Here is a 56,577-nt window from a genome sequence, read left to right as displayed (position 1 = left end):
TTGTTCGGGGTGGTGCTCTGGGGGTTGAACGCGCTGCTGGCCGGTAGCCCGGTGCTGTTGCACGCCGCCTTGCTGCTCAGCGCCTGGGTGCTGCTCAGCGGCGCCTTGCACCTGGACGGCCTGGCCGACAGCGCCGATGCCTGGCTCGGCGGTTTCGGCGACCGCGAACGTACCTTGCTGATCATGAAAGACCCGCGCAGCGGGCCGATTGCCGTGGTCACCCTGGTACTGGTGCTGTTGCTCAAGTTCTGCGCCTTACTGGCGTTGATCGAGCGCGGTGATGGGCTGCTGCTGTTGCTCGCACCGCTGATCGGCCGCGCGGCGTTACTGGGCTTGTTCCTGTGCACGCCCTATGTGCGCAGCGGCGGGCTTGGCCAGGCGCTTGCCGATCATTTGCCGCGCCGGGCGGGCCAGTTGGTGATGCTCGTCAGTGCGTTGGCCTGTGTGCTGCTGGCAGGGCTCAAGGGTATAGGGGTGCTGCTGGTTGCCGCCATCGTCTTCGCCTGGCTGCGCCACGTGATGGTGCGCCGTCTGGGTGGCACCACCGGTGATACCGCCGGGGCCCTGCTCGAGCTGCTGGAGCTGGCGGTATTGATCGCTTTGGTGCTGTGAGCGGCGAATAAAAGCTTGCAGTTGCCAAAGTGCGGGTATATACACGCATTATGTTGACCAGCGAATGCATCTGCACCCACCTGCGTCGCGCCGCCCGTGGGGTGAGCCGACACTACGACGAGGCCCTCGAAGGCTTCGGGATCAATGTCGCGCAGTTTTCCCTGTTGCGTCATTTACGCCGCCTGGATCAACCGAGTATTTCCACCCTGGCCGAGGCCATGGGCCTGGACCGCAGCACCTTGGGGCGCAACCTGCGGGTACTGGAAGCCGAGGGCCTGGTGGCCCTGGCCGAAGGGCAGGACCTGCGCAACCGTATCGTGTTGCTGACCGAGCAGGGCCGGGCACGCCTGCAAGCGGCGGAGCCGGCCTGGGAGCAAGCGCAAAGCGGCTTGATCGAGACCCTCGGCGAAGGTCAGCGTGACGAACTGGTGCGCCTGCTGGAGCTGTTGGCCTGAGCTTTTTACGAGTATAAGCGGGTATATACCCGCATAACCTTGCGGCACTGGAGACAACAAAAATGACATCAGTATGGCGAACCAGTGGGTGGATTCTGCTTGGCGCGGCGCTGATCCTGGCCTTGTCGCTGGGCGTGCGGCACGGCTTTGGCCTGTTCCTGGCGCCGATGAGCGCCGACTTTGGCTGGGGCCGCGGCGTGTTTGCCTTTGCCATTGCCTTGCAGAACCTGATCTGGGGACTGGCCCAGCCGTTTGCCGGAGCCCTGGCCGATCGCCTCGGTGCTGCCAAGGTGGTGATGGTCGGCGGTATTCTTTATGCCGCCGGCCTTGTGCTGATGGGCATGTCCGACTCGGCCCTGACCCTGTCGCTCAGTGCCGGTTTGTTGATCGGTATCGGCCTGTCGGGCACCTCGTTTTCGGTGATCCTCGGCGTGGTTGGCCGTGCCGTGCCGGCAGAAAAACGCAGCATGGCCATGGGCATTGCCAGCGCCGCCGGCTCCTTCGGCCAGTTCGCCATGCTGCCGGGTACGCTCGGCCTGATCGGCTGGCTGGGCTGGTCGGCGGCCTTGCTGGTGCTGGGTTTGCTGGTGGCCTTTATCGTGCCGCTGGTAGGGCTGCTGCGTGATCGTCCGCTGCCCAGCCAGGGCAATGACCAGACCCTCGGCCAGGCCCTGCGCGAAGCCTGCTCGCACTCCGGTTTCTGGCTGCTGGCCCTGGGCTTTTTCGTCTGTGGTTTCCAGGTGGTGTTCATCGGCGTGCACCTGCCGGCCTACCTGGTCGACCAGCACCTGCCGGCGACCATCGGCACCACAGTGCTGGCGCTGGTCGGGCTGTTCAATATCGTCGGCACCTACACCGCCGGCTGGCTGGGCGGGCGCATGTCCAAGCCGCGGTTGCTGACCGCGCTGTACCTGCTGCGCGCGGTGGTCATTGTGCTGTTCCTATGGGCGCCAATCAGCCAGTTCAGCGCCTACCTGTTCGGCATTGCCATGGGCCTGCTGTGGCTGTCGACTGTACCCTTGACCAACGGCACCGTGGCCACCCTGTTTGGTGTGCGCAATTTGTCGATGCTCGGCGGTATCGTCTTCCTGTTCCACCAGCTGGGGGCATTTCTGGGCGGCTGGCTGGGCGGGGTGGTGTATGACCGCACCGGCAACTACGATTTGGTCTGGCAGATTTCCATCCTCCTCAGCCTGCTCGCCGCAGCGCTGAACTGGCCAGTACGTGAACGCCCGGTAGCGCGCTTGCAGGCGCAGGCAGCATGAAGCGGGTCGCCATTGGCAGCCTGCTCGGCCTCGCCGCGCTATTGCTGCTGGCGCTGGCCTGGTGGGGCTGGCATGAGGGCGGCCTGGCGTTGATGCAGTTGGGCATGGGCGTGTGCTAGGAGTACTCTGAATACTTCGGGAACGTTCGAGGGAGAGAGACGATGCGCGCACGCTGGATGTTGGTTCCGTTGTTGACCTTGGCCGCTGCGGCCAATGCCCTGGCCGCTGATTGCCCGGCGCTGCTCAAGGGCTCGTTGCCGGAGCTGCGCGGCAAGGAGCAGATCGACCTGTGCCAGCGTTTTGCAGGCAAGCCGCTGGTGGTGGTCAATACCGCCAGCTATTGCGGCTTTGCCCCGCAGTTCGAGGGACTTGAAAGCGTCTACAAGGAGTACCACGAACAGGGCCTGGAAATGCTCGGGGTACCGTCCAACGACTTCAAGCAGGAAGACGCCGATGCCGAGAAAACCGCCAAGGTCTGCTACGCCAACTATGGCGTGACCTTCACCATGACCCAGGCCCGGCCCGTGCGTGGCGACGATGCCGCGCCGCTGTTCAAGGAACTGGCCGCGCAGAGCAGTGCGCCGAAGTGGAATTTCTACAAGTACGTGGTTGATCGCCAGGGCAAGGTTGTGGCCAATTTCACCAGCCTGACCAAGCCGGATGACCCGGCGTTCAAGGCGGCGATTGAAAAGGCCATTGCTTCCCGGCCCTGAGCGGCGTCAGTGGCTCGGGTGCACGGTCCAGGCCACCAGCTTGAGCACGATCGGGCGCACCACCAGCACACAGGCAAAGGCTACTGGCATGGCCAGTTGATAGGCTTTGAGCACGTTGCCCAGGTACTGCTCGTTGATGCCTGCGTTGGCGGCGGTAATCACGAAGCACATCAACAGGGCCATGATTGCCGACATGTAGAAGGCAAACACGTAGGGGGTGGCGCGAACGCCGAGTTTGCGCCGGGGGCGGGCGCTGGTCTGGAAGGTCATGCTGACTCCTTCTGGTGGGTGAGGGGGCAGCCTAGCAAGGCGGTGTCGGGCTGCGGTAGACGAGCTGGACTTAGGTCTTTATAAAGAAGATCTTACGAATGCTTGGATGCCGTCATGAACCTGCTCGGTTCGATCAAGAGTTTCATCAAGGTGGTCGAGGCCGGCAGCATCGCCGGTGGCGCTCGCAGCCTGGGCTTGAGTGCCGCCGCGGTGAGCCAGAATATCGCCCGCCTGGAAGCCCACCTGCAGGTGCGCCTGCTGTCGCGTACCACGCGCAGTATGGTGCTGACGCCCAGTGGCAGCCTGTACTACGACAAGGTCAAGCACATCGAGCGCGACCTCGAGCAGGCCCAGCAGGCGGTCACCGCCCCGGATTGCGAGCCCAAGGGGCGCTTGTGCATCGCTTCGTCGTCGGCCTTTGGCCGCCATGTACTGGCGCCGCTGATTCCGGCCTTCAGTGCACGCTACCCGCAGCTTTCAATTGAATTGGTTACGAATGATCGGCGGGTCAACCACGCCCAGGAAGGCGTTGATGTCAGTATCCGCATCCAGCCACAGCTCGAAGACGGCCTGCTGGCCCGGCACATTGCCCGGGTGCCGTTCATTTGTTGCGCTTCCCCGGGCTATCTGGCGGCGGCCGGTTGGCCACAGTCGCCAGAACAGCTCAAGGAGCATCGCTGCCTGGTGTTTCGCTACCCGGTGGATGGGCGCTTCTTGCGCTGGGGCTTTGTCCGCGAGGGGCTGCGTTTTGATGCCGAGTTCGACAAGGTGCTGATCAGCGATGACATCGACGTACTGACGCAGATGGCGGTGCGCGATGGCGGTATCGCTCGCCTGGCCGAGTTCGTCGCCCGGCCCTTGCTCGAGCGTGGCCAGCTGGTGGCGTTGTTCGAGTATTCGCAGCCGGCACGGGCCTACGCCCAGACCGAACCGATGGATATCTACCTGTGCGTGGCCGACCGTTTCGCCTTGAGCCCCAAGGTGCGGGCGTTCATGGAGTACCTCCAGCTGGAAGTCGGGCACGCCTGGCCGATTGCTCAGGCATAAAAAAACCGCCGATGACGGCGGTTTTTCGTTGCGGCGCTGTTATCAGAAGCGATAGGTCAGCGACGCGCCAATACCGTGAGCGCTGTTTTCGTACTTGGCGTTGTACGAACCCTTGGTCGGGCTGGCCAGGTTGACCTTGGTGTCTTCTTCCCACAGGTAGGAGTACGCCACGTCGATGGTCATGTCGTCGGTTGGGCTGTAGCCGGCGCCCAGGCTGAAGATCTTGCGATCGCCAGTCGGGATGCGTGGCGAACGGTCGTGGTTGTTGGTCGGCGACTGGTCGACGGTGAAGCCGGTACGCAGTACCCACTCCTTGTTCAGCTTGTAGGACGCGCCGATGGCGTGGGCCCAGGTGTCGTGCCAGTTCTGCTCTTCGCTGATGGTGCCGAACTGGCCGGCCAGCGGGGCAGGAACCTTGTTGGTGACGGTGATGGCTTCCAGGCGGCTCCAGCGGGTCCAGGTGCTACCAGCATAGATAGTCCACTGGTCATCCAGCTCGTGGGTAACCGAGAAGTCGACCGATTCAGGGGTCTTGATCTTCAGTTCAGCGTCGAACTTGCTGCCGCTGAACGGGCCGATCAGGGCGTTGTTGATTTTGGTGTTGCCTTCGAGCTTGTAGTCGACCATCGAGTGGTAGGTCAGGCCCAGGCGGGTCTTGTCGGTGGCCTGGACCAGCACGCCGATGTTGTAGCCGACGGCAGTGTCGTCACCCTTGATTTTCACTTCGCCATCGTTGAAACCCGGGGTGCGCGGGTTGAGGGTGTTGGCGCTGAGCTCACCCTTGATCTTGTTGATGGTCGGGCCGAAACCGATCGACACCTTGTCATTGAAGGCGTAGCTGATGGTTGGCTGGAAGGTGACCACTTCAACGTGGCTTTTCTTGCCCCAGTAACGGCTGGCGGCAGTGCTCTCGTAATCGGTGACCAGGCCGAACGGCGCGTAGACACCGAAACCGACGGTCCAGTGATCATCCAGAGGCTTGACGTAGTAGCCCATGGGTACGCCAACGAACGGCACCATGTCGCCGTCGGTGGTGCCACCTGGGCGCCCGCCGCCGGAAATATCGGACTTGGCGATGACGGCTGCGCCGCCAACGGTGATCTGCTCGCGTTTCAGGCGCGACATACCGGCAGGGTTGCCGAATACGGTGCTGGCATCATCGGCAGAAGAAGAACGACCCGCGAAACCTGTGCCCATGCCACTGACGCTTTGTTCGTTGAGGGCAAAGCCACTGGCGAACAGTTGAGTCGAGGCGAGAGTGACGGCGAGGCTGAGAGAGGTTTTGAGCATTACTTTTTTCATTATTAGAACTCCTTGGGATCTCCGGGGCGAAAATTACCATCAGTTCGCCCGCAGCGCTATAGGCTGTATCGCAGGAGATAGAGCGGTTTTGTAGGACAATCCGACCAAAATGGCGGGAATTTTCCGATTATGGAAAGCAGTGACTCTCAGCAGGCCTGAAGAGTCACAGGGGCGATGCAGGTTTGCCAGGCGCAGGTGAAATCGCGCAGGCGCCCCTGAGGCTGGAAGGTTTGTCGCCAGATACGTGCAAGCCCGAGCAGATCGTCGGCGGCGGGCAGTTCGGGGGCTTGTTCTTCGATCAGCATCCAGGCGATGGCGGTGGCATAGCGCAGGTTTACGGTCAGTTCCAGGTGCGGGCCGCTGAGGAAGGCATGCTGGCTGGCAAGGCCACGGACCAGGCTGGCGAGATCCGGGTCGCGGGCCAGGAACTGGTCCCAGAGGCTTTGGTGGCGCAGTTCGCCAATGCGGTACAGGCCGTGGCCGCGGCGGTCGTGCAATGCTGAGCCGAGTGCTGACTGGCTGGCGGCGACGCCGAGCAGCAGGGCTTCGGCGCTGGCGCAGTGGCGACCCAGGTAGATCAGGGTCGGACGAATGACAAACTGGCTCAACTCGCTCGCGGCGATACCCATGATGCCCTCGAACTTGAAATTGGCCGGCGGACGCTGGAGCTTGGCAGCTGGAGAGTCGGTCAGGCCCGCCGGAAGCGGCCTTTGCCGCTTGAGTTGAAGTGTAGTGTCATATTCGCGCTGTAAAGGCCTGTTTTTAAAACATTTGCGGCTTTTAGTTATAAATCATATGCCGTGCGGCAATTAGTGATTGTTGGGCGCCAGGCATAAAAAAGCCCCGCCAGAGGGCGGGGCTTGAGCGTTTGCAGCGTCGTGCGGATCAGGCCACCAGGGCCTGACGGGTGCGCTCGATAACGGCCTGCAGCGGCTCGGCTTCGGAGTATTGCTCCGGGTACAGGCGCTCGCTGTGCCGGGCAATGCCGTGCTCGTTGACCAGGGTGAAGCTGAAGCCGCCTTTGCGCGACGCCAGGATCAAGCAGTTCAGAGGGGCAAATGCCTGGGAAAGGGTGCGAATGGCAGCCTGAGTATGAGTAGAGTGATTCATAGTTATTAGATGTTCCTGCAATAGACACGGTTTCGATCCGTGCACATATAAAACGTTCCAGTAACGCGAGCATTTAAGCCGGTGCGAAGAACCTGACTGGAACAGGGCAGCCAGTTTTGGGCGCATTTATCATGTGGCGCTGGGGCTGACTGGTAGGTACGTCAGAGGACAGGCAACAGCCAGGGTCGGGTTCAATGCCGCTGGGTGAAGATCCTGATCAATCTGCAGGTTGGTTCGGTCAGAGTAAGAAGTGATTTACCTGGGGAACCATCGAGTGGGCCGGTCCTGGTTTCAACAGGCCTGTCCGATGTGAGGGGGCAGGGCACTGTAAGGACTGCTTTGGCCAGAATTGACTTTCAGCTTGGTACTAACGGCGGCAAGACTACCGCAGTTTTGCGTTGCTGGCAAGCTTTTTGGCTTTTCGTCTGGCGAGCCGATCAGTATGTCGCGTTCCAGGCTGTCTGTGAAGGGCTAATTCGCCGGCTTTGCAGTGCAACAAGGCAGGGAACGTGCCAATTTCGTGCAGGGAAATGCCTCGCTAAAGGGCGGTTGTGCACACTTGGGGCAGCCCTTGTTACAGCGCTGCAACAAGGCGGCAAGTGGCCGCCAATGACTTGGCCGTTGCCTTAAGTCAATGAAAAAAAACACTTATTTTAGCTGGTGAAAAAATCGACAGTTTGACTGAAAGCCCCATTCCATAGGGGTTTGCGGGGAGGTTTAGGGGGTTGTCCACCGAGTTATCCACAGCTTCTGTGGATTGTCCCGAGCGCTTGCTCTAGGACGGGCGTGCCAGCTTTTTGGCCGGTGTCCGACAATCCTTCGACCGTCTTCCGTCAGGGACAAAATACCCGTCCTGACGTCAAGAAAAAAACACTGAAATATTTTGAAAAAAGTGCAGAAAAGCACCGGGCCATTGTCAGAAAAATGGAGTAGAGTGGCGCGCCTCTCGAGTTGCCTTCGCTGTTTTTTATGAAGTTTCGCTCCAAAAACCTCGTTGCCCCCACTGCCCAGTCGCCTCTGCCCGAGCCCAAGCGCTTCTCCTTGAAAGTGGCCTTGTGGTTGCTCGACAGCCCGCGCCTGGGTGACAACCCCAACGTCAAGCACTTTGCCGGGCGCTTGCTCAAGCAGCCAGCGCGCCAGGGCGTGGTGGTGGCCCAGAGCCGCCTGGGGCAGATGCTCTGCCGTGATTGCGGCAATGCCCGCGACCGCCGGATCGGCCACGAACTGCTGCGCCAGGCGGCGCGCGCCGGTGATCGCCGGGCCCAGCTCGAGTACGGCCGGCTGTGCGCCTTGGGGCAACTGAACGAACCCGCCCAGGGCCGCTACTGGCTCGAACAGGCCGCTGCCCAGGGTTCGCAGGAGGCCTTGCGCCTGCTCAGGCAATTGCCTGAAGCCTGAATGCGGCGCGTGCGCCCAAGGCTGATAAGCTGAGCCGTTGATCGTTGGCCGAGGGAGATCGGGGTGGCTATGGCAGTGGATCTGACCAGCATTGTGCTGGGTATTGTGGTGGCGGCCGTGCCGTCGCTGGCGCTGGTGCTGCAGGTGCAACGGCGCCTGAGTGCGCGCCAGGCCGACGCGGCCTTGCTTGAGGAGCGCCTGAGCAGTGTGCAGCTGGCTCAGGAAGGCTTGCTCGCCCAGCTCGATGCCAGCCGCGACGAAATCAGCGACCTGAGCCAGGCCAATGCCGCCAAGCAGGCGACGCTGGCCGCTCAGGCCCGTGAGCTTGAATTGCTGCAGATCGATCGCGACGAAGCGCGCGATGCCGCCCATGCCTGGCAGCTCGAACGCGCCAGCCGCGAAGCCGAATTGCGTCGCCTGGACGCCCAGAGCGCAGCCCTGAGCGCCGAGCTGCGCGAACAGCAGGAAAGCCATCAGCAACGCCTCGACGACCTGCAGGGCTCGCGTGACGAGCTGCGGGCGCAGTTCGCCGAAATGGCCACGAAGATTTTCGATGAGCGCGAACAGCGCTTCGCCCAGACCAGCCAGCAGCACCTGGGGCAGTTGCTCGACCCGCTCAAGGAGCGCATCCAGGCCTTTGAAAAGCGCGTCGAAGACAGCTATCAGCAAGAGGCCCGCGAGCGCTTCTCGCTGGCCAAGGAGCTTGAACGCCTGCAGCAGCTCAACCTGCGCCTGAGCGATGAGGCCACCAACCTGACCCAGGCGCTCAAGGGCCAGAAGACCCAGGGCAACTGGGGCGAGCTGATTCTGGAGCGGGTGCTGGAGCACGCCGGGCTTGAGAAGGGCCGCGAGTACCAGACCCAGGTCAGCCTCAAGAGCGCCGACGGCGAGCGCTTTCAGCCCGACGTGCTGATCATGCTGCCGGGCGACAAACAGGTGGTGGTCGACTCCAAGGTCAGCCTCACCGCCTACCAGCAGTACGTTGGCGCCGACGACAGCGAGATTGCCCAGGCCGCGCTCAAGCAGCACGTGCTGTCGCTGCGCAACCATGTCAAAGGTTTGTCCGGCAAGGATTACAACCGCCTCGAAGGCCTGCACAGCCTGGATTTCGTCCTGCTCTTCGTGCCTATCGAGGCGGCGTTTTCGGCCGCCTTGCAGGCAGAGCCGAACCTGTTCCAGGAAGCCTTCGACCGCCAGATCGTGATCGTCAGCCCGACCACCTTGCTGGCCACCTTGCGGGTTATCGACAGCCTCTGGAAGCAGGAGCGCCAGAGCCAGAACGCCCGGGAGATCGCCGAGCGTGCCGGTTGGCTGTACGACAAGTTCGTGCTGTTCATCCAGGACCTGGACGAGCTTGGCAGCCGCCTGCAGCAGGTCGACAAAGCCTATAGCGCGGCGCGCAACAAGCTCTGCGAAGGGCGCGGCAACCTGATCAGCCGCAGCGAACAGCTCAAGCTGCTCGGTGCCCGGGCCAGCAAGAGCCTGCCGGCCGACCTGCTCGAGCGCGCCATGAGCGAAGGCGACCCGCTGGCTGCCAGCGCCCTTACTGGACCAGGCTCAGATGCCGATTGAGCAGGGCGCGCAAGGCCGCTGGCTTGACCGGCTTGGCCAGGTAGTCGAGCCCTGCGGCATGCACCTGGGCGACCATCTCGCTGCGCCCGTCGGCGCTGATCACCACGCCGGGGACCGGCTCGCCCAGGCGTGTGCGTAACCAGGCCATCAGCTCGGTGCCGACCTCGCCGTCGTCCAGGTGGTAGTCCACCAGCGCCAGGTGCGGGCGCAGGCCGCTTGCCAGCAAGGCTTCACACTCGGCGCGATTGCGCGCGATGGATACCTGGCAGCCCCAGCGGCTGAGCAGGCTGTTCATGCCGATGAGGATGCTGTCTTCGTTGTCGACGCACAGCACCTGCAGGCCTGCCAATGGCTGCCCGGCCTGTTCGGCAGGGCTGGCCACCGGGGCCGCCGGCGCCGTGGCCAGCGGCACGCTGACGCGGAACACGCTGCCCTTGCCCGGCCACGACTGCACCTCGAGCGGATGGCCAAGCACCTTGCACAGGCCATCGGCGATCGCCAGGCCCAGCCCCAGGCCTTTTTCCGCGCGGGTCTGGTGGCTGTCCAGGCGTTTGAATTCCTCGAAGATCACCTGCAGCTTGTCGTCGGCGATGCCGCTGCCACGGTCCCAGACCTCCAGCCACAAGCGCCCCTGCTGGCGGCGCACGCCGAGCAGAATCGGGCTCTTGCCATAGCGGAAGGCGTTGGTGAGGAAGTTCTGCAGAATCCGGCGCAGCAGTTTCATGTCGCTCTGCACCCGCAGGCGGCTGCCGCGCAGGCGGAAATCCAGGCCTTGCTGCTGGGCCAGGACCTTGAATTCGGCGCCGAGGGTGTCGAACAGTTCGTTGAGGGCGAAGGGTTTGACGTCCGGGGTGATCTTGCCGTTTTCCAGGCGCGAGATGTCCAGCAGGTCGCTGATCAGCTCTTCGGCCGAACGCAGCGAGCTGTCCATGTGCTGGACCAGTTGCTGGGCATCGGCCGACAGGCCATCGCCCTGATGCGACAGCGCCGCCGAGAACAGCCGCGCGGCGTTCAGCGGCTGCATCAGGTCGTGGCTGACCGCTGCGAGGAAGCGGGTCTTGGACTGGTTGGCGGCCTCGGCGTGGCTCTTGGCTTCGCTCAGTGCCTGGTTCAGTTGCGACAGCTCGTGGGTGCGTTCGGCGACCCGTTGCTCAAGGCTTTCGTTGGCGCCCTTGAGCGCCTGTTCGGCTTCGCGGAACGGGGTGATGTCGGTAAAGCTCATGACAAAGCCGCCGCCGGGCATCGGGTTGCCGATCAGCTCGATCACCCGGCCGTTGGGGAACAAGCGCTCGGAGGTATGCGCACGGCCCTGGCGCATCCAGTGCAGGCGCCTGGCCACGTGCACCTGGGCCTCGCCCGGGCCGCACAGGCCGCGCTCGGCGTTGTAGCGGATAATGTCGGCAATCGGCCGGCCGACGCTGATCAGCCCGTCGGGGTAGTTGAACAGCTCCAGGTAGCGGCGGTTCCAGGCCACCAGGCGCAGCGACTGGTCGACCACGCTGATGCCCTGGCTGATGTTCTCGATTGCCCCTTGCAGCAGGGCGCGGTTGAACTGCAGCACTTCCGAGGCTTCGTCAGCGATGCGCACCACGTCCTCAAGCTGCATGTCGCGGCCTTCGATCGCGGCCTTGACCACTGCGCGGGTCGAGGAGGTACCGAGCACGCCGGCGAGCAGGCGCTCGGTGTGTTCGATCCATTCGCCGTCGGCATTCTGGTTGGGGTTAAAACCCTTGCCCTGGCGATAGGCAAAACGGATGAAACTCTGCCGCGCGCGCTCTTCACCCACAAAGCGCGCAGCCAGGTGCAGCAGGTCGTCGATCTGCACCGCCAGCAGCGACCGGCTGCTGGGGCGGGCGCTGGTCTGCTGGCCGATGAAACGCCCGGCCTGCCAGTGCTCGGACACCCGTGTGCGCGAGAGGATCGACACCCAGGCGAACAGGGTGAAGTTACCCGCCAGCGACAGCACCACGCCTTGGGTCAGCGGCGTGATCGGCAGGTTCAGCGGGTTGCCATGCAGCCAGGCCAGGCCCGGGAACAGCTCCAGCGACCAGCCCAGGCTATGGGCGGCAATCGGCAGCACCAGGGTGTAGAACCACAGGAACACCCCGGCGGCCAGGCCCGCGAACACTCCGCGGCGGTTGGCCTGCTTCCAGTACAGGGCGCCGAGCATGGCCGGGGTCAGCTGGGTCACGGCGGCAAACGCCACCTGGCCGATGGTCGCAAGGCTTGCGGTAGAGCCGAGCAGGCGGTAGCTGACATAGGCCAGCAAAAGGATGACGACGATGGTCACCCGGCGTACCGAGAGCATCCAGTGGCGGAAGGCTTCGAACGGGCGCTCGGCGTTGTTGCGCCGCAGCAGCCAGGGCAGCAGCATGTCGTTGGAAACCATGGTCGACAGCGCCACGGCCTCGACAATGACCATGCCGGTGGCCGCCGACGCGCCGCCGATAAAGGCCAGCAGGGCCAGCGCCGGATGCGCCTCGGCAAGCGGCAGGCTGATCACGAAGGAGTCGGGCAGTACCGAGTCGGGCAGCAGCATCTGCCCGGCCAGAGCGATTGGTACCACGAACAGCGCGGCGAGGATCAGGTACATCGGGAACACCCAGCGCGCCAGGCGTAGGTCCTGGGGTTCGATGTTCTCCACCACGGTGACGTGGAACTGGCGCGGCAGGCAGATGATCGCCATCATCGCCACGCCGGTCTGCACGATCATCGACGGCCAGTTGATGGTTTCGTTCCAGAAGCCTTCCAGGCGTGGCGCCAGTTGCGCCTTGCTGAACAGGTCTTCGAAACCGTTGAACAGGCCGAAGGTGACGAAGGCGCCGACGGCGAGGAACGCCAGCAGCTTGACCAGCGATTCGAAGGCAATCGCCAGGACCATGCCGCGGTGGTGTTCGGTGACGTCCAGGCTACGGGTACCGAAGACAATCGAAAACAGTGCCAGCACCAGCGACACCACCAGCGCGGTGTCCTGCACACGGCTGCCAGTAGCATCGGCACCGGCGCCGATCAGCAGGTTGACGCCAAGCACGATGCCCTTGAGCTGCAAGGCGATGTACGGCAGCACGCCGATCAGGCAGATCAGCGCCACCACCACCGCCAGGCTCTGGGATTTACCGTAGCGGGCGGCGATGAAGTCGGCGATCGAGGTGATGTTTTCCTGTTTGCTGATCAGCACCATCTTCTGCAGCACCCAGGGCGCGAACAGCAGCAGTAGCACAGGGCCCAGGTAGATCGGCAGGAACGCCCAGAGTTGTTCGGCGGCCTGGCCGACGGCGCCGAAGAAGGTCCAGCTGGTGCAGTACACCGCCAGCGACAGGCTGTACACCCAGGCACGCAGGCGCGGCGGCAGCGGTGTGCTGCGGCGGTCGCCGTAAAAGGCGATGGCGAACATGATGGCCATATAGGCCAGGGCGACCACGGCGATCAGCCCACTGGACAGCGACATGACAACTCCGAAACAAAAGGGTGATTCAGCCTGACAGCGAACCTCGATCAATCAGTCTGGCACGCCGCAAAGGCTTCGTCAGCGCCGACGATGGTCGCAGTGGCAGAGCGTCGCAGGGCCTTAGCCGGGCAAGGCCAGGTCAAGCAGGCTGTAGAGCTGTTCCAGGGTCGGCGGGGCTTCGGCGAACAAGGTGCGGTAGACGGTCGGTGCGACCAGCAGATCCAGCAGGCGTTCGATGTCTGGCAGGGCCTCGCCGCGTGCCTGGGCGCGGTCGAGGATGACCTGCAGTTGCCCGCGCAGGATGTTGGTGCAGTAACCCGGGCAGGCGCTGCTGAGCACGTCGCGCATCAGGTTGCGGCCTGGTTCGGAGGTGATTTCGTCGAGGTACTGTTCGGTCCAGGCGCGCAGGTCGGTACGCAGCTCGCCGGTGTCCAGCGGCGCCACGTCAGGCAGCACGCGCTCGACGGCGACATCGGCGAGCAGGGCGGCCAATTCGCCCCAGCGCCTATAGATAGTTGACGGGGTGACGCCGGCGCGAGCGGCAATTTGCGGCACGGTCAGGCTCGCGCGGTCCTGCTCCTTGAGCAGTTCGCGTACCGCCGCATGTACCGATGCCTGCACACGGGCGCTGCGCCCACCCGTGCGGATACCTTCTTTAATCGCCATCGGTCGACCTTAACACAAAGGGTTTGCGTTAAGGAATGAAGGCGAGCAGACTGCGCAAAAGCTAAATAATTGCTTTAGCGGAGTGCTGATCATGTTCATGTTGTTCAAAGCCCCGGCCTCACGGCGTTTTCGTCTGATGTTCCTGGCACTTGCCTTGCTCGGCTTTCTCGCCGCCTCGAGCACCCCGACGCCTTTGTATCACCTGTACCAGCAAGCCTGGCAGTTCTCGGCGGTAACCCTGACGCTGATTTTTGCGGTGTATGCCGTCAGCTTGCTGGCGGCGCTGCTGACAGTCGGTTCGTTGTCGGACTACCTGGGGCGGCGGCCGCTGATCTTCACTGCATTGGTGCTGGAAAGCGTCTCCATGCTGTTGTTCCTGCAGGCCGACAGTGTCGGCTGGTTGATTGCTGCGCGCATTCTGCAAGGCTTCGCCACCGGCATGGCCACCAGCGTGCTGGGCGCTGCGTTGCTGGATATCGATCGCGAGCAGGGGCCGTTGGTCAACAGCCTGACGCCCTTGCTCGGCATGGCCAGCGGCGCCCTGGGTACCAGCCTGCTGGTGGAATTTGCGCCGTGGCCGCTGCGTTTGGCCTACTGGCTGTTGCTCGGCTTGTTCGTCACGCTGGCGTTGCTGGTGTGGCATCTGCCCGAGAGCGTCAGCCGCCAGCCCGGCGCCCTGGCATCCTTGCGTCCGGCCCTGCATGTACCGCCCCAGGCGCGGGCTGCAGTGCTGCGTATGCTGCCGGTGAACGTCGCCGGTTGGGCGCTGGGTGGGTTCTTCCTGTCGCTGGCGCCATCACTGGCGCGCGAGGCCACCGGGGCAACCTCGAATTTGGTGGGCGGAGGCCTGGTGGCGGCGTTGACGGTGACCGGCGCCGTGGCGATCTACCACCTGCGGCTGCGTCCGGCCGGGCAGATCCTGCGCCTGGGCACAGGGGTGTTGCCGGTCGGGATGCTGTTGATCCTGCTGGCGTTGCATCGCGGTGAGCTGGGGCTGTTTTTCCTCGCTACTGTAGTCACAGGCATCGGCTTTGGCGCCAGCTTCCTTGGAGCGTTGCGTAGCATCATGCCGCTGGCCGAGGCCCACGAACGCGCCGGGCTGATGGCGACGTTCTATGTGCTGAGCTACCTGGCGTTCTGCGTGCCGGCCATGCTGGCCGGGTGGATGGTGCGCAGCTTCGGCCTGGTGCCGACAGGCGAGGTGTATGCCTTGGCGGTGATCATTTTGTGCGCCGTTGCGGCGGTTCTGAGTTTGCCGCTGCGGGCTTTGTCCCGCGGCTGACTGTATTGGCCTCATCGCGGGGCAAGCCCGCTCCTACAGGATTTCATTGATCCTCTGTGGGAGCGGGCTTGCCCCGCGATGCTTTTAGTCCGAGAAAACCCGTTGCACGCCACCCCCGTCAATCACCGCATCGCTCACTGTGGCTTCGGCGCAGCGCAGCAGTTGGCCTGCGTGCAGCAGGGCCTCTTCGGCAGGTATGCCTTCGCGGACGCTGAACATGCGGTTGGTGCCGAACGATGTGCTCGCGGTGGTCGTCTCGGTCAGGTCGAGACTAGGGGGATCGGGGACGATTTTCTTCATGGGTAACCTCTGTCAGTGGCGCAACCATCTTTCGCTGCTAAACGAAAGGTGGCAGCTGTACGCGGGTTAGCAGACCGGTGACAGAGAACCGGCGCACCCGAATACCGAGCCCGCGGCTGACTGTATTGGCCTCATCGCGGGGCAAGTCGGGTCGCCGCACCGCCGCTCCCACTGGTTCATCGCAGACACCGCGATGCTTTAATTCGGCGCTCGCCGGGCCCCCAGGTAATAGAACAGCGCCGCCAGCAACACCGAAAGAATCAGCAGGTAAAAGGTCGCCACCGGCACCAGGTGCGCGAGGGCAAAGCCGCAGATCACCGGGCCCAGCGCCGCGCCGAGGTTGGACAGGTTTTGCGCGCCGTAATACACGCCGCGCAGATGTTCCGGGGCGATGCTGTCGATGAACATGTACTCGGCGGGGATGACGATGATCTCGCCAAGGGTGAACACCAGCATCGCCAGGCACCAGGCCAGCAGCGTTTGCGCCAGCGAGAAGCCCAGCAGGCCAACCAGAAACAGCGCCATGCCGGCCATCAGCCAGGGCATCAACTGGCGGCTGCTGATGCGCCGGCCAATCACGTACTGCAGGGCAATTACCGTGACCGCGTTGGTGGCCACCAGGTAGCTGATGTAGCGCGCCGCCTCGCTGGCGCTGCTGGTTACCACCAGGTACTGCGACAGGTAGGCGGTGAACTGGCCGAACACCACCGCGCTCAAGGCGCCACCGAGGGTGAAGCAGATCAGCCGGCGATCTTTGACCAGTTGCCCGCCAACGCTGAAAAAGCCGGCCTGTTCGCCGCCTTCGACCCGCGCCCGCGCCGCGCGCTCGCCCCAGCGCTGGTAGCTCAGGCACATGGCCAGGCCCAGCAGCGCCGAGAGCAGGAACGGCAGGTGATCGTCCAGCAGCACCAGCGCCACGCCGACAAAGGGCCCGACCGCGTAGGCGACGTTGCTCAGGGTGTACTTGATCGAGAACACCTCGCTGCGTTCTTCCAGCGGCAGCAGTGCACAGAAGCCGGCTTTGGCGGCGATGTCCACCACCGCCAGGGCCAGGTTGATCAGCACCAGGCAGGTGAAGAACAGGCTCAGTTCGCGGCTGACCACCGCACCGACAAAGGCCAAAGTAAAGGTCAGGGTCGCGGCGATGATCACCGTGTAGCTGCGCAGGGTGTCGATCAGGTAGCCGCCATACAGGCTCAGCAACGAGGCGACAATCAGCGCGCCGCCGATCATCAGGCCGATGCCGCTGATATCCAGGGCGAAGTTCTGCGCCAGGTAGACCACCAGGTAGGGCAGGGTGATTGCACGGGCGAGGGTGAGGATGAAGGTAGTTGCCAGCAGCAGGCGTACCTGCGCCGAGTAACCTTTGATAGCGGTGAGCATTGAGTGGCCACGTCCTTGTTGTTATCGCTGCCGAGCATACGCCGCGGGCAGTGAAATCTGTATATCTGTAAAACCGATAACAGATAGAGAAAATACCCGTTATATAGATATATTTTCCCGGCCTAAGATGGATACAACCTCACCGGAGGACAGGAGAATCCATCATGTCTTGCAGCCAAACCCGCACCTCGCCGTTACGCCCGCTGAGCCAGCTGGCGCACCCGCGTGAAGTGATCCGTCAGTTCACCCCCAACTGGTTCGCCGCGACCATGGGCACCGGCGTGCTCGCCCTGGCCCTGGCACAGGTCGATGTACCCGGCCTGCGTGGCCTGGCCGAATCGCTGTGGTTGTTGACCATCGGCCTGTTCGTGCTGTTTACCCTGCTGTACACCGCGCGGTGGGTCATGTTCTTCGACGAAGCGCGGCGGATTTTCGCCCATTCCACCGTATCGATGTTCTTCGGCACCATCCCCATGGGCCTGGCGACCATCCTCAACGGCTGCCTGGTGTTCGGCATCAATCGCTGGGGCGAAGGGATCCTGCCGTGGGTCGAAGCGCTGTGGTGGTTCGACGTCGGCCTGGCGCTGCTGTGCGGGGTGGCCATTCCCTACCTGATGTTCACCCGCCAGGAACACAGCATCGACCAGATGACCGCGGTGTGGTTGCTGCCGGTGGTGGCCGCGGAAGTCGCCGCTGCCAGCGGCGGCCTGCTGGCGCCGCACCTGGTGGATGCCCATGCGCAGTTCCAGGTGCTGATCACCAGCTACGTGCTGTGGGCGGTGTCGTTGCCGGTGGCGTTCAGCATCCTCACCATCCTCATGTTGCGCATGGCCCTGCACAAATTGCCGCATGCCAACATGGCCGCATCGAGCTGGCTGGCCTTGGGGCCGATCGGTACCGGTGCGCTGGGCATGCTGCTGCTGGGCGCCGATGCCCCGGCGATTTTCGCTGCCAACGGCCTCGGCAGCCTGGGTGAAATCGCCCGTGGCCTGGGCCTGATCGCCGGTATCGTGCTGTGGGGCGCCGGGCTCTGGTGGTTGCTGACCGCCGTGCTGATCACCCTGCGCTACATCCGCCATGGCATGCCGTTCAACCTCGGCTGGTGGGGCTTTACCTTCCCGCTCGGGGTGTACACCCTGGCCACCTTGAAGCTGGCGGCCTGGCTGGGCCTCGGTTTCTTCCAGCACATGGGCATGCTGCTGGTGCTAGCGCTGGCGGCAATGTGGTTGCTGGTCACGGCCCTGACCCTGCGTGGCGCCTGGCGCGGTGAGCTGTTTGTATCGCCGTGCATTGCCGGGCTGAACAAGTAGATTGCATTTACCTGAGTGTTTGTGGCTTTGTGCGGCCTGCGCGTATCCAATAACAAAGCCCCACTCAGGTACACGGACGATGAGTCAATCTTCACAATTCAGCCTGCTTGGCAAACGGCGCTTCTTGCCGTTCTTCGTCACCCAGTCGCTGGGTGCGTTCAATGACAACCTGTTCAAGCAGTCGGTCATCCTGCTGTTTCTCTACAAAATCGCCAGCTCCCATGGCCAGGACACTGCCATCTGGGTCAATGCCTGTGCCTTGATGTTCATCCTGCCGTTCTTCCTGTTCTCGGCGCTGGCCGGGCAGTTTGGCGAGAAGTACGCCAAGGACGCTTTGATCCGCGTGATCAAGCTGGCCGAGATCGCCATCATGGCGGTCGGCGCCATCGGCATCCTGAACCAGATGCCGGGGCTGATGCTCCTGGCGTTGTTCGGCATGGGCACCCACTCGGCGCTGTTCGGCCCGGTGAAGTACTCGATCATGCCCCAGGCCTTGCGCGAAGAAGAGCTGGTCGGCGGCAATGGCCTGGTGGAAATGGGCACCTTCCTGGCCATCCTGGCCGGCACCATTTGTGCCGGGGTGCTGATGTCCAGCGCCCATTACGGCGTCTGGGCGTCGTCGGCAGTGCTGCTGGTGGCGGTGCTCGGCTACCTGTCCAGCCGCGCCATCCCGCGCGCCGCTGCGTCCACGCCGGCGCTGAAAATCAACTGGAACATCGCCAGCCAGACGATCGCCACCTTGCGCATGGGCCTCAAGCAGACGCCAGCGGTGTCGCGCTCGATTGTCGGCAACTCGTGGTTCTGGTTCGTCGGTGCGGTGTACCTGACGCAAATTCCCGGTTACGCCCAGCAATGGCTGCATGGCGACGAGACCGTGGTGACCCTGATCCTGACCCTGTTCTCGGTGGGCATCGCTGTCGGCTCGCTGCTGTGCGAGCGCATGAGCGGGCACAAGGTGGAAATCGGCCTGGTGCCGTTCGGCTCCTTTGGCCTGAGCCTGTTCGGCCTGCTCTGGTGGTGGCACTCCGGCGAGATCCAGCCGGCGGCCGCGCCGTATGACTGGCTGGCGGTGCTGGGCATTGGCCAGGCCTGGTGGGTGCTGGGGTCGATTCTCGGCCTGGGCGTGTTCGGCGGCTTCTATATCGTGCCGCTGTATGCGCTGATCCAGTCGCGCACCCCCGAGGATCAACGCTCGCGGGTGATTGCCGCCAACAACATCCTCAACGCGCTGTTCATGGTGGTCTCGGCGATCTTCAGCGTGGTGCTGCTGAGTGTCCTCAAGCTGAGCATCCCGCAGTTGTTCCTGGTGGTGTCACTGCTCAATATTGCGGTGAACTTCTACATCTTCCGCATCGTGCCCGAATTCACCATGCGCTTCATGATCTGGCTGCTCAGCCATTCCATGTACCGCGTCGAGCACCGCGACCTGCAGCAGATTCCGGACCAGGGTGCAGCGCTGCTGGTGTGCAACCATGTGTCGTTCGTCGATGCGTTGCTGATCGGTGGCGCGGTGCGCCGGCCGATCCGCTTCGTCATGTACTACAAGATCTACCGTTTGCCGGTGCTCAACTTCATTTTTCGCACCGCCGGGGCGATCCCGATTGCCGGGCGCAATGAAGATGCCCAGACCTACGAGCGGGCCTTCAAGCAGATTGCCGCGTACCTGGCCGATGGCGAGCTGGTGTGTATCTTCCCTGAAGGCAAGCTGACCAGTGACGGTGAAATCGACGAGTTCAAGGGCGGCCTGCGGCGGATCATCGAGCAGACGCCGGTGCCGGTGATCCCGATGGCATTGCAGGGCTTGTGGGGGAGTTTCTTCAGCCGCGATCCGGCCAAGGGCTTCTTTCGCCGCTTGTGGTCGCGGGTGACCCTGGTGGCCGGTTCTGCCGTCCCGGTGGAAGCGGCAGAGCCGGCGCTGCTGCGTGAGCGGGTCAGCGCCTTGCGCGGCGACTCACGCTGACAGGGCAGGGCGGGGTCAGTTGGCGCTGACCTTGAGCCCGACCAGGCCACAGATGATCAGCGCCACGCTGACCAGGCGCACCAGGGCCATGGATTCGCCGAACAGGATGATCCCGGCGATCACCGTGCCGACGGCGCCGACCCCGGTCCAGATGGCATAGGCGGTGCCCAGCGGCAATTCCTTCATGGCCAGGCCCAGCAGGCCGAGGCTGATGACCATGGCGCCGACGGTGAGTACGGTGGGTAGCGGGCGGGAAAAGCCGTCGGTGTATTTCAGGCCGACGGCCCAGCCGACTTCGAACAGGCCGGCGAAAAACAGGATGATCCAGGACATGCAGAGTCTCCATCAAGTGATGGGGCCGTCCCCGGAATGGTCACGCGGTGCGTCGTGAGGCCGTCCTCACAGGGGGCATAAGCTATCAGCTGCAAGCGACAAGCTGCAAGCAAAGGCAGCGCGGGTGGCTGTTGCTCTCTCTTGCAGCTTGAAGCTTGCAGCTTAAAGTCAGATCCCCTGTGGGATCTCTTCCCCGCCCAATGCCTCGAACAGCGCCGGCAGGAACTCGCCAAAGGTCAGCATCATCAGGGTGAAGCTGGCATCGAGTTGGCCCAGGGCCTCGTCGCCGCCGTCTTCTTCGGCCTGGTCCTGCAGCAGCTCTTCAAAGCGCAGGCGCTTGATGACCATCTTGTCGTCGAGCACGAACGACAGTTTGTCCTGCCAGGCCAGCGACAGTTGCGTGACCACCTTGCCGGTGCCCAGGTGCATCTGGATCTCGTCGCTGGTCAAATCCTGGCGCTTGCAGCGGACGATGCCGCCGTCTTCGTGGGTGTCGCGCAGCTCGCACTCGTCCAGTACATAGAAGTCCGGCGCCGCTTGCTGGGTTTTGACCCAGTCGGTCATGGTCGCGCTCGGGGCGATCTTGACGGTCACCGGGCGCACCGGCAGCGAGCCGATGACTTCACGCAGGGTCGACAGCAGGTCTTCGGCACGCTTGGCGCTGGCCGAGTTGACCAGGATCAGGCCTTGCTTGGGGGCGATGGCGGCGAAGATCATCGAGCGGCGGATAAAGGCACGCGGCAGGAAGGCCTGGATGATCTCGTCCTTGATCTGGTCACGCTCCTTCTTATAGACCTTGCGCATCTGCTCGGCTTCGATCTCGTCGATCTTCTCTTTAACTGCGTCGCGCACGACGCTGCCGGGCAAAATGCGTTCTTCTTTACGCGCGGCGATCAGCAGGAAGTCACCGCTGACATGCACCAGGGGCGCGTCTTCACCTTTGCCGAACGGGGCGACGAAGCCGTACGTGGTCAACTCCTGGCTGGCGCAGGGGCGAGCCGGCTTGCTGGCCAGAGCGGTTTCCAGTGCCTCGGGGTCGAACGGGATGTCCTGGGTCAGGCGGTAGGTCAGCAGGTTTTTGAACCACATGGGGTGAATCTCTCCTCAACACATAAGGAGGGCATTAAACTCCGAGCGGGCGCTTCAGGCCAAGCACCGCTAAGTCTTTGGAACGCCTGAAAAATTTTTTTAAAAAAGTGCTTGCCAGAGTGTTCGGTGCTCCGTAGAATGCGCGCCACACCGAGACGAAGGGTGATTAGCTCAGCTGGGAGAGCATCTGCCTTACAAGCAGAGGGTCGGCGGTTCGATCCCGTCATCACCCACCACTTCTCAGTGTATCGCGCAGCGGTAGTTCAGTCGGTTAGAATACCGGCCTGTCACGCCGGGGGTCGCGGGTTCGAGTCCCGTCCGCTGCGCCATATTTAGCTTCAGGGCCCACTGAACACCCTGAAGCCACAAAGAAAGCGACCTTAGGGTCGCTTTTTTTGTTTCTGGAATTCGTCCAGAATCCACCAGTACGCTGGGACGCTACTGTTTTTCTCCGTGCCAGCCCCACTTCTGAGCAAGAGATCACACATGCAGGATGCAAGCACCTCCCCGGCGCCAATGCTGGGTATCGACCTGGGTACCACCAACAGCCTGGTGGCGGTCTGGCAGGACGGCCGGGCACAACTGATCCCCAACGCCCTGGGCGACGTGCTCACGCCTTCAGTGGTCAGCCTCGACGAAGACGGCAGCATCCTGGTTGGCAAGGCCGCGCGTTCACGCCTGACCACCCACCCGCAACGCACGGCTGCTGCCTTCAAGCGTTTCATGGGCAGCGAAAAAAAGATCAGCCTCGGTGAGCAGGCCTTCAGCCCGGAAGAGCTCTCGGCGCTGGTGCTCGGTGCGCTCAAGGCCGATGCCGAAGCCTTCCTCGGCTGCCCGATCAGCGAAGCGGTGATTTCCGTACCGGCCTATTTCAGCGACGAGCAGCGCAAGCGCACCAGCTTTGCCGCCGAGCTTGCCGGGCTGAAAGTCCAGCGCCTGATCAACGAACCGACCGCCGCGGCCATGGCCTACGGCCTGCACGAGCAGAAGTTCGAACGCACGCTGATTTTCGACCTCGGTGGCGGTACCTTCGACGTCACGGTGCTGGAATACGCGCTGCCGTTGATCGAGGTGCATGCCTCGACCGGCGACAACTTCCTCGGTGGCGAAGACTTTACCGGCGCTTTGCTTCAGGCCTGCCTGCAAGACTGGCAGCTCAAGCCGACGATGCTCGCGCCCCAGGCCCTGGCCAGCCTTGCCGACGCCATCGAGCAGCTCAAGTGCAAGCTGGGCGAAGGCGAGCAGCACCTGAGCTGGAACGGTGATGGCGTCAGCCGCCAGTGGCTGCTGGATGAAGCCCGCGCGCAGAAGATCTGGGCGCCGTTGCTGGCGCGGATTCGCGCGCCGATCGAGCAGGCCCTGCGCGATGCGCGGCTGCGTGCCAGTGACCTCGACAGCCTGGTGCTGGTCGGCGGCGCCACGCGCATGCCGGTGGTCCAGCAGATGGTCTCGACCCTGTTTGGCCGCCTGCCTTACCGCCACCTCGACCCGGACACCATCGTTGCCCTCGGTGCTGCCACCCAGGCGGCATGCAAGGCGCGCGATTCGGCGATCGAAGAGCTGATCCTCACCGATGTCTGCCCCTACACCCTGGGAATTGCGGCAATGGATGGCGACTACCAGACCGAGATCTTTGCGCCGATCATCGACCGCAATACGGTGATCCCGACCTCACGGATCAAGCCGTTCTACAGCACCCATGTTGAGCAAAAAGCCATCAGCATTCGTGTCTACCAAGGTGAACGGCCGTGGGTCGAAGACAACATCTTTGTCGACGCCTTCACGATCCCGCTGACCCCCAACGGCAAGATCCAGCGCCTGGATGTGCGCTTCAGCTATGACATCAACGGCCTGCTGGAAGTCGATGTGACCTTGCCGCAGACGCGCGAGCAATTCAGCCACGTGATCGATCGCAGCCCCACCGGGCTTGACGACGAGGCGCGCCAGGCCAGCCATGAGCGCCTGGCCGGGCTGAAGATCCACCCGCGCGACGCCTTGCCCAACCGCACCTTGCTGGCCCGCCTGGAGCGGGCCTGGGCGCAGAGCCTGGGGCCTGAGCGCGATGCGATCGGCGACTGGCTCAAAGAGTTCAGCGCGATCCTGGCCGGCCAGGAGTCAAGCGAGATCGCCGGGGCCCGCCAGCGCCTGATCGAGGCGCTGGACGACATGCGTTACTGACCGTTGAGCCGCCGCAAGGCGGCCTGCAGGCCACCCTCCAAGGTGTCCTGCGGCTGATTGCCGGGCGGCACGCCGTAGCGGTTGGGCAGCGGTTCGCCCGGTAGCAGCAACAGCACCAGCGGCAAGAACTGCAGGAATGGGATCAGCATCACGAAGATGATCATCATCGGGATGCCCCGGCCAATGTCGTGCAGGCGGCGCAGCGTGGCGCTGCCCAGCACACCGACGAACAGCAGGCCAAAGAAGATCTGCTCGATCGCGCTGCCGGCCATCAGGGTCAGGATCGGCCCGAGAAGGACACTCACGGCCACCTGCACACCATAACCCTTGCGGCCCAGGCGGCTGCCCAGTTTCCACAGGTGCGAGGCCGGTACCGGCTGGCTGCCGGAATTTTCCAGCAGCAGGCGTTCGGACCACGACAGCAAGGCGGTGATCGCTGCGCGAATGCCGGCGTCCATGCCCGGGTAATCCTTGCCGCGCTGCAGCTCTTTGAGCACTTTGGCTCGCGGTACCCCGGCGCGGCCGTAGCGGGCCAGGTCCTTGAGGCTGTCGAGCATGCTGTAGAACAGCGTGCTGTTGATCAGTTCGTCTTCTTCCAGCACCTTGCGTGGCGGGCGCACCGGCTCGCCCTTGATCAGGCCGTTGCGAAACGGCTCGAACCAGTCATCCGGGCAGGTCAAGGTAGAGATGCGTCGCAGCAGGCTGCCATGCTGTTCGGCGCTCAGGGTCGGGTCGTGATAGAGGACGGCGCATAGCACCATCATGCCCAGCACGTCTTCATCAAAGGCGCGCGGGTCGTTCTCAAGGCAGGCGTAGAGTTTCAGGTTGCTGGGCAGCTTGGCGCTGTCCAGGGCTTGTTGCACCGTCGACAGGCGCTGGCCGATAAAGCACTGCAGCGGATCGTTGTCATCCAGCCAGCCGAGCAGGCCATCGACATTGCCTTGCTGGCTTTGCAGGCGCAGCAACAGTTGCTGCAGGCGGGCGAACGGATGCTCCGCCGGGTAGGGCAGGCTGGCCAGCAACTGCGCCGGCACCATCGCCAGCCAACGCTCGGGCTGTTCGACCAGGGCAAGCATGAACAGGTTCTGCCGGTGCCAGGTCCACAGGCCGTCGTCGGCAGGCGGGCGCGGCAGTTCGATGCCGGCTTCGGCGAGGTCGGACAGCAGCTGCAGGGCAAAAGGCGTCGGCATCAGGTTGGCCGGCTTGATCAGCGCGGTCAGCTTCGGCAGGGTGGCGGCCGGGTAGCTGCGCATGCGCCGCAGCCAGTCGCGGGCGACTGTCTGGCATGGGCCTTCCTGCAGCACCTCGGGCAGTTGCGGTTGCGCCGCCGGGCTGTTGATAAAGGCGGTCAGGGCCAGGGCCAGCGGTGACTGCTCGAGCCAGCGCAACTGCTGTTCGGCCTGGTACTTGAAGCCTTCGATAATCAGCTGGTCGAGCGGATCGTCGCCCAGCGGCTCGGCCATGATCTGTCGCAGCAGGCCGCTGTCACCGCGGTGCAGGGCCCACGCGTGGCGGTACAGGCGCTGCAGCTGGCGATCCAGTTGGTCGTCGAGCAGCCAGGCCAGCAGCGGCAGTTCGTCCTTGCCGTCCAGGCGCCACTTGATGAACTCGCCGGCGATACCTTCCTGCTCGTCACGGGCGGCGTCGAACCAGCGCGTCAGGGTTTCCGGGCGCTGCGACGGGCTGCCCCAGATCTGTGCCGGATCGTTGAGGTCTTGCGGCCATTCATACACCGGCTCCAGGCGGTCGAGGGCCTGGATCAACAGCGCCAAGCGCTGCGGTTGATGCTTGGCGCACAGGTTGAGCAGCCAGCGTGCGGCTTCCGGATGCTGGTGCTCGCGCCACAGGCGGGTCCAGCACTGGCGGGCGAGTTCTTCCTGGCCGGTGTCGCTGGCCTGGCAGGCGAGCAGGTACAGCAGGTCGATATCGTCCGGCGCCTGGCGTTGCTGTTCGGCGATCAGGGCAAAAAAGCTGCTGCTGCCGATGCCGGCCTGGCACAGCTTGACCAGCAGGCGCTGGATATAGGCCGGGTCATCCGGGAACGGCTGGCAGGTGTGCAGGCTGACGAAGCTTTCGAACTCGAACAGCGGCCGGGTGTGGTAGAGGAAATCCAGGTTCCGGGCATACCACAGGGTTTCGACTTGCACTGGCATCGACCAGTGCTTCATCAAGCTGGTGTCGAACGGGTCCGGTTCGCTAATGCGCTCGAGGAATTCGTCAGCCTGGCGCGGATCTTCCAGGCGCAGCACTTCGTTTTCCCAGCCCAGGTGCCGGGCCATCAGTTGCACGCAGGCGTGCGACAACGGCCCGGTTTCCATCAGCCGGTACAGCAAGTGCCAGCTGACCTGCTCCTGGTCACCCAGGGTCAGGCCGCTGAAACCATCGATGAAGGCCTGCCAGGCCGGGGGATCGAAGCGGCGGGCAGGGTCGCCGAGCAACTTGGAAAAGTCGCTCATGGTCTGTTCGATCAGGGCATTGCGCACCGGCGCCGAATCGTCGTGCTGTGCATCCTCAGCGGCCTCATCCGGCTCGTCGCGGGCCAGGCGCAGGGCGTGCTCGTAAGCCTCGCGCAAGGCCTGGAAACCCTGCGGGTCGGTTTCCGGGTGGTGCTGCGGCAGCAGTGCGCGGTAGGCGCCGCGGATGACATCGGGATCGTTGGTCGGCTCGATGCCCAGGTGAATCCAGCAACTCATGACCAGCCTCCTTGCAGGGTGTCAGGGCGTTCCGGCAGGTTCAGCGGCAGGTCCCAGGGGATGCTGGCGAAAAAGCCCAGGGCGTCGTGGCTCAGGTTCATCATGATGCAGCGGTTCCAGTGTTCGCTGCCCTGGCGCTCCAGGCATTGCGCCAGTTCTTCGTCGCTGGCGCTGGAGCAGTTCCACAGCGCCTTGCCGAACAGGTAGCCGGCCAGGTAGCGGTCCCAGCCGTTGTAGTAGTGGCGGGCGCGCACGGCCAGGCGGCCTTGCAGATAGTGGCTTTCATGAATGCTCAGGTAGCCTTTGCGCAACCCGGCACGCAGCAGGTAGCCCATGCGTCCCAGGTCCCAGGCGCGCACGCCACCCTGGCCGCAGTCGCCGAGGGTGCGCCGGGCGAATTCGTACTGGATGCGCTGGCGCGGGGTCAGCGCTTCGAGCACCTGCGGCCATTCGCTGGGCAGGCAGCGGGCGGCTTGCCAATAGGCGTCCTTGAGCTCCAGGGCATGGCCGGTGTCGGCCATGCTGAGCATGTTCAGCAGCTCCTGGCGATTGTGGATGCCCCACCACTTCTTGAGGTCGGTCTCGTCTTCGTCGTAAGTCTCGAAGTAGGTCGCGGCGGTGTAGCTGGCGCCGTTGAGGGCGGCCATGGGGGCGGAAAGGGCGTACAGCCAGTGCTGCTCGATTTCTTCCATGAAAAAGCTCCGGGGCCGGTAGGAAAATGTGCGGGTGCCGGCCGTAATGGCGCGGATTGTAGAGAGCCGCGCGGTGCGCGGCAAACTGACTTAAGCGTGGACCAGCATGGCGCGCTCTTCTTCGCGCAGGGTCAGCACTTCGAAACCTTCGGCGGTGACGGCGATGGTGTGCTCCCATTGCGCGGACAGGCTGCGGTCGCGGGTGATCACCGTCCAGCCGTCCTTGAGCGTGCGCACCCCGCGCCCGCCCTGGTTGATCATCGGTTCGATGGTAAACACCATCCCCGGCTTGAGCTGCAGGCCGCTGCCCTTGTGCCCGTAATGCAGAACCTCGGGCGCCTCGTGCATCTGCCGGCCTATGCCGTGGCCGCAGTATTCGCGCACCACGTTGTAGCCCGCTGCCTCGGCATGGCGCTGGATGGCGTGGCCGATATCGCCCAGGGTCGCGCCCGGACGCACCTGGCGAATGCCTTGCCAGAGCGCGGCATAGGTGGTGTCGACCAGTCGCTGGGCGGCTGCATCGATCTGCCCCAGGCAGTACATCTTCGACGAGTCGGCAATGTAGCCGCCTTGTTCCAGGGTAATGTCGACGTTGACGATCGAGCCGGCCTTGAGCACCTCATCGGCATGCGGCACGCCGTGGCACACCACATGGTCGACCGAGGTATTGAGCGAATAGGCAAAACCGTACTGGCCCTTGCTCGCCGGGCGCGCCTTGAGCACATCGACGATAAATGCCTCGGCCCGGTCGTTGATCTGCAGGGTGCTGACCCCGGGAGCAATGAAGCTGTCGAGGTGGGCGAACACCTGGCTGAGCAATTGCCCGGCATTGCGCATCAGGGCCAGTTGTTCGGCGTTTTTCAAAACCACTTGGTTCATGGGAGGAGGTTTTTCATCTCTCGGAATGTCTGCCCATGATAAGGCCTGGCCCGCTGGCTGTGCCATCCGATGGTGCAGGCCGGCCCAATGCAGTGCGGCCGGGCAGGCGCCCTGAACGCCTGAACCGCGCCGCACAAGGCGCTGCCAATTGTGGCGCGACCCTTGCTACAGCCTGAGCATCCGGCAATCAACGCAGATTGCCCCGTTCACGACAAAGGCGCCGTGTTGCCCCCGCTGGTTCATTCAGGCCGGGGCAGCAGGGCGCCTTTTTGTTTGCGCAATCAGGAGGTAGGCCGATGAGCAGCACCAGCGTGCGCAGCGTGTGCCCGTATTGTGGCGTCGGTTGTGGCATCGTCATGAACGTCGAAGGCGGGCGGGTGACCAAGATCAGTGGCGACAAACAGCACCCCAGCAACTTTGGCCGCCTGTGCACCAAGGGCCTCACCGCCCATCAACCGTTGAGTGCGTCCGGGCGCATGACGCATGCCTATGTGCGCGAGCAGCGCCAGCGCGACCCGGTGCAGAGCGGCATCGACACCGCTATTGAACAGGCGGCCCGGCGCCTGCGGGCGATCATTGATAAGTATGGCCCGGACGCCCTGGGCTTTTATGTCTCCGGGCAGATGTCGCTGGAGGCCCAGTACCTGATCAACAAACTGGCCAAGGGCTTTGTCCGCAGCCGCCATATCGAGTCCAACTCGCGCCTGTGCATGGCCAGCGCCAGCAGCGGCTACAAGCTGTCGCTGGGCGCCGACGGGCCGCCGGGCAGCTACCAGGATTTTGACCGCGCCGAGGTGTTCCTGGTGATCGGCGCGAACATGGCCGATTGTCACCCGATCCTGTTTTTGCGCCTGCTCGACCGGCTCAAGGCCGGGGCCCGGTTGATCGTCGTTGACCCGCGGCGCAGCGCCACCGCCGACAAGGCCGATTTGTTCCTGCAGATCAAACCGGGCAGCGACCTGGCGCTGCTCAACGGCCTGCTCTACCTGCTGCTGGAAAACGGCCAGTGCGACGCCGAGTTCATCCAGCGCTACACCGAAGGCTGGGAGGACATGCCGGCCTTTTTGCAGGACTACACACCTGAGCGAGTTGCCGCCCTCACCGGGCTGAGCGAGGCCGATATCCGCCAGGCCGCCGAATGGATCGGCCAGGCTCCGGAGTGGATGAGTTGCTGGACCATGGGCCTGAACCAGAGCATCCATGGCACCTGGCACAGCAACGCCCTGTGCAACCTGCACCTGGCCACTGGTGCTATCTGTCGGCCGGGCAGCGGGCCGTTCTCGCTGACCGGCCAGCCCAACGCCATGGGCGGGCGAGAAATGGGCTATATGGGCCCGGGCTTGCCGGGGCAGCGTTCGGCATTGGTCGATCGCGATCGCGCCTTTGTCGAGCAACTGTGGCAGATTCCCGCTGGCAGCCTGCGCAGCGAAGCCGGTGACGGCACGGTGGCGCTGTTCGAAAACCTCGCCGCCGGGCAGGTCAAGGCCTGCTGGATCATCTGCAGCAACCCGGTGGCCAGCGTCGCCAATCGCCAGCAGGTGATCGAGGCGTTGCAGGCGGCTGAGCTGGTGATCACCCAGGACGCCTTTCTCGACACCGAGACCAACCGTTACGCCGATATCCTCTTGCCCGCCGCGCTGTGGGCCGAAGGCGAGGGGGTGATGGTCAATTCCGAGCGCAACCTGACCTTGATGAACCAGGCCGTCGAGGCGCCGGGCGAGAGCCTGCCCGACTGGCAGATCATCGCCCGAATCGCTTGCGCCATGGGTTACGCCGAGGCCTTCAGTTACGCCAATGCCGAAGCGGTGTTCGACGAGCTGCGCCAGGCCTGGAACCCGGCCACCGGTTACGATGTGCGCGGCGTCAGCTACGCCGGTTTGCGTGAGGCGCCGCGGCAGTGGCCGTGCGAGCCCGGGCGCAACAATGACCGCAGCCCGTTGCGCTATCGCAACGACGGCGTCAGCCAGGCCCTGCGCCACGACGGCCAAGGCGAAGTACCGGCCATTGCCTTCCCCACTCGCAGCGGCAAGGCACGCTTTTTCGCCCGGCCCTGGCTGCCCGCCGCCGAGCTGCCGGACGCCGAATTTCCGCTGGTGCTCAACACTGGCCGGGTCCAGCATCAGTGGCACACCCTGACCAAGACCGGCAAGGTGGCGGCGCTGAACAAGCTCGACCCCGGGCCGTTCGTAGAGATTCACCCGGACGATGCCGAGCGCCTGTGCATCGCTGACAAGGATCAGGTGCAGATCCGCTCCCGACGCGGGCAGGCGCTGCTGCCGGCACGGATTACCGCTCGGGTGCTGCCGGGCAACTGCTTTGCGCCGTTTCACTGGAACGACGTTTATGGCGAGAACCTGGCGATCAATGCCGTCACCAGCGACGCGGTCGATCCGCTGTCGCTGCAACCGGCCTTCAAGTACTGCGCGGTGGCCCTGAGCCGGGTTGCCGGCGAGCGCATCAACGCCACCCAGATCGATCATCAAGCCATTGCCGTGCAGGGCCAGCACCTGCTGCTCTGGGCCTCGCAGACCGGCAACAGTCAGGCCCTGGCCGAGCAGTGCGCCGCACGCCTGCGCCAGGTCGGCTTGCCGGTGCAGTTGAGTTGCATGCAAGACCTGGCCCTGGAGCAACTGGACCGCCCCGCCAGCCTGCTGCTGATCGCCAGTACCTTCGGCGACGGCGATGCGCCGGACAGCGGTGCGGCGTTCTGGCGCGGCCTGCATGGCGAGCATGCCCAGCGCTGCGTCGGCGTGCCTTATGCGGTATTGGCCCTGGGGGATTCCAGCTACGAGCAGTTCTGCGGCTTTGGTCGCAAGCTCGATCAGCGCCTGGCCGAACTGGGCGCCAAGCGCTTGCTGGAACGGGTCGATTGCGAGGGCGATTTGCATGAATCGACGGGGCAATGGCTGCAGGCACTGCTGGGCAAACTGGGCCACGGCGAACTGCTGCTCGAAGCGCCAACGCCAACGGCCAGCGGTTTCAGCAAGACCCGGCCGTTGCCAGCCACCCTGGTCGGCAACCGCCTGCTTAACGGCCCTGGCGCGGTCAAGGAAACCCGGCAACTGGTGTTCGATCTGGGCGACAGCGGGTTCACCTATCACGCCGGCGACGCCTTGGGTGTATGGCCGCGCAACTGTCCGGCGCTGGTCGATGAGCTACTGACCGCCACCCGCTTCGATGGCGGACACTGTGTCAGCCTCAAAGGCCAGGCCGACATGCCCTTGGCCGAGGCATTGCTTGAGCACCTGGAGATCGCCCGCATTACCCCGCAGTTGCTCGAGGCTTTCGCCCCGGGTGATGCGCAACTGCGCGCATTGCTTGAGCCGCACAACAAGGCTGCGCTCAAGGACTGGCTGTGGGGCAAGCAACTGATCGACCTGGTGCATGCGTGCAAGCCCCAACTGAGCCTGCAGGCTTGGCTCGACCTGCTCAAACCCATGCAGCCGCGGCTGTACTCGATCAGCTCAAGCCAGAAGCTGCATCCGGATCAAGTGCACCTGACGGTTTCCACTGTCCGTTACGGCCAGCGCAAGGGCGTGTGCTCGACCTACCTGGCCGACCGCAGCGAGCCTGGCCGGGTCGAGATATTCGCGCAGCCGACCACGCACTTTCGCCTGCCCGGCGACAGCACGGCGCCGGTGATCATGGTCGGCCCCGGCACCGGTGTGGCGCCGTTTCGCGCGTTCCTGCAGGAACGTCAGGCCGAAGGGGCCCGCGGTCGCAACTGGCTGCTGTTCGGCGAGCAGCAGGCGGCCACCGATTTCTACTACCGCGACGAGTTGCTGGCCTGGCAGCGCGACGGTCACCTGACCCGCCTGGACACCGCCTTCTCGCGCGACCAGGCGCAGAAGATCTACGTGCAGCAGCGCATGCTCGAACAGGGTGCCGAGCTGTGGCGCTGGCTGGAGGAGGGCGCGCACTTCTATATCTGTGGCGATGCCGGGCGCATGGCCCGCGATGTTGATACGGCGCTCAAGCAACTGGTGCAGCAGCACGGTGGCATGAGTGTGGAACGGGCCGAGGCTTATGTCAGCGAACTCAATCGCGCCAAGCGTTACCTGCGTGACGTGTATTGAAGTGCCCCATAAGGGGGAGCGCTGCACCAGTCTGGGTCGATAACGGCGCCAGTGGATCGCGCACAAGCCTCGGTTTCAAAGGCTTTGGCAGTTGGCACGCTCCCTGCTTTTACAGATTTACAACGTCCTCGCGGGTCAATGGCGATTCGCAACCGGGACTACAAAAACGACCAGGCAAAGGCGCCTGGAGCTTCGGCTCCAGGCGCCTTTTTTTGTTTTTCGGGGTTGGCCCCCAGCAGCAAAGCCAGCGTGATTGGCCTTGAGTGAGGAACGGGTATGAATGGGTTTACCAGCATCGAAGCGCGGCAACAGCTGATCATCGTCGGCAACGGCATGGTCGGTCATCACTGCGTCGAGCAACTGATCCAACGCGGTGCCCTGGGCCGTTTCCAGGTGCGGGTGTTCGGTGAAGAGCGCCAGCGCGCCTACGACCGCGTGCACCTGTCGGAATACTTCAGTGGCAGCGATGCCGAAACCCTGGCCCTGGGCGAGGCAGGCTTGTACACCCGGCACGGCATTGACTTGCACCTGGGCGAGCCGGTGCTGGAGATCGACCGCGAACGCTGCGAGGTAGTCACCTGCGCCGGGCGCTACCCTTACGATCAACTGGTGCTGGCCACCGGCTCCTATCCGTTCGTGCCGCCGATTGAAGGCTCGCAAGGGGCGGCGCGGCTGGTCTATCGCACCCTTGATGATCTCGATGCGATCCGCACCGCGGCCGCCAGCGCTCGCCGTGGGGTGGTGGTCGGTGGCGGCCTGCTCGGCCTGGAAGCGGCCAATGCCTTGAAGTCGCTGGGCCTGGAAGCTCATGTGGTGGAGTTCGCCCCGCGCCTTATGCCGGTGCAACTGGATGGCGAGGGCGGCGCGGCCTTGCGGGCGCAGATCGAAGCCCTGGGGGTTGGCGTGCACCTGTCGCGGGCGACCCAGGCCATCGTTGCCGGTGAAGACTATCGCTACCGGATGAACTTCGAGGGCGGCGAGTTCCTTGAAACCGACCTTGTCGTGTTCTCCGCCGGTATCCGCCCGCAGGATGCCCTGGGCCGCAGCAGTGGCCTGGAAATCGCCCAACGCGGCGGTGTGGTGATCGACAGCGCGTGCCGCAGCAGCGACCCACGGATCTTCGCCATCGGCGAATGCGCGTCGTGGAACGGCAGCGTGTTCGGCCTGGTGGCGCCGGGCTACAGCATGGCGCGTACAGTGGCGGCGACTCTGGCCGGTGAAGACGCGGGCAGTTTTACCGGGGCCGACATGTCGACCAAGCTCAAACTGCTCGGCGTCGATGTAGGCTCCATTGGTGATGCCCACGGCGTGACCCCGGGTGCGCGCAGCTATCGCTTTATCGACGAAGCGGCGTCGGCCTACCGCCGGCTGGTGGTCGATGGCAGTGGCAAACGGGTGATCGGCGCGGTGCTGGTTGGCGACAACAGCTATTACGACACCCTGCTGCAATTCGTGCAGAACAGCATTGCCCTGCCCGCCGATCCGGCCGCGCTGATCCTGCCGCAGTCGGTCGGCGCGCCGGCACTGGGCGCTGATGCCTTGCCCGCCAGCGCGACTATCTGCTCCTGCCATAACGTCAGCAAGGGCGCGATCTGCGCCGCCATCGACAGTGGCTGCGGCGAGCTTGGCCAGCTCAAGCAGCAGACCAAGGCCTGCACCGGTTGCGGTGGTTGTGCGGCGCTGCTCAAGCAGGTCTTCGAGCATGAATTGATCGCCCGCGGCGTCAGCGTCGACAAGAGCCTGTGCGAACACTTCGCCTACACCCGCCAGGAGCTCTACGCGCTGGTGCGGGTCGAAGGCATTGTCAGTTTCGACGAGATGCTCGCCAAGCATGGACGCGGGCACGTCGGCTGCGATATCTGCAAACCCACGGTCGGCTCGATCCTCGCCTCGTGCTGGAACCAGCCGATCATGGAGCCTTCGCTGGTGCCGCTGCAGGACACCAACGACACCTTCATGGCCAATATGCAGAAGAACGGCACCTACTCGGTGGTGCCGCGGATTCCCGGCGGCGAGATCACCCCCGAGAAGCTGATCGTCATCGGCGAAGTGGCGAAAAAGTACGACCTCTACACCAAGATCACCGGCGGCCAGCGCATCGACCTGTTCGGCGCCCAACTGCACGAATTGCCCGAGATCTGGGCTGAGCTGATTGGCGCAGGCTTCGAGACCGGCCACGCCTACGGCAAGTCGACGCGTACGGTGAAATCCTGCGTCGGCAGCACATGGTGTCGTTACGGCGTGCAGGACAGCGTGCAGATGGCCCTGATCCTGGAAGACCGCTACAAGGGCCTGCGCTCGCCGCACAAGCTCAAGTTTGCGGTGTCCGGCTGCACCCGCGAATGCGCCGAGGCGCAGAGCAAGGACATCGGCGTGATCGCCACCGAGAAGGGCTGGAACCTGTACATCTGCGGCAACGGCGGCATGCGCCCGCGCCATGCCGAACTGTTCGCCACCGACCTGGACGACGCCAGCCTGATCCGCACCATCGACCGCGTGCTGATGTTCTACATCCGCACCGCTGACAAGCTGCAGCGCACCTCGGTGTGGCGTGAGAGCCTGGAGGGCGGGCTGGACTACCTCAAGCAGGTGATCCTCGACGACAGCCTGGGCCTTGGCGCAGAGCTCGAAGCGCAAATGCAGCTGGTGGTCGAGCGCTACGAATGCGAGTGGGCCAACGCCCTGAAAGACCCTGAAAAGCTCAAGCGCTTTCGCACCTTCGTCAACGACCAGCGCCCCGACCCGGGTGTGCACTTTGTCCGCGAACGCGGCCAGCGCCGGCCCATCGGCGCCGGCGAACTTCACTTGATCCCGACCACCGAGGAGGTGCTTTGATGAGCCCGTCCAATGCAGCAGTAAGTGTTCAAGCGCAACCCTGGCAGAGGGTTTGCAGCCGTGCCGACCTGGTCGCCCAGTCGGGGGTGGTGGTGTGGTTCGAAGGGCGCCAGGTGGCGCTGTTCTACCTGCCCGGGCAGGCCACGCCGGTGTTCGCCGTCGACAACCATGACCCCAAGTCCGGGGCCAATGTGATTGGTCGTGGATTGGTGGGCGAGCTCAAGGGCGAGCTGGTGGTGGCGGCGCCGTTGTACAAGCAGCATTTTTGTTTGCGCGATGGGCGCTGCCTGGAGGATCCGCAGCAGGCGTTGCAGGTGTGGCCGGTGCGCATCAGTGGCGAGCAGGTGGAATTGGGCCGCTGTTGATGGCCTCATCGCGGGTCAAGTCGGGTCCCACAAAAACGGTGGGAGCGGGCCTTGCCCCGCGATCGAGCGCGAAGCGGTCGCAGTCCGGGCCGAGCCCCGATAAACTCCCCGGATGAACCTCGACACCCGGATCAAATTCCGCCACCTGCTGTGCTTTCTCGAAATCGCCCGGCAGGGCAGTTTCGCCAAGGCCGCCGATGCCATGGCGATCAGTCAGCCAGCGATCTCCAAGACCCTCAAGGAGCTTGAAGCGCTGCTTGAAACGCGGCTGTTCGAGCGCAGCAAGCAGGGTGTCGAGCTGACCCCGGCCGGGGTGCGTTTCATGCGCTACGCCGGCCCCAGCGTGCAGGCCTTGCGCGAAGGTGTGAGCACCTTGCGCGGTGAAGAGCATGCGCCGCCGCAGGTGCGGGTCGGCGTGTTGTCGACCGTCGAAAGCCTGCTGATGCCCGAAGTGCTGTGCCGTCTGCACCAGCGCCATGAGGCGCTGGTGGTCAGCGTCGCCACCGGCCCCAGCGCGCACCTGCTGGGGCAGTTGCACGTCGGTGAGCTGGACCTGGTGATCGGGCGCATGACCGACAGCCCGCAGATCCAGGGGCTGATGTTCGAGCACCTGTACAGCGAGTCGATGTCGCTGGTGGTGCGCCCTGGCCATCCTTTGCTTGGCCGCCAGCCGCTCGAGCGCAGCCAGGTCGGGCGCTACCCGCTGGTGTTGCCGCTGGCCGGCACGACCATCCGCAAGCACGCCGACAGCCTGTTCGTGCAGTGCGCCATCGAGCAACCCGCGCAGCGCCTGGAAACCCTGTCGCCGGCCCTCAGCCGTCGTTATGTACAGGGCAGCGATGCGGTCTGGGTGGCGCCACGCGATGCGGTGCGCGTCGACCTCAGCCGTGGTGAATTGTGCGAGCTGGACCTGGGTGTCAGCGAGCCGGGCGGCTCGGTCGGCATCTGCAGCAATGCCGCCTTGCCGCTGGCCTTGCCGGCACAGTGGCTGTGCGAAGTTTTGCGCGAAGTGGCGGCGCAGTACCGCGACGGCGGTTATCCCTGAGCGTCGATACAAACTGCTACAAAACCTCATCGGCGGATTTGCCCAACCGCCCGGTCCCGTCAATACTGGCCACTGGCTGCAGCCGAGGATGAAGAAGGTTTAATCTGGCTGAACTTATCCGGGTTTTCTTGCTCTCATGCCGGTAGCCATTGGTCGTGGCCGCCTGATAAGCTCGCGGCTTTACTCGATTGCCCTATTGGCGCATGAACAAGGAAATAGCATGAAACAGCATCGGTTGGCGGCTGCGGTTGCCCTGGTTAGCCTGGTACTGGCGGGTTGCGATTCGCAGACCAGCGTCGAGCTGAAGACTCCGGCACAGAAAGCCTCCTACGGTATTGGCCTGAACATGGGCAAAAGCCTGGCTCAGGAAGGCATGGACGACCTTGATTCGAAAGCTGTCGCTCAAGGTATCGAAGACGCCGTTGGCAAGAAAGAACAGAAGATCAAGGACGAAGAGCTGGTTGAAGCCTTCTCGGCCTTGCAGAAGCGCGCTGAAGAGCGCCTGGTGAAAATGAGCGAAGAGTCGGCTGCCGCCGGCAAGAAATTCCTCGAAGAAAACGGCAAGAAGGCTGGCGTGGTCACCACCGCTTCGGGCCTGCAGTACGAAGTCATCAAGAAGGCCGACGGCGCCCAGCCAAAGCCGACTGACGTGGTTACCGTCCACTACGAAGGCAAGCTGATCGACGGCAAGGTCTTCGACAGCTCCGTCGAGCGTGGCAGCCCGATCGACCTGCCGGTCAGCGGCGTGATCCCGGGTTGGGTCGAAGGCCTGCAACTGATGCACGTCGGCGAGAAGTACAAGCTGTACATCCCGTCCGACCTTGCTTACGGCGCGCAGAGCCCGAGCCCGACCATTCCGGCCAACTCGGTGCTGGTGTTCGATCTGGAACTGATCGCCATCAAGGACCCGGCCAAGGCTGAAGAGCCTGCCGATCCAGCTGCCGAGTAAGGCCAGCTGATACCTGCAACGCCCCGTCTCGACGGGGCGTTGTCGTTTCTGGGTTTTACCGAACCCATAGGGCCATGCACGGTCTTAGTCACTGCAACTGTTGATGAATCAGGGCGCAGCGGGCAAAACGTTTGCGCAATTGAAACAGGTGTGTAAAAAACGCCCGATTTAACCCGGACCCTTGCCGGGCGGGCGCCTTGAGCCTGAAACTGAGCTCTGTTCACAAGGTTATCCACAATTATTGTGGATAACCTTCCTTGGCACTGGCCCTGGAGGCCGTATGAAAGCACCGTGGAATTTCGCCCGATTTCTGCCCCTGGCCGAGCGCCTGCTCAGCCGCGGGCGTTTGCCGGCGTTGATTTTTGCCGTGGCGCGCAAAGGTCCGCGGCTGGGCAAACTGCGCGAGGACGTGCGCCTGATGCAGGCGCTGTGCCTGGCCTGGTGGCGCGGCGAGTACCGGGCAATCAGCCCCAAGGCACTGATCACCGTGGTGGCGGGGCTGCTGTATTTTGTCAGCCCGCTGGATGCGATCCCCGACTGGCTGCTGGGCGTCGGCATGCTCGACGACATCGCCGTGCTGGCCTGGGTGATGAAGGCGGTGTCTGATGAACTGGCCGCGTTCAGCGCCTGGCGCAACCGCCAGGCACCGGAAAAACTGCGGGTGGTCGAACGCCTGCCCGACACCCCCGAAGCCCTGCGCCTGGAACAGGAAAAAAGCTGATCACATCACGACCCTGCACACCCTTGTTGGCTGGTAATATAATTGGCATAAGGATTATGCCTACCGATTACATATCGTAATCCTACAAGGGGGTTGTAATGGGTATTCAGGTCATCAGCCGGGACGGTCAACCCGAGTACGCGGTTGTTCCCTGGGAGCAGTACCAGGCACTGCTTAAAGCTGCCGGGCAAGGCGAGCCACTTGCCGGCGCAAACACAGCTTCAAGCGCCACCGACAGCGCCAGCTTGCCGAATTTCAGCGAGCTGGCGCGTTTGCGTGAGGGCAAGGGCCTGGCGCCGGAGCAACTGGCGCGCAGCGTCGGTATCAGCCCGGTGTACCTGGCGCTGATCGAAAGCGGTGAACGCCAGCCGGATGCCGCGATTCGCCGCAGCCTGGCCTGGGAGCTGGGTGTGGCTGGCTGGAGCGAGCCGTCGTGAGCGTGCGCATCAGCCGCCAGCACTGGGAAGGCCTGCTCGGCGAGCTGGATGTCGCCCGCCGCCAGCGCCACCTGCTGACCTACCGGGCCTTGCTCGAGCGTCTGCAATTGCCCAGCCCGGCCATGCAAACGCTGACCGCGGCGCTGGAGCACCTGGCTGCGCTCGACGCCCGCGCCGAGCAGCCGCTGCGCAGCTCGCTGGTGATCAGCCAGGGCGCCAGCCGCTTGCCGCGCACCGGGTTCTTCGAATGCGTCGAGCGCCTGGGGCGCTTCTCCGGCCCGTCCGATGGCATGGCCGCAGCCTCCTGGCACGCCTCGGAAGTGGTGCGGGTGTTCGAGTACAGCTACCCCGAACACGAAGAAGCCTGAGCGCCAGGGGCGGTATCGATCAGGTACAGGCTGTGCCCAGGCACATCCTTGGCCTGGTGCTTGGCCTGTGAGGCCAACTCCGCCAGTTGCCCGGCATCGAGCCCGGCACAGGCCTGCGGGTGCAACTGCACCACGCCGATCGACAACGACAGCAGGGCAAATTCCTGGCGCCGGCCCTGGCGGTCGGTGGCGATGAAGCACCCGGCCTGCAGGTGCTCGGCCCGGTAGAAGCGCCGGCACTGCTTGTGAAAGTCCTCCAGCAACAACTGCAAGCGTTGTTGCCAATCATCTGAGCCGAGCACCAGCATGAAATCGTCGCCGCCGATATGGCCGACGAAATCGCGGCTGGGGTCGACCCGTTCGCCCAGGCACTGGGCCAGGCACAGCAATACCTCATCGCCACGGGCATACCCGTAGATATCGTTGAACGGCTTGAAGCTGTCGATATCGACGTAACAGATCGCCGCTGCGCGTTGCTGTTGCAGCAGGCGGGTCAGGCACTGCTGGATCGGTACGTTGCCCGGCAACAGGGTCAGCGGGTTGGCATAGCGGGCCTGTTGGATCTTCTGCTCGGTGATCAGCTTGAGCACGTCGATCACCCGCCCCAGGCCCAGGTAGCGGCCGTTGTGGGTGATGATGAAATCTTCCTCGATGCGCTGGCGGGCGCGGCTGGTGAGCAGGCGGCTGACCTGTTGCAGCGATTGGCCCAGATCCACGGCGAGAAAGTCATCGCTCATCAAGCGGCTGATCGGCTTGCGCGCGAACAGGTCGGTGGCAAACGGCTTGAGCAGTGCGTCGGAGAGCGAATGGCGATGAACGATGCCGCACGGCTGCCCATGCGCGTCGAGCACCGCCAGGGAATTGAGGTTGGCCTGGCTGCGAAACAGTTCCAGCACCTGCGGGGTGGGCGCCTCGCGGTTCACCGCCGGTTGTTCGATCAGTAGCGCGGCGAGGTTGCCGCTGTCTTCATTGAGGCTCTGCAGCGCCTGTACCGGCTGCCCGAGCATGCTTTGCACATCGCGCGCCGCCTGTTCCTGCGGGCGGCCCAGCAGGTAGCCCTGGACCAGGTCGACGCCCATCTCGGTGAGCACCTTGAGCTCTTCGGCCAGCTCGATGCCTTCGGCAATCACCTGGGCACGCGAGGCCCGGGCGATCTGCAGGATCGAGCCGACGAACTCGCGCTTGACCGCATCCAGGTGAATGCCGTCGATGAAGTGGCGGTCGATCTTGACGTAGTCCGGGCGCAGCTCCGACCACAGGCGCAGGCTCGAATAACCGGCCCCCAGATCATCCAGGGCGATGGAAAAGCCCATGTCGCGGTAGTGGTGCAGGGCGTTGAACAGCAGCTGGAAGTCGTCGGTGGGGGTCTGTTCGGTGAGTTCGATCACCACCCGGCTGGGCGGCACGCCCAGCTCGTGGAGCATCTTCAGGGTGCGCCCGGACTGGTACTGCGGTTCGAGCAGGGACTCGGGCGAGACGTTGAGGAACAGCTTGCCTTCAAGGTTCTGCTGGCTGAAGCGCCGGCAGGCGCTCTCGCGGCAGGCCACTTCCAGCTCGGTCAGGCGCCCGGCCTGGCGGGCCACGGCAAACAGGTTGATCGGCGAATGCAGCGGGCTGTTGGAGGGGCCGCGGCTCAGCGCTTCGTAGCCGAGGATGCGCCGTTCGGAAAGGCAGACAATGGGTTGGAACAGGCTGTGCAAGCCGCTTTGAGCCAGGATGGTGCTCAACGCGCTGAGCTGTTCGTTGATGGTCATGGCAGGCCTACCTAGAAAAAAGGGACTGAGCACCCGCGGCGCTCAGTCCCTTATTTCACGACAGTCTGATGACTATTTGATGACGCAATGAAGCGCGGTCACATTATTTTGCCATCACCGGTTTTTACGGGTTGTTGCGCGCCACCTGCGAATTCAGCCCCAGGTAGTCCAGCAGGATCAACCCGGACTCCTTCAGGTAGGCGTCGTCTTCGGGCTTGGTATCGTCCGGCTCGACCGGCAGCGCGTCTTCGTCTTCCTTCTTCAGTTCCTTGAGCGGTTCTTCGCCCTTGGCCTTGCGTCGGGTGTTTTCCAGCGCCAGCTGTTTGCTTTCGATATCGGCGTGCTGGGCACGGCGTTCGGCCTCGTTGAGGCTGACGGTTTTCTCGTTCATCAGCTTCTGGGTCAGGGCCAGGCGGTCGCGGATGTAGACGAACTCCGGATCCTTGGCCGTACGGCTGTCGTGACGGGCCTTGAGCTGGGCCAGGAACGGCTTGAACGGGTCGACCGCAGGCTTGATCGCCGGGCGGATGGTGTCCCATGGCATGGCTTCGGGCAGGGCGCTTTCGCCGATTTCCTTGGTGTCGATGATCGACGGGTAGTCGATGTCCGGCAGCACGCCCTGGTGCTGGGTGCTCTGCCCGGAAACCCGGTAGAACTTGGCCAGGGTCAGCTTCAGCTCGCCATGATTGAGCGGCTGGATGGTTTGCACCGTGCCTTTGCCGAAGGTCTGCCCGCCGAGGATCAGCGCGCGGTGATAGTCCTGCATGGCGCCGGCGAAAATCTCCGAAGCCGAGGCCGACAGGCGGTTGACCACCAGTGCCAGCGGGCCTTTGTAGAAGGCGCCGCTGTTTTCGTCTTCAAGCACGTCGACGCGGCCGTCGCTGTTGCGCACCAGCACCGTCGGGCCCTTGTCGATGAACAGGCTGGTCAGCTCGGTGGCTTCCTGCAGCGAGCCGCCGCCGTTGTTGCGCAGGTCGATGACCACGCCGTCGACTTTTTCCTTCTGCAGTTCGGTCAGCAGTTTTTTAACGTCGCGGGTGGTGCTCTTGTACTCCGGATCGCCGGCGCGGAAGGCCTTGAAGTCGAGGTAGAAGGCCGGAATCTCGATGATTCCGAGCTTGTAGTCACGGCCGTCCTGCTTGAGCTTGAGCACCGACTTTTTCGCCGCCTGCTCTTCGAGTTTCACCGCTTCACGGGTGATCGGCACGATCTTGGTGGTCTGGTCGTTAGGGGCGTTGCTGGCCGGGATGATTTCCAGGCGCACCACCGAACCTTTCGGCCCGCGGATCAGCTTGACCACTTCGTCCAGGCGCCAGCCGATCACGTCGACCATTTCCTTGTTGCCCTGGGCCACGCCGATGATCTTGTCGGCCGGGGCGACCAGCTTGGTCTTGGCCGCAGGGCCAGCCGGCACCAGGCGCACGATCTTGACCTGGTCGTTGTCGCTTTGCAGCACGGCGCCGATACCTTCGAGCGACAGGCTCATGTTGATATCGAAGTTTTCCGCGTTGTCGGGCGACAGGTAGTTGGTGTGCGGGTCGTAGGACTGGGCGAAGGTGTTGATATAGGCCTGGAAGATGTCTTCGGCGCGGGTCTGGTCCAGGCGCGTGAGCTGGTTCTTGTAGCGCTTGGTCAGCAGCTCCTGGATCGCCTTGGGTTCTTTGCCGGCAATCTTCAGGCGCAGCACTTCATCCTTGACGCGTTTGCGCCAGAGGTCGTCGAGCTCGGCCTGGTTCTTCATCCACGGGGCGTCCTTGCGATCGATCAGCAAGGTCTCATGGGTGGTGAAGTCGAAGTTGTCGACGCCCTTGCTCAGCTCGGCGAGGGCGAAGTCCAGGCGCGATTTGACCCGGTCCAGGTAGCGCTTGTAGATGGTGAAGCCGGGGTCGAGATTGCCGCTTTTGAGGAAATCGTCGAACTGGGTCTTCCACTTGTCGAACTCGGCGATGTCGCTGGCAGTGAAGTAGCTGCGCGCAGGATCAAGGAGTTTGAGGTAGCTGTCGTAAATGATCACCGAGCGCGCATCGTTGAGCGGCGGCTTGCTGTAGTGGTGGCGCTTGAGCAGCTCGACCACGTTCAGGCTGGCGACCACTTCATCGCGGTCGGGCTGGAGCTTATCCCAGCTGTTGGCGGCCCATGCACTGCCCGCCAATGGCAGACTGCCCAGACCGATCAACAGGGCGAGGGTGGTGCTTGGCAGAAAATGCTTCATGCTGATTCGACGTAGGGACAATTGATCACGCATATTAGGCCGTCTTTGAATTCGCCGGTTCCATGAAAGCCGGACGCATAATGCAAAAAGCCCGGGGCTACAGCTCCCGGGCTCAGTCATGACTCAACTATGGAGGCACTGTGAAGGCATTGCAAGGCGTTGACGGACATGTGGAGTGGGTTGCGACGACAAGTCCAACTTGCGATATCGGTCAAGTACGAATTCGCGTGGCCGCCGCCGGCCTCAATCGCGCCGACCTGCTCCAGCGTGCCGGGCTCTACCCGCCACCACCGGGGGCCAGCGAATTTCTCGGCCTGGAGTGCTCGGGGGTGATCAGCGAAGTGGGCGCCGGTTCTTCCTGGCAGGTCGGCGATCGGGTCTGTGCCTTGCTCGCCGGTGGCGGCATGGCCGAGGAAGTGGTGGTCGATGGCCGCCACGTACTGCCGGTGCCCGAGGGCTTGAGCCTGCAGGAAGCGGCGGCAATCCCCGAGGTGTATGCCACGGCCTGGCTCAATGTGTTCCAGCTGGCCGCGCTCAAGCCCGGTGAGAAAGTCTTGCTGCATGCCGGGGCCAGCGGTGTCGGCTCGGCGGCGATCCAGCTGTGCAAGGCCTTTGGCAGCCCGTGCTGGGTCAGCGTCGGCTCGGCCGAGCGGCTGGCCTATTGCGAAGGCCTGGGGGCCAGCGGCGGTGTGGTTCGCGGTGAAGACCTCGAGGCTTTGAATGACTTTGCCCCGTTCAACGTGATTCTCGACCCGGTCGGCGCCAACTATGCCGAGCTCAACCTCAAGCTGCTGGCCCGTGACGGGCGCTGGGTGATCATCGGCTTGATGGGCGGGCGCAAGGCCGAGCTGGACCTGGCGCAACTGCTGGGCAAGCGCATACAGGTCCTGGGTTCGACCTTGCGCACCCGCGATGACCAGTTCAAGGCAGACCTGCTCAGCGACCTCGGTCAGCAGGTGTGGCCGCTGTTCAGCGAAGGCCGGCTCAAGCCGCAACTGGCCAGGGCGTTCCCGATCAAGGATGCCGAGGCGGCGTTTGCCGAGCTTGCCGGCAATCAGGTGTCGGGCAAGCTGGTGTTGGTGATCGACGAGAGTCTGGTGTAAACCGCCGATCGCGGGGCAAGTCGAGTCGTCGCACCGCCGCTCCCACAGGAGCGGCTTGCCCCGCGATGGCTTCAATCATTTCCAGCTATGAATCGGCCAGCCTTGAGTCTCGGCCTGCTCGCGCAACACCGGATCCGGATTGACCACATGCGGGAAATCCACCTTCAGCAGCAACGGCAGGTCGTTGCGTGAATCCGAGTAGAAACTCGCGCCTTCAAGGTTCTCTTCTTCCTGGTCGAGCCATTCCAGCAAACGGGTGATCTTGCCTTCGCGGTAGGTCAGCACGCCGGTGGTGCTGCCGGTGTAAACACCGTGTGCAACCTCAAGCTCGATACCAAGAATTTCATCAATGCCCAGGCGTTCGGCAATCGGCTTGACCAGGTGGGTGCCGGAAGCCGAAATCACCAGGATCCGGTCGCCGGCCTTGCGATGGGCGGCGATGGTCTTGGTGGCGTCGCTGAAGATGATCGGTTCGATGAAATCTTCCACCCAGGGCGCTACAAGGTGCTCGACTTCTTCCGGGGTGCGGCCGATCAAAGGTTCCAGGCTGAAGGCCATGTAGTCTTCCATGCGCAGCTTGCCATGGCTGTAGGCGTCCATCAGTTCGTTGTTCTTGCGCATGAAAGACGCTGGATCGACCCAGCCCAGACGGCCCATCTGCTCGCTCCAGAGCGTGGCGCAGTCACCGTGGATCAGGGTTTCATCCAGATCGAAAATCGCGAGTGCCATATTCAGAAAAACTCCTGTGCAACCCTCAGGCGACTTCGCAGAGGGCGGTGGGATCGATCGACAAGGATACCCGCTGGCCGTCCGGGTGCAGGTCGGCGGACGAGCGGTTGAGCACATCGACCAGCAATTCTACCCCGCGCGCTTCAACCCGGTAGCGGATCACGTTGCCCAGCAGGCTGTGGCTGCGTACCAGCCCCTCCCGCTCGCCGTCCAGGCTCAGGGCGATGGCTTCCGGGCGAATTGCCAGGCGGCTGTTCACCGGGCGCTGCAGCAGGCGGCTGGCGCTGTCGGCGTCGAGCAGGTTGTAGTTGCCGATAAAGCCTGCGGCGAACACGTCCACCGGCGCGGTATAGAGGGTTTCGGCATCGCCGCTCTGGACGATGCGGCCCTGGTTCATGAGGAAGATGCGATCGGACATGGTCAGCGCTTCTTCCTGGTCGTGGGTGACGAAAATGGTGGTCAGGCCCAGCTCGCGCTGGATCGCGCGGATCTGCTCGCGCAGGTGCTTGCGAATCCGCGCATCCAGCGCCGACAGCGGCTCGTCGAGCAGCAGCAGGCGCGGGCGGGTGACCAGCGAGCGGGCCAGGGCCACGCGCTGGCACTGGCCGCCGGACAACTGGTGCGGGTAGCGCCGGGCGAAGTCCTGCAGCTCGACCAGTTGCAGCACTTCGCGGACCCGCGCCTGGCTGTCGTCGCTGTTGACCTTCTGCATGCGCAGGCCGAAGGCGACGTTCTGTTCGACGGTCATGTTGGGGAACAGCGCATAGCTCTGGAACACCATGCCGATCCCGCGTTTTTGCGGGCTCAGCGGCACCAGGTCGGTGCCATCGAGCAAGATGCGCCCGCTGTCCACCGCGGTCAGCCCGGCGATGCAGCGTAGCAGGGTGGACTTGCCGCAGCCGGACGGGCCGAGCAGGGTAACGAATTCGCCGCGTTCGATCTGGCAGTTGATGTCGTTGAACACCGGGCTGCCGGCATAGCTTTTTTGCAGGTTCTGTACGCTGACAAAGCTCATATCAGGACTTGTCCTTGTTCAGGCGGTTGGCTGCCCAGGTCAGCGCCAGCACGAAGAGGAAATAGGAAACCACCAGGGCACTGTTGAAGTGGCCGCTGCTGTTGCGCATGTTGTTGAGGTACACCTGCAGGGTCTCGTAGCGGGTGCCGACCAGCAGGTTGGCGAACACGAACTCGCCGAACAGGAACGAGAACGACAGCAGCAAGGCCACCATCAGGCCCTTGCGCAGGTTTGGCAGCACCACCAGGAACGCCGCCTGGAAGGTGCTGGCGCCCAGCAACTGGGCGGCGTCCATCAGGTCGCGCAGGTTGATCGCCTGCAGGTTGTTGGTGATTGCCCGGTACATGAACGGCAGGGCTACGGTGAAGTAGCAACCGATGAGGATCCACGGCGTGCCGACCATGGCCATCGGCCCCGAGCCGTAGAGCTGCAGCAGGCCCACTGACGACACCACCGGCGGCACCGCGAAGGGCAGCAGGATGAGGATGTTCATCAGCGCATCGAGGCGCGGGAAGTGGTAATGCACCACGAACAGCAGCGGCAATATCAACAGCACCGACAACAGCAGGGCGCCGACACACACCAGCAGCGACTGGCCGAAGGCGGCGAGAAAGCGCGGGTCGCTCCACAGCGCCAGGTACCACTTGAAGGTCAGGCCGCTGGGCAGCAGGCTCGCCGACCAGCTGGTGGCCAGCGAGTAGAGCAGGGTGCCGGCCAGCGGCAGCAAGAGGATGATGAACAGCAGGTAGACCACCACGCGGTGGTACAGCGACGAGGTGCCCGGTTCAGCGCGCGACATGGTAGCTCCGCTTCAATAGCCATTGATGGACGAAGGTCACCAGGGTCATCAGCCCGACCAGGATGACCGCCAGGGCGCTGGCCAGGTTCGGGTCCAGCGAGATGTCGCCGGCCACCAGCGCGGCGATGCGGATCGGCAGCACGTTGAAGTTGCCGGTGGTCAGCGCATAGACCGTGGCATAGGCGCCCAGGGCGTTGGCCAGGAGGATCACGAAGGTGCCCAGCAGCGCCGGGGTCAGCACCGGCAGGCCGATGTGCCGCCAGTATTGCCAGGCGCCGGCGCCGAGCAGCTCGGCGGACTCGCGCCAGTCTTCGCGCAGGGCGTCGAAGGCCGGGTAGAGCAGCAGCACGCCGAGGGGGATCTGGAAATAGGTGTAGAGGATGATCAGCCCGGTCTTGGAGTAGAGGTTGAAGTCTTCGATGATCCCGGCCTGCTTCAGCAGCATGGTCAGCGCGCCGTTGAAGCCGAGCAGGATGATGAAGGCGAAGGCCAGCGGCACCCCGGAGAAGTTGCTGGTCATGTTGGCGAAGGCGTTGACGAAATCGCGCAAGCGCGAGTCGACCCGGCGCAACGAGTAGCTGCCGAGGATGGCGATGAGGATGCCGAACAGGCTCGACCAGAAGCTGATCTCCAGGCTGTGCTGGATCGCCTGGCGGTAGAACCTGGAAGTGAATATCTTGCTGAAATTGTCCAGGCCCCAGCTTGATTCCACCTGCACGCTGTGGAGCATGACCCAGGCCAGCGGGGCGATCTGGAAGATGATGAAAAACACCGCGAAAGGCACCAGGCAGAGCAGGGCCAGCCATTTGCCGCGCTTGATCGAATTCACTTGAGCAGCTCCCGGCATACCGGTTTGTCGTGGGGCACGCCGAGCAACTCGCAAATGGTGCCACACAGTTCGGTCTGCAGCGGCTTGGCCGCCGGGTCGAGGCTGAACGCCTGGCCAAAGACGAACAGCGGCACTTCGCGCTCTTCGGCCAGCAGGCCGTTGTGCGAGCGGTCGTTGTTCATGCCGTGGTCGGCGGTCACCAATACCTGATAGCCCTCTTCGAGCCAGGTGCGCAGGTAATCGGCCAGAAGGATATCGGCGCTGCGCGCGCTGTTGCGGTACTGGCTGCTGTCCAGGCCGTGGCGGTGGCCGGCGTCGTCGATGTTCATCGGGTGCACCAGGAGAAAATTCGGTGCATGACGGCGGCGCAGGTACTCGGCGTCGGCGAACAGGTGCGAATCGGGGTAGTGGTCGGCGTAATAGAACAGCCCGTGCTGGATCGGCAGCTTGGGGGCGTGGGTGTGGCGGTCGCGCAGCGGGTCGAAGGGCGAGCGGTTGTACAGCTCGCTCATCCAGTGATAGGCCGCCGCGGCCGTGCCCAGGCCGGCCTCGCGGGCGTAGTGGAACACGCTGCGCTGGTTGGACAGGCGGTTGACGTTGTTGTGGACGATGCCGCTGTCGATCGGCGCGACCCCGGTGAGGATGCATTCGTACAGCGGCCGTGACAACGACGGCAGCTCGCATTCGACCCGGTAAAGCGCCGCACGGTCGGCTTCGACATAGGCATGCAGATGGCCCATGGCGTGGTGCGCGACCTGATGGTTGAGGCCATCGAGCAGGACCAGGATGACGTTGTGGTTCATAGGAACTCCGCAATTGTGCTGACCTCATCGCTGGCAAGCCAGCTCCCACAGACGTTGTGGGAGCTGGCTTGCCAGCGATTGGGGGTAACAGGTATTGCCTGACACCCCCTGAAGGTTCACTCCATCTCGATGATCACTTGCTCCTGCCACTTCTGCGGCAGGGCCTTGGAGGTCGCTTCCCAGGCTTCGGCATTCTTGATCGGCTGCGCGGCGCCGTACTGCTCGTTGGGCAGCAGTTTGGCCTGTACCTCAGCCGGCAGTTTCAGGTGCTCGGCACGGATCGGCCGGGCATGCCCCTTGGCCAGGTTGATCTGCCCGGCATCGCTGAAGATGTACTCGCGGGTCAGCTTGGCGGCGTTGGGGTTTTTTGCGTATTTGTTGATGATGGTGGTGTAACCGGACATCACCGAACCGTCAGACGGGATCAGCACCTCGAAGCGTTTCGGGTCGATCTGCTGGCGGTAGCTCAGGCCGTTGAAGTCCCAGACCACGCCGACTTCGATCTCGCCCTTCTCCAGGGTCTGGATGGTCGGGTTGGCCAGCGACAGGCGTTTTTGCTGGGCCAGCTTGGTGAACAGCTGCAGGCCTGGTTCGATGTTGCTCTCGTCGCCTTTATAGGCGATGGCAGCGGCCAGAACACCGTTGGCAGCCTGGGCGGCGGTGCCGACGTCACCGATGGCGACCTTGTACTTGCCCTTTTCCAGGTCATGCCAGGTTTTCGGGATGTCTGCCTCCTTCACCAGTTGCTTGTTGATGATGAAGGCAATGGTGCCGGTATAGGCCAGGGCCCAGTGGCCGTCTTTGTCCTTGGCCCAGTCCGGGACCTGCTCCCAGGTGCTTGGCTTGTACGGCTGGGTCACGCCCTTGGCCACGGCGATCGGGCCGAAGGCGGCGCCGACGTCACCGATGTCGGCGCTGGCGTTGTCTTTTTCAGCGTCGAACTTGGCCACTTCCTGGGCCGAGCTCATGTCGGTGTCCATGTGCTTGAGGCCGTATTTTGTCGCCAGGTCGTCCCAGGTGCCTTTCCAGTTGGCCCAGGCATCGGGCATGCCCACGCTGTTGACTACGCCTTCCTTGCGGGCGGCGTCCTCGAGGGCCTTGAGGTCAGTGTCGGCGGCCATGGCCGCTGTGCACATCGCGATACTCGAGCCTAACAGTGACGCCAGAAAAAGCTTTTTCATCCGAAGCTCCTTGATGGGTGCCGTACAAAACGCAAAAGGTGTTGTTGGACGTTGTTGCGGTTCGGTTGGTCTAGGTCAGCAATACCTGAGCCAAGGTAGGCCTGTTGCATGACAATTTGATGTCCAGGCATTGCCCCGGCCGGGCTTTTGCCCCTGGAAATCAAGCGTAGACCACCCTCACTGTCATCTGGCATTCATCTGCAGTGCCTAGGCTTGCACTATTCTCATAGCCCTACGGCGCCAGATTGGGGCGCTACCGGGGCTGGACTAGTCCAGATAGGTAACCTTTGATGCAGCCACTGCCACCGCGAGCAGTAACAGCCATCTGTCATGCCCTGCAGGAGCAGATCGAGCATGGCCTCCTGTCGCCCGGCTGCAAGCTACCGGCCGAGCGCAAGCTCAGCGAGGTGTTCGACACCACGCGCATCACCTTGCGTGAGGCGCTGGTGCAACTGGAGGCGCGGGGTTTGATTTACCGCGAGGAACGCCGCGGCTGGTTCGTCGCGCCCGAGCGCCTGACCTACGACCTGATCGAGCGCAGCCACTTTCATGCCATGGTCCGCGAGCAGGGCCGCGAGGCGCGTACCGAGCTGTTGTCGGCGCGCCTGCAGCCAGCAGCGGCAGCGGTGTGCGCGCGGCTGCAACTGGCGCCGCTGTCGAGCGTGATCCAGATCTGCCGGTTACGCCGGATCGATGGCCGGGCGGTGCTGTATGCCGAGCACTACCTGAACCCCGAGTACTTCCCGGGCATTCTTGAGCACGACCTGAGCCGCTCGCTGACCGAGTTGTATGCCGGCCACTACGGCATCGAGTACGGACGGGTGCGCTTCGAGATCCTGCCGACCGCCTTGCCGGTAGCGGCAGCGCTGGCGCTTAAAGTGTCGGCCGGTAGCCCCGGCCTGCACATTACCCGGGTCAACAGCGACCAGCACGGGCGGCTGATCGACTGTGACCTTGAGTACTGGCGCCATGACGCGATCCGCATCAAGGCCCAAGCCGGTTAGGACTTGGGCGGGCTTTCGCTGAACGGTGTGCTGGCGTCGGCGGTGATCACCTGCACGCTCAGGCGCGGGGTGGCCAGGTCCAGGCCGGATTCGTCGAGCTGGCGCTTGAGCGCCAGGTTGAAGGCCCGCGACACTTCCCACTGCTTGATCGGCGCGGTCTTGAAGCGCGCACGCAGGATCGCCGAGCCCGACTCGAAGCTCTCCACCCCTTGCAGCTCCAGCGGCGACCAGATGTTGCGGCGCATCAGCGGGTCGTTGCGCATCTTCTGCCCGACATCGCGGATCAGGGTGATTGCCTGGTCGATGTTCATGCTGTGCGGGATGGCCACGCGAAAGATCGCGTAGCCGAACTCGCGGGAGTAGTTCTTGATGCTCTTGATCTCGCTGAACGGGATGGTGTGGACGATGCCGTCGATATCGCGCAGGCGCACGGTACGGATGGTCAGGCCCTCGACCGTGCCCAGGTGGCCGCCGACATCGACGTAATCATCGATGGCCAGGGAGTCTTCGATGATGATGAACAGCCCGGTGATCAGGTCGGCGACCAGCGATTGCGCGCCAAAACCGATGGCCAGGCCGATGACACCGGCACCGGCCAGCAGCGGGGTGACGTTCATGCCCATGTTGGCCAGGGCGACGATCACCGCAATGATGAAGATCGTCACGAACAGCACGTTGCGGATCAGCGGCATCATGGTTTGCGCACGAGCGTTGGCCAGGCCTTTGCGCGAGCGGGTCAGGGCGTGGTGCACGGCGGTGTCGGCGAGAATCCACACCAGCCAGGCGGCGATCAGGGTGCCGGCCAGGCCGAACAGGCGCACCGCCACCTCATGGCCTTCGCCCTCGGTGAAGGTGATCAGCGAAAAGCCCCAGACGCGCAAGCCAAGTTCGATGAACACCAGCCAGATGCCCAGGTGCACCAGGGTGTAGCCAAAGCTGCGCAAGCGCTCCGAGTACACCGCCTGGCGCCGGTTGGCCCGTTGCGGCTTGAGCCCGTGGCGACGGACCAGGCCGTTGATGACCATGCACAAGATCAGCAGCACCGTGCACATCAGTGACTGGCGCAGGGCAGTGCTGGTGTCGCCGGCGGAAATGAACGTGGCAAACAGCGAAATCGCCACCAGCACCAGCGCCGGCAGGTACCAGAAAGTGCCAAGGATTTCGATGGTGTCGCTCAAGGCGCGGCGGGTCAGCCGTCGTGACAGCGGCTGGTTGCGGATCAGGTGGGCGATGGGCCGGCGAAAGCGCAGGATGAACAATCCGGTCGACAGCCCGGCGAGGATGTTGGCCAGGGTCGCCAGGGTGTGCGAGAGGTGATCGCCCAGGGCGCTGGCCATGCGCGGGTCGTTCATGGCCTCGCCGAAGGCGGCGAAGCTGCCGATCAGCCACAGCGGACGGAACGCCTGGTGGCGCAGGATGTGCAGGGCCCGGTGGCGGTGCGGGCCGTCAAGCAGGGAGAAGGCGATGACGCAGATTGCCGAGAAGCAGGTACCGACCACCAGCGCGTAGGCCAGGACCATGGCCATCGACTTGCCCAGTGACGAGGGCAGGGCAAAGCTCAGGTACACGGTGATCACCAGCGCCACCAGCCAGGGCCCGAGCTTGCGCAGGGCGAAGCGCACCAGGTCCCAGGTGCGCGGGTGTTGCGGCAGTTCTTCGGTCAGGCCAAAGCGCAGCCGGACCTGGTGGCCGACCCAGTTCAGGGCGTAGGCCAGCAGGCTCCACAGGGCGATGATCGCGGCAAAGCCGAAGAGGATCGGTGGCCATTCGTGCCAGGGCACCAGGCGGGCGTCGAGCTCGATCTGCGCCAGCTCCAGCTCGCGGGTCCAGCGGTTGAACGGGCTGGCCTCACCGCTGAACTGTTTTTCCAGCTCGCCGAAGGTCGTGCCGATAAGGCCCAGTACGCCTTGTTCGGCGCTGGGTTGCGCCTGTTTGGTGCTGTCGCGCAGCTTTTTCAGGTCGGCCAGCAGCTTGGCCCGCTGCTGGTCGTTCTCCAGGCTCTTGATGACTTCGTCCAGTGACTGGCCCAGGGGTTCGCTAGCTTCGGGCTGGGCCTTGCTGCCGCCGCCGAGCAGGCCCGGCAGGCCGGCGGCGTGCGCGGGCGCAACGAAGAGCAAGGGCAGGAGCAGGAGAAAAACGCGGAAAAAGACAGGCACCGGACAATCAACCTCAAAACGATCAATCGCCCGAGTGTAGTGTATTTGTCAGTTGAGTTTCTCGAGGATCTTCCAGCACATGATGCCGATCATGCCCAGGGTGCCGACCCACATCATCAACACGCCGATATTGCGATCGCGCAGGTTGAAGCCTACGGTCAGCAGGATCAGGCCGGCGATGACCGGAAGGAACAGAGAGGCAAAGGCTGACATGCGGCAAGGTCCTTACTTGAGAGTTATGGCTCAAGCATAGCGGGATTCGCCGGCGAGGGGTTGATCGGGGTCAGGCTGGCGGGCCTCATCGCGGGTCGACTTGACCCGCGATGCTTTCATCAAGGCAAATCGCGACTGCGATAGAACGCCGTCAGCACTTTCACCAGGTGCGCCAGGTCCTGGCTGCCGCACAGCTCGCGGATCGAGTGCATGGCGAAGGTCGGCAGGCCGATGTCGACGGTGCGCACGCCAAGGTGGCTGGCGGTGATCGGGCCGATGGTCGAGCCGCAACCCATGTCGCTGCGCACCACGAAGCTTTGCACCGGTACTTCCTCGGCCATGCACAGGTGGCGGAAGAAACCGGCGGTTTCGCTGTTGGTGGCGTAGCGCTGGTTGTTGTTGACCTTGATCACCGGGCCGGCATTGAGCTTGGGCCCGTGATTGCCGTCGTGCTTCTCGGCATAGTTGGGGTGCACGCCGTGGGCGTTGTCGGCCGAGACCAGCAGCGAGCGCTGGATCGCGCGGACGAAGTCGTCGCCGTCGGGCAGCAGGCGGCGCAGGGTCTGTTCGAGCATCGGCCCGTCGGCGCCACAGGCCGAGCACGAACCCACCTCTTCGTGGTCGTTGCACACCAGCACGCAGGTTTCATCGCTGTCGGCGTTGAGCAGCGCCTGCAGGCCGGCATAGCACGACAGCAGGTTGTCCAGGCGCGCGCCGGCGATGAACTCGCCATGCAGGCCAATCAGGGCGGCGCTCTGGGTGTCGTAGAAGCTCAGTTCGTAGTCCAGCACCACATCGGCGTTCAGGCCGTGCTCGCGGGCCAGCTGGTCGGTAAGCAGGGCACGAAAATCGACGCGCTCGTCACCAGCCACCTGGGCCAGGATCGGCGGCAGCTCGGTCTGCGGGTTGATCGCCCAGCCTTCGTTGGCGGTGCGATTGAGGTGGATCGCCAGGTTCGGGATCACTGCGATCGGCAGCTTGAAATCGACCAGCTGGCTTTCGACCTTGCCGTCACGGCGGAAGGTTACCCGCCCGGCCAGCGACAGGTCACGGTCGAACCACGGCGCCAGCAGGGCGCCACCGTAGACTTCCACGCCCAGCTGCCAGAAGCCCTGGCGCTGCAGTTCGGGCTGCGGCTTGACCCGCAGGCACGGGCTGTCGGTGTGGGCGCCGACCAGGCGGATGCCGTCGAGCAGCGGCGAGTGACGGCCGAGCTTGAAGGCGATGATCGAGGAATCGTTGCGGGTCAGGTAGTAGCGACCGCCGGCCACGGTGGCCCAGCTGTCGCGCTCGTCCAGGCGCTGGTAACCGGCGGCATCGAGGCGCTGGGCCAGGGCGGCGGTGGCATGGAACGGCGTAGGGGAGGCCTTGAGGAAGTCGATCAGGCCTTGATTCAGTGCATCGCGCATAGGTCACTCCAGACAGCAGTGGCGGCATTTTAGCGGGTGAGCTGCAAGCTGCAAGCTGCAAGAGGCGGCGCAACTCAATGCAGGGTGACTGCTTGAAGCTTGAAGCTTGAAGCTTGCCGCTGGCACCGTCAAAACGGCGCCGGACACTCGAAGCGCAACCGCTCCCCGGACACCGGGTGGGTAAAGCTCAGCATGCTTGCATGCAGGCACAGCCGCTCATGGGCCGCCAGCGCCTCGGGGCAGGCATACAGGCGATCACCCAGCAACGGATGACCGATCGACAGCATGTGCACGCGCAACTGGTGCGAGCGCCCGGTGATCGGCGTCAGCTCGACCCGGCAATGATCGCCACAGCGCTCGACGATGCGCCAGAAGGTCAGGGCATGCTTGCCCTGCTCATGGTCGACCACGTGCCGTGGCTTGGTCGGCGGATCGTAGCGCAGCGGCAGGTCGATGCTGCCGCTGTCGAGCTGCGGCTGGCCCCAGCACAGTGCGGTGTAGGCCTTCTCGGTTTCGCGGTCGTGGAACTGCCGGGACAGTTCGCGATGACTGTCGGCGTCGCGGGCCAGGAGGATGATCCCCGAGGTTTCCCAGTCCAGGCGGTGGACGATCAGGGCATCGGGGTAGCCGTTTTCCTGCAGGCGGGTGATCAGGCAATCCTTGTTGTCTTCGGCCCGGCCCGGCACGGACAGCAGCAGGGTCGGTTTGTTGACCACCAGGATGGCGTCATCTTCATGCAGGATGTGTACGTTGGACAGCGGCATTGCGTGTTCCAAAATAGCTGTGGGAGCGGGCTTGACCCGCGACGCGATATGACTGGCAGATCGCAATCGCGGGTCAAGCCCGCTCCCACAGGGTGCCCGAAAACGCTATCAGCGATCGGGCAGGGTGATGTTGAGTTCGAGGATCGAGCAGCTGCCCTGGTTCTCCAGAGCGACCTGCACATCATCGGAGCCGATGTTGACGTACTTGCGGATCACTTCCACCAGTTCCTTCTGCAGGGCTGGCAGGTAGTCCGGAGTACTGCGCTGACCGCGCTCGTGCGCCACGATGATCTGTAGACGCTCTTTCGCGACCGAGGCGGTGCTTACTTTTTTGCTGGCACGAAAGAAGTCAAAAAGGTTCATTGGTTAGTTGCCTCCAAACAGGCGCTCGAAGAATCCCTTCTTCTTCACATCAAGGAACCGATGTTCCACGTTTTTGCCCAGCAGGCGGTCAACGGTATCGCTATAGGCCTGGCCAGCATCGCTCTGGTCGTCAAGGATGACCGGTACGCCCTGGTTGGATGCCTTGAGCACCGCCTGGGATTCAGGGATCACGCCCAGCAGGGCCACCGAGAGGATTTCCTTGACGTCTTCGACGCCGAGCATTTCGCCCTGGCTGACGCGCTCCGGGTGGTAGCGGGTGATCAGCAGGTGTTCCTTGATCGGGTCTTCGTTGCGTTCGGCGCGGCGCGATTTGCTCGCCAGCAGGCCCAGCATACGGTCCGAGTCACGTACCGAGGAAACTTCCGGGTTGGTCACGACGATCGCTTCGTCAGCGAAGTACATGGCCAGGTGGGCGCCTTTCTCGATACCGGCCGGCGAGTCGCAGACCACGTATTCGAAGTCCTCTTTGAGCTGCATCAGGACTTTTTCCACGCCTTCCTGGGTCAGCGCGTCCTTGTCGCGGGTCTGGCTGGCGGCCAGCACGTAGAGGTTCTCAAGGCGCTTGTCCTTGATCAGCGCTTGCTGCAGGTTGGCTTCGCCGTTGACGACGTTGACGAAGTCGTACACCACGCGGCGTTCGCAGCCCATGATCAGGTCGAGGTTACGCAGGCCGACGTCGAAGTCGACGATGACAGTCTTGTGGCCGCGCAGTGCGAGGCCGGTACCAATAGCGGCGCTGGTGGTGGTCTTACCCACACCACCCTTGCCGGATGTAACCACGAGAATCTTGGCCAAGGTGTTTCACCCCTAAAGAAAAGGACGTCGAGTCCCAAAAAATACAAAAAACGGCAACATCGAAAAAAGTTGCGCAGAAAATGGCGGCAAGTATCCGTTAAAGACGGGTGATGTTCAACACGTCACCGGACAGGCTGACCTGTACCCCGGCCCCCCACAGCGGATCGCGGCGCAGGTCTTCGGAGACCTTGTATTGCCCGGCGATCGAGACCATCTCGGCGGTCAGCTGCTGGCAGAAGATCCGCGCCCGGGTATTGCCCTTGATCCCGGCCAGTGCCCGCCCACGCATTGCACCGTACACATGGATGTTGCCATCGGCGAGAAGTTCCGCGCCCGGGCTGACCGACGACACTACTACCAGATCGCCACCCTGAGCGTAGATCTGCTGGCCGCCGCGTACCGGGGTGGTGATGATCTTGGTCGGGCGGATCGCCGGCTCCGGCGGCGCCACGGGGGCGGGCGCAGGCTCGGGCTTCTTCACTTCCGGCTCCGGCTCCAGCGGCCGCTCACGGGCACCGGAGGGCGGCAGCACCGGCAGGTCGATGGCGATCGCCGCGGCAATGTCTTCGATACGGCTGGCGCGGATGGCCAGGGTGCGCAGGCCGTGATGGCGGCAGACGCGCATCAGCCCGGGCAGGTCGACCGCGCCTTCGCCGGCCGGGAGCTTGTCCAGG

At 63.7% G+C, this 56,577-nt stretch carries 50 protein-coding genes and 2 tRNA genes (2 of these 52 cut by a window edge); 24 read left to right on the top strand and 28 right to left on the bottom strand.

The features are described from left to right. The 5 genes from LOY54_RS20650 to LOY54_RS20630 form a co-directional block, all read left to right on the top strand. Positions 1-612, top strand: partial view of an adenosylcobinamide-GDP ribazoletransferase gene (locus tag LOY54_RS20650; protein WP_258607750.1) — the 3' portion only. The gene continues 117 nt to the left of window position 1, outside the view; 612 of the gene's 729 nt are visible here — the last part of the coding sequence; the start codon falls outside the window, past its left edge; it ends in the stop codon at positions 610-612. Positions 613-662: 50 nt separating this feature from the next. Continuing rightward, positions 663-1,067: a MarR family winged helix-turn-helix transcriptional regulator gene (locus tag LOY54_RS20645; protein WP_045195528.1), complete on the top strand. Its 405-nt coding sequence runs from the start codon at positions 663-665 to the stop codon at positions 1,065-1,067. A 62-nt stretch (positions 1,068-1,129) separates the two neighbouring features. Continuing rightward, entirely contained in the window at positions 1,130-2,332 is a 1,203-nt protein-coding gene (locus LOY54_RS20640; protein ID WP_258607748.1) for an MFS transporter, read from the top strand. Then, positions 2,329-2,451: a hypothetical protein gene (locus LOY54_RS20635; protein WP_258607746.1), complete on the top strand. Its 123-nt coding sequence runs from the start codon at positions 2,329-2,331 to the stop codon at positions 2,449-2,451. Before LOY54_RS20640 ends, LOY54_RS20635 begins: the two co-directional genes overlap by 4 nt. Before the next feature lie 42 nt (positions 2,452-2,493). Continuing rightward, positions 2,494-3,045 (top strand): glutathione peroxidase, encoded by a 552-nt coding sequence (locus LOY54_RS20630; protein WP_258607744.1) that lies wholly within the window; start codon positions 2,494-2,496, stop codon positions 3,043-3,045. 6 nt (positions 3,046-3,051) lie between these two features. Here the strand turns inward: LOY54_RS20630 and LOY54_RS20625 are convergent, their stop codons facing one another. Then, positions 3,052-3,315, bottom strand: coding sequence for a DUF2798 domain-containing protein (locus LOY54_RS20625; protein ID WP_045195522.1), 264 nt, complete (start codon positions 3,313-3,315; stop codon positions 3,052-3,054). 114 nt (positions 3,316-3,429) lie between these two features. Here LOY54_RS20625 and LOY54_RS20620 point away from each other — a divergent pair, with 114 nt between their 5' ends. Continuing rightward, a complete protein-coding gene (locus LOY54_RS20620; protein WP_258607742.1) occupies positions 3,430-4,362 on the top strand; it encodes a LysR family transcriptional regulator in 933 nt (310 codons plus the stop codon). Positions 4,363-4,404: 42 nt separating this feature from the next. Here LOY54_RS20620 and LOY54_RS20615 read toward each other — a convergent pair whose 3' ends face one another. The 3 genes from LOY54_RS20615 to LOY54_RS20605 form a co-directional block, all read right to left on the bottom strand. Next, positions 4,405-5,664, bottom strand: coding sequence for an OmpP1/FadL family transporter (locus tag LOY54_RS20615; RefSeq protein ID WP_045195518.1), 1,260 nt, complete (start codon positions 5,662-5,664; stop codon positions 4,405-4,407). 146 nt (positions 5,665-5,810) lie between these two features. After that, on the bottom strand, positions 5,811-6,293 hold the full coding sequence (locus LOY54_RS20610) for a hypothetical protein (RefSeq protein ID WP_045195516.1): 483 nt from the start codon (positions 6,291-6,293) through the stop codon (positions 5,811-5,813). Between the two features lie 256 nt (positions 6,294-6,549). After that, on the bottom strand, positions 6,550-6,774 hold the full coding sequence (locus LOY54_RS20605; protein WP_045195514.1) for a hypothetical protein: 225 nt from the start codon (positions 6,772-6,774) through the stop codon (positions 6,550-6,552). A gap of 969 nt (positions 6,775-7,743) precedes the next feature. Between LOY54_RS20605 and LOY54_RS20600 the strand changes: the two genes are divergently transcribed. Both LOY54_RS20600 and rmuC read left to right on the top strand, forming a co-directional pair. Beyond that, a complete protein-coding gene (locus LOY54_RS20600) occupies positions 7,744-8,172 on the top strand; it encodes a tetratricopeptide repeat protein (protein ID WP_093387352.1) in 429 nt (142 codons plus the stop codon). 183 nt (positions 8,173-8,355) lie between these two features. After that, complete coding sequence (rmuC, locus tag LOY54_RS20595; protein ID WP_176794326.1) at positions 8,356-9,744, top strand: DNA recombination protein RmuC; 1,389 nt, start codon at positions 8,356-8,358, stop codon at positions 9,742-9,744. On the opposite strand, the gene LOY54_RS20590 is transcribed toward rmuC, so the two are convergent. Next, complete coding sequence (locus LOY54_RS20590) at positions 9,716-13,192, bottom strand: PAS domain-containing hybrid sensor histidine kinase/response regulator (RefSeq protein ID WP_093380333.1); 3,477 nt, start codon at positions 13,190-13,192, stop codon at positions 9,716-9,718. The two genes, rmuC and LOY54_RS20590, sit on opposite strands and share 29 nt — an antisense overlap. Positions 13,193-13,312: 120 nt before the next feature. Beyond that, positions 13,313-13,858 (bottom strand): TetR/AcrR family transcriptional regulator, encoded by a 546-nt coding sequence (locus LOY54_RS20585; protein ID WP_093380335.1) that lies wholly within the window; start codon positions 13,856-13,858, stop codon positions 13,313-13,315. A gap of 91 nt (positions 13,859-13,949) precedes the next feature. On the opposite strand from LOY54_RS20585, the gene LOY54_RS20580 reads away from it, so the two are divergent. Continuing rightward, the gene (locus LOY54_RS20580) at positions 13,950-15,140 is read left to right on the top strand and encodes an MFS transporter (protein ID WP_213603483.1); all 1,191 of its coding nucleotides are present in this window, start codon (positions 13,950-13,952) and stop codon (positions 15,138-15,140) included. A gap of 84 nt (positions 15,141-15,224) precedes the next feature. On the opposite strand, the gene LOY54_RS20575 is transcribed toward LOY54_RS20580, so the two are convergent. Further along, on the bottom strand, positions 15,225-15,440 hold the full coding sequence (locus LOY54_RS20575; protein WP_258607740.1) for a DUF3077 domain-containing protein: 216 nt from the start codon (positions 15,438-15,440) through the stop codon (positions 15,225-15,227). Positions 15,441-15,638: 198 nt separating this feature from the next. Further along, positions 15,639-16,823 carry an MFS transporter gene (locus LOY54_RS20570; RefSeq protein ID WP_093380337.1) on the bottom strand — a complete coding sequence of 395 codons (1,185 nt, stop codon included), beginning with the start codon at positions 16,821-16,823 and terminating at the stop codon, positions 15,639-15,641. A gap of 164 nt (positions 16,824-16,987) precedes the next feature. Here LOY54_RS20570 and LOY54_RS20565 point away from each other — a divergent pair, with 164 nt between their 5' ends. Beyond that, entirely contained in the window at positions 16,988-18,133 is a 1,146-nt protein-coding gene (locus LOY54_RS20565; protein WP_195884824.1) for a TDT family transporter, read from the top strand. Positions 18,134-18,212: 79 nt separating this feature from the next. Further along, positions 18,213-20,093, top strand: a complete 1,881-nt coding sequence (locus tag LOY54_RS20560; protein WP_258607738.1) for an MFS transporter — start codon at positions 18,213-18,215, stop codon at positions 20,091-20,093. A gap of 15 nt (positions 20,094-20,108) precedes the next feature. Here LOY54_RS20560 and sugE read toward each other — a convergent pair whose 3' ends face one another. Together sugE and rdgC are read right to left on the bottom strand one after the other, a co-directional pair. After that, entirely contained in the window at positions 20,109-20,426 is a 318-nt protein-coding gene (gene sugE, locus LOY54_RS20555) for a quaternary ammonium compound efflux SMR transporter SugE (protein WP_258607737.1), read from the bottom strand. Positions 20,427-20,594: 168 nt separating this feature from the next. Next, entirely contained in the window at positions 20,595-21,515 is a 921-nt protein-coding gene (gene rdgC, locus LOY54_RS20550) for a recombination-associated protein RdgC (RefSeq protein WP_258607735.1), read from the bottom strand. Between the two features lie 160 nt (positions 21,516-21,675). Here rdgC and LOY54_RS20545 point away from each other — a divergent pair. The 3 genes from LOY54_RS20545 to LOY54_RS20535 all read left to right on the top strand — a co-directional run bounded on the left by LOY54_RS20545 (position 21,676) and on the right by LOY54_RS20535 (position 23,693). Beyond that, positions 21,676-21,751 (top strand) — tRNA-Val (locus LOY54_RS20545). A gap of 16 nt (positions 21,752-21,767) precedes the next feature. Beyond that, positions 21,768-21,844: transfer RNA gene (locus LOY54_RS20540), tRNA-Asp, on the top strand. A gap of 157 nt (positions 21,845-22,001) precedes the next feature. After that, on the top strand, positions 22,002-23,693 hold the full coding sequence (locus tag LOY54_RS20535) for a molecular chaperone HscC (RefSeq protein ID WP_045195497.1): 1,692 nt from the start codon (positions 22,002-22,004) through the stop codon (positions 23,691-23,693). On the opposite strand, the gene LOY54_RS20530 is transcribed toward LOY54_RS20535, so the two are convergent. The 3 genes from LOY54_RS20530 to map form a co-directional block, all read right to left on the bottom strand. After that, the gene (locus LOY54_RS20530) at positions 23,687-26,386 is read right to left on the bottom strand and encodes a DUF805 domain-containing protein (protein WP_258607733.1); all 2,700 of its coding nucleotides are present in this window, start codon (positions 26,384-26,386) and stop codon (positions 23,687-23,689) included. The genes LOY54_RS20535 and LOY54_RS20530 overlap by 7 nt on opposite strands. Next, on the bottom strand, positions 26,383-27,078 hold the full coding sequence (locus LOY54_RS20525) for a DUF1266 domain-containing protein (protein WP_093380348.1): 696 nt from the start codon (positions 27,076-27,078) through the stop codon (positions 26,383-26,385). Before LOY54_RS20525 ends, LOY54_RS20530 begins: the two co-directional genes overlap by 4 nt. Before the next feature lie 90 nt (positions 27,079-27,168). Beyond that, positions 27,169-27,957: a type I methionyl aminopeptidase gene (gene map / locus LOY54_RS20520; protein ID WP_045195491.1), complete on the bottom strand. Its 789-nt coding sequence runs from the start codon at positions 27,955-27,957 to the stop codon at positions 27,169-27,171. A 296-nt stretch (positions 27,958-28,253) separates the two neighbouring features. On the opposite strand from map, the gene LOY54_RS20515 reads away from it, so the two are divergent. The 8 genes from LOY54_RS20515 (at position 28,254) to LOY54_RS20480 (ending at position 38,753) form a co-directional block, all read left to right on the top strand. Next, the gene (locus LOY54_RS20515; protein ID WP_258607731.1) at positions 28,254-32,033 is read left to right on the top strand and encodes a bifunctional nitrate reductase/sulfite reductase flavoprotein subunit alpha; all 3,780 of its coding nucleotides are present in this window, start codon (positions 28,254-28,256) and stop codon (positions 32,031-32,033) included. 276 nt (positions 32,034-32,309) lie between these two features. Beyond that, positions 32,310-34,868, top strand: coding sequence for a nitrite reductase large subunit NirB (nirB, locus tag LOY54_RS20510; RefSeq protein WP_258607729.1), 2,559 nt, complete (start codon positions 32,310-32,312; stop codon positions 34,866-34,868). Beyond that, entirely contained in the window at positions 34,868-35,233 is a 366-nt protein-coding gene (gene nirD, locus LOY54_RS20505; RefSeq protein ID WP_093380354.1) for a nitrite reductase small subunit NirD, read from the top strand. Before nirB ends, nirD begins: the two co-directional genes overlap by 1 nt. A 112-nt stretch (positions 35,234-35,345) precedes the next feature. After that, positions 35,346-36,278 carry a pca operon transcription factor PcaQ gene (pcaQ, locus tag LOY54_RS20500; protein ID WP_123567148.1) on the top strand — a complete coding sequence of 311 codons (933 nt, stop codon included), beginning with the start codon at positions 35,346-35,348 and terminating at the stop codon, positions 36,276-36,278. Positions 36,279-36,498: 220 nt separating this feature from the next. Beyond that, entirely contained in the window at positions 36,499-37,227 is a 729-nt protein-coding gene (locus tag LOY54_RS20495) for an FKBP-type peptidyl-prolyl cis-trans isomerase (protein ID WP_045195483.1), read from the top strand. Positions 37,228-37,507: 280 nt separating this feature from the next. Then, positions 37,508-37,948 carry a YkvA family protein gene (locus LOY54_RS20490; RefSeq protein WP_045195481.1) on the top strand — a complete coding sequence of 147 codons (441 nt, stop codon included), beginning with the start codon at positions 37,508-37,510 and terminating at the stop codon, positions 37,946-37,948. Positions 37,949-38,046: 98 nt separating this feature from the next. Further along, the gene (locus LOY54_RS20485) at positions 38,047-38,385 is read left to right on the top strand and encodes a helix-turn-helix transcriptional regulator (protein ID WP_045195479.1); all 339 of its coding nucleotides are present in this window, start codon (positions 38,047-38,049) and stop codon (positions 38,383-38,385) included. After that, on the top strand, positions 38,382-38,753 hold the full coding sequence (locus tag LOY54_RS20480; RefSeq protein WP_010224211.1) for a hypothetical protein: 372 nt from the start codon (positions 38,382-38,384) through the stop codon (positions 38,751-38,753). Before LOY54_RS20485 ends, LOY54_RS20480 begins: the two co-directional genes overlap by 4 nt. Here the strand turns inward: LOY54_RS20480 and LOY54_RS20475 are convergent. Both LOY54_RS20475 and LOY54_RS20470 read right to left on the bottom strand, forming a co-directional pair. Next, positions 38,729-40,507, bottom strand: coding sequence for a bifunctional diguanylate cyclase/phosphodiesterase (locus LOY54_RS20475; RefSeq protein WP_045195476.1), 1,779 nt, complete (start codon positions 40,505-40,507; stop codon positions 38,729-38,731). The two genes, LOY54_RS20480 and LOY54_RS20475, sit on opposite strands and share 25 nt — an antisense overlap. Before the next feature lie 124 nt (positions 40,508-40,631). After that, complete coding sequence (locus LOY54_RS20470) at positions 40,632-42,719, bottom strand: carboxy terminal-processing peptidase (protein WP_176794227.1); 2,088 nt, start codon at positions 42,717-42,719, stop codon at positions 40,632-40,634. Between the two features lie 140 nt (positions 42,720-42,859). Between LOY54_RS20470 and LOY54_RS20465 the strand changes: the two genes are divergently transcribed. Continuing rightward, entirely contained in the window at positions 42,860-43,822 is a 963-nt protein-coding gene (locus LOY54_RS20465; protein ID WP_093380360.1) for a zinc-binding dehydrogenase, read from the top strand. A gap of 75 nt (positions 43,823-43,897) precedes the next feature. On the opposite strand, the gene LOY54_RS20460 is transcribed toward LOY54_RS20465, so the two are convergent. The 6 genes from LOY54_RS20460 to LOY54_RS20435 all read right to left on the bottom strand — a co-directional run bounded on the left by LOY54_RS20460 (position 43,898) and on the right by LOY54_RS20435 (position 49,178). Further along, a complete protein-coding gene (locus tag LOY54_RS20460; RefSeq protein ID WP_258607726.1) occupies positions 43,898-44,551 on the bottom strand; it encodes an HAD family phosphatase in 654 nt (217 codons plus the stop codon). 25 nt (positions 44,552-44,576) lie between these two features. Then, entirely contained in the window at positions 44,577-45,566 is a 990-nt protein-coding gene (locus LOY54_RS20455) for an ABC transporter ATP-binding protein (RefSeq protein WP_093380365.1), read from the bottom strand. Between the two features lies 1 nt (position 45,567). Further along, the gene (locus tag LOY54_RS20450; RefSeq protein WP_258607724.1) at positions 45,568-46,365 is read right to left on the bottom strand and encodes an ABC transporter permease; all 798 of its coding nucleotides are present in this window, start codon (positions 46,363-46,365) and stop codon (positions 45,568-45,570) included. Next, a complete protein-coding gene (locus LOY54_RS20445) occupies positions 46,352-47,185 on the bottom strand; it encodes an ABC transporter permease subunit (protein WP_195886042.1) in 834 nt (277 codons plus the stop codon). Before LOY54_RS20445 ends, LOY54_RS20450 begins: the two co-directional genes overlap by 14 nt. Before the next feature lie 5 nt (positions 47,186-47,190). Further along, positions 47,191-47,997 (bottom strand): alkaline phosphatase family protein, encoded by an 807-nt coding sequence (locus tag LOY54_RS20440; protein ID WP_093380371.1) that lies wholly within the window; start codon positions 47,995-47,997, stop codon positions 47,191-47,193. Between the two features lie 116 nt (positions 47,998-48,113). Further along, entirely contained in the window at positions 48,114-49,178 is a 1,065-nt protein-coding gene (locus LOY54_RS20435; RefSeq protein WP_258607723.1) for an ABC transporter substrate-binding protein, read from the bottom strand. A 290-nt stretch (positions 49,179-49,468) separates the two neighbouring features. Here LOY54_RS20435 and phnR point away from each other — a divergent pair, with 290 nt between their 5' ends. Continuing rightward, complete coding sequence (gene phnR, locus LOY54_RS20430; RefSeq protein WP_213603493.1) at positions 49,469-50,182, top strand: phosphonate utilization transcriptional regulator PhnR; 714 nt, start codon at positions 49,469-49,471, stop codon at positions 50,180-50,182. Here phnR and LOY54_RS20425 read toward each other — a convergent pair. The 7 genes from LOY54_RS20425 to minC form a co-directional block, all read right to left on the bottom strand. Then, a complete protein-coding gene (locus LOY54_RS20425; RefSeq protein WP_093380379.1) occupies positions 50,179-52,338 on the bottom strand; it encodes a mechanosensitive ion channel family protein in 2,160 nt (719 codons plus the stop codon). The two genes, phnR and LOY54_RS20425, sit on opposite strands and share 4 nt — an antisense overlap. 48 nt (positions 52,339-52,386) lie before the next feature. Then, complete coding sequence (locus LOY54_RS20420) at positions 52,387-52,551, bottom strand: hypothetical protein (RefSeq protein WP_176794228.1); 165 nt, start codon at positions 52,549-52,551, stop codon at positions 52,387-52,389. A 119-nt stretch (positions 52,552-52,670) separates the two neighbouring features. Beyond that, a complete protein-coding gene (locus LOY54_RS20415) occupies positions 52,671-53,960 on the bottom strand; it encodes a M18 family aminopeptidase (protein ID WP_045195457.1) in 1,290 nt (429 codons plus the stop codon). A 128-nt stretch (positions 53,961-54,088) separates the two neighbouring features. After that, the gene (locus LOY54_RS20410) at positions 54,089-54,724 is read right to left on the bottom strand and encodes an RluA family pseudouridine synthase (RefSeq protein WP_045195455.1); all 636 of its coding nucleotides are present in this window, start codon (positions 54,722-54,724) and stop codon (positions 54,089-54,091) included. 108 nt (positions 54,725-54,832) lie between these two features. Continuing rightward, complete coding sequence (gene minE / locus LOY54_RS20405) at positions 54,833-55,087, bottom strand: cell division topological specificity factor MinE (RefSeq protein ID WP_010224188.1); 255 nt, start codon at positions 55,085-55,087, stop codon at positions 54,833-54,835. 3 nt (positions 55,088-55,090) lie between these two features. Beyond that, a complete protein-coding gene (minD, locus tag LOY54_RS20400) occupies positions 55,091-55,903 on the bottom strand; it encodes a septum site-determining protein MinD (protein ID WP_045195453.1) in 813 nt (270 codons plus the stop codon). A gap of 97 nt (positions 55,904-56,000) precedes the next feature. Beyond that, on the bottom strand, positions 56,001-56,577 hold the 3' portion of the coding sequence (gene minC, locus LOY54_RS20395) for a septum site-determining protein MinC (protein ID WP_093387360.1). Its footprint extends 173 nt past the window's final position; only the last 577 of its 750 coding nucleotides appear in the window; the start codon falls outside the window, past its right edge; it ends in the stop codon at positions 56,001-56,003.

The sequence above is a fragment of the Pseudomonas sp. B21-032 genome, assembly GCF_024748965.1.
Taxonomy (GTDB): Bacteria; Pseudomonadota; Gammaproteobacteria; order Pseudomonadales; family Pseudomonadaceae; genus Aquipseudomonas.
This window is presented reverse-complemented; position numbering and strand designations above follow the sequence as displayed.

Excerpts from the sequence above, each read along its gene's own strand:
- LOY54_RS20575 (WP_258607740.1), bottom strand. The coding sequence starts at position 15,440 with ATGAAGAAAATCGTCCCCGATCCCCCTAGTCTCGACCTGACCGAGACG.
- LOY54_RS20435 (WP_258607723.1), bottom strand. The coding sequence starts at position 49,178 with ATGAAAAAGCTTTTTCTGGCGTCACTGTTAGGCTCGAGTATCGCGATG.
- LOY54_RS20495 (WP_045195483.1), top strand. The coding sequence starts at position 36,499 with ATGAAACAGCATCGGTTGGCGGCTGCGGTTGCCCTGGTTAGCCTGGTA.
- LOY54_RS20560 (WP_258607738.1), top strand. The coding sequence starts at position 18,213 with ATGAGTCAATCTTCACAATTCAGCCTGCTTGGCAAACGGCGCTTCTTG.
- LOY54_RS20635 (WP_258607746.1), top strand. The coding sequence starts at position 2,329 with ATGAAGCGGGTCGCCATTGGCAGCCTGCTCGGCCTCGCCGCGCTATTG.
- LOY54_RS20625 (WP_045195522.1), bottom strand. The coding sequence starts at position 3,315 with ATGACCTTCCAGACCAGCGCCCGCCCCCGGCGCAAACTCGGCGTTCGC.
- LOY54_RS20475 (WP_045195476.1), bottom strand. The coding sequence starts at position 40,507 with ATGACCATCAACGAACAGCTCAGCGCGTTGAGCACCATCCTGGCTCAA.
- LOY54_RS20620 (WP_258607742.1), top strand. The coding sequence starts at position 3,430 with ATGAACCTGCTCGGTTCGATCAAGAGTTTCATCAAGGTGGTCGAGGCC.
- minE (WP_010224188.1), bottom strand. The coding sequence starts at position 55,087 with ATGAACCTTTTTGACTTCTTTCGTGCCAGCAAAAAAGTAAGCACCGCC.
- LOY54_RS20570 (WP_093380337.1), bottom strand. The coding sequence starts at position 16,823 with ATGCTCACCGCTATCAAAGGTTACTCGGCGCAGGTACGCCTGCTGCTG.
- LOY54_RS20580 (WP_213603483.1), top strand. The coding sequence starts at position 13,950 with ATGTTCATGTTGTTCAAAGCCCCGGCCTCACGGCGTTTTCGTCTGATG.
- pcaQ (WP_123567148.1), top strand. The coding sequence starts at position 35,346 with ATGAACCTCGACACCCGGATCAAATTCCGCCACCTGCTGTGCTTTCTC.
- LOY54_RS20600 (WP_093387352.1), top strand. The coding sequence starts at position 7,744 with ATGAAGTTTCGCTCCAAAAACCTCGTTGCCCCCACTGCCCAGTCGCCT.
- LOY54_RS20415 (WP_045195457.1), bottom strand. The coding sequence starts at position 53,960 with ATGCGCGATGCACTGAATCAAGGCCTGATCGACTTCCTCAAGGCCTCC.
- LOY54_RS20565 (WP_195884824.1), top strand. The coding sequence starts at position 16,988 with ATGTCTTGCAGCCAAACCCGCACCTCGCCGTTACGCCCGCTGAGCCAG.
- nirD (WP_093380354.1), top strand. The coding sequence starts at position 34,868 with ATGAGCCCGTCCAATGCAGCAGTAAGTGTTCAAGCGCAACCCTGGCAG.
- LOY54_RS20485 (WP_045195479.1), top strand. The coding sequence starts at position 38,047 with ATGGGTATTCAGGTCATCAGCCGGGACGGTCAACCCGAGTACGCGGTT.
- sugE (WP_258607737.1), bottom strand. The coding sequence starts at position 20,426 with ATGTCCTGGATCATCCTGTTTTTCGCCGGCCTGTTCGAAGTCGGCTGG.
- LOY54_RS20605 (WP_045195514.1), bottom strand. The coding sequence starts at position 6,774 with ATGAATCACTCTACTCATACTCAGGCTGCCATTCGCACCCTTTCCCAG.
- LOY54_RS20535 (WP_045195497.1), top strand. The coding sequence starts at position 22,002 with ATGCAGGATGCAAGCACCTCCCCGGCGCCAATGCTGGGTATCGACCTG.
- LOY54_RS20585 (WP_093380335.1), bottom strand. The coding sequence starts at position 13,858 with ATGGCGATTAAAGAAGGTATCCGCACGGGTGGGCGCAGCGCCCGTGTG.
- LOY54_RS20630 (WP_258607744.1), top strand. The coding sequence starts at position 2,494 with ATGCGCGCACGCTGGATGTTGGTTCCGTTGTTGACCTTGGCCGCTGCG.
- LOY54_RS20530 (WP_258607733.1), bottom strand. The coding sequence starts at position 26,386 with ATGAGTTGCTGGATTCACCTGGGCATCGAGCCGACCAACGATCCCGAT.
- LOY54_RS20470 (WP_176794227.1), bottom strand. The coding sequence starts at position 42,719 with ATGAAGCATTTTCTGCCAAGCACCACCCTCGCCCTGTTGATCGGTCTG.
- LOY54_RS20490 (WP_045195481.1), top strand. The coding sequence starts at position 37,508 with ATGAAAGCACCGTGGAATTTCGCCCGATTTCTGCCCCTGGCCGAGCGC.
- LOY54_RS20450 (WP_258607724.1), bottom strand. The coding sequence starts at position 46,365 with ATGTCGCGCGCTGAACCGGGCACCTCGTCGCTGTACCACCGCGTGGTG.
- phnR (WP_213603493.1), top strand. The coding sequence starts at position 49,469 with ATGCAGCCACTGCCACCGCGAGCAGTAACAGCCATCTGTCATGCCCTG.
- LOY54_RS20610 (WP_045195516.1), bottom strand. The coding sequence starts at position 6,293 with ATGGGTATCGCCGCGAGCGAGTTGAGCCAGTTTGTCATTCGTCCGACC.
- LOY54_RS20515 (WP_258607731.1), top strand. The coding sequence starts at position 28,254 with ATGAGCAGCACCAGCGTGCGCAGCGTGTGCCCGTATTGTGGCGTCGGT.
- nirB (WP_258607729.1), top strand. The coding sequence starts at position 32,310 with ATGAATGGGTTTACCAGCATCGAAGCGCGGCAACAGCTGATCATCGTC.
- LOY54_RS20615 (WP_045195518.1), bottom strand. The coding sequence starts at position 5,664 with ATGAAAAAAGTAATGCTCAAAACCTCTCTCAGCCTCGCCGTCACTCTC.
- LOY54_RS20420 (WP_176794228.1), bottom strand. The coding sequence starts at position 52,551 with ATGTCAGCCTTTGCCTCTCTGTTCCTTCCGGTCATCGCCGGCCTGATC.
- LOY54_RS20640 (WP_258607748.1), top strand. The coding sequence starts at position 1,130 with ATGACATCAGTATGGCGAACCAGTGGGTGGATTCTGCTTGGCGCGGCG.
- LOY54_RS20410 (WP_045195455.1), bottom strand. The coding sequence starts at position 54,724 with ATGCCGCTGTCCAACGTACACATCCTGCATGAAGATGACGCCATCCTG.
- LOY54_RS20440 (WP_093380371.1), bottom strand. The coding sequence starts at position 47,997 with ATGAACCACAACGTCATCCTGGTCCTGCTCGATGGCCTCAACCATCAG.
- LOY54_RS20590 (WP_093380333.1), bottom strand. The coding sequence starts at position 13,192 with ATGTCGCTGTCCAGTGGGCTGATCGCCGTGGTCGCCCTGGCCTATATG.
- LOY54_RS20645 (WP_045195528.1), top strand. The coding sequence starts at position 663 with ATGTTGACCAGCGAATGCATCTGCACCCACCTGCGTCGCGCCGCCCGT.
- LOY54_RS20460 (WP_258607726.1), bottom strand. The coding sequence starts at position 44,551 with ATGGCACTCGCGATTTTCGATCTGGATGAAACCCTGATCCACGGTGAC.
- rdgC (WP_258607735.1), bottom strand. The coding sequence starts at position 21,515 with ATGTGGTTCAAAAACCTGCTGACCTACCGCCTGACCCAGGACATCCCG.
- LOY54_RS20525 (WP_093380348.1), bottom strand. The coding sequence starts at position 27,078 with ATGGAAGAAATCGAGCAGCACTGGCTGTACGCCCTTTCCGCCCCCATG.
- LOY54_RS20455 (WP_093380365.1), bottom strand. The coding sequence starts at position 45,566 with ATGAGCTTTGTCAGCGTACAGAACCTGCAAAAAAGCTATGCCGGCAGC.
- map (WP_045195491.1), bottom strand. The coding sequence starts at position 27,957 with ATGAACCAAGTGGTTTTGAAAAACGCCGAACAACTGGCCCTGATGCGC.